Annotated in this window: 53 protein-coding genes and 7 tRNA genes (2 of these 60 cut by a window edge); 37 read left to right on the top strand and 23 right to left on the bottom strand. The window is 50.6% G+C overall.

The features are described from left to right. The 4 genes from sucA to sucD form a co-directional block, all read left to right on the top strand. On the top strand, positions 1-2317 hold the 3' portion of the coding sequence (gene sucA, locus ACJHYW_RS08100) for a 2-oxoglutarate dehydrogenase E1 component (protein ID WP_001181473.1). 485 nt of this gene lie to the left of the window's left edge; only the last 2317 of its 2802 coding nucleotides appear in the window; the start codon falls outside the window, past its left edge; its stop codon occupies positions 2315-2317. A gap of 14 nt (positions 2318-2331) precedes the next feature. Then, the gene (gene odhB, locus ACJHYW_RS08095) at positions 2332-3549 is read left to right on the top strand and encodes a 2-oxoglutarate dehydrogenase complex dihydrolipoyllysine-residue succinyltransferase (RefSeq protein ID WP_000099823.1); all 1218 of its coding nucleotides are present in this window, start codon (positions 2332-2334) and stop codon (positions 3547-3549) included. Between the two features lie 93 nt (positions 3550-3642). Then, positions 3643-4809, top strand: a complete 1167-nt coding sequence (gene sucC / locus ACJHYW_RS08090; RefSeq protein WP_001048602.1) for an ADP-forming succinate--CoA ligase subunit beta — start codon at positions 3643-3645, stop codon at positions 4807-4809. Continuing rightward, complete coding sequence (sucD, locus tag ACJHYW_RS08085) at positions 4809-5678, top strand: succinate--CoA ligase subunit alpha (RefSeq protein WP_000025458.1); 870 nt, start codon at positions 4809-4811, stop codon at positions 5676-5678. The genes sucC and sucD overlap by 1 nt, the downstream gene beginning before the upstream one ends. Positions 5679-5776: 98 nt before the next feature. Here the strand turns inward: sucD and ACJHYW_RS08080 are convergent, their stop codons facing one another. Then, positions 5777-7174 (bottom strand): RtcB family protein, encoded by a 1398-nt coding sequence (locus ACJHYW_RS08080; protein ID WP_000546467.1) that lies wholly within the window; start codon positions 7172-7174, stop codon positions 5777-5779. A gap of 757 nt (positions 7175-7931) precedes the next feature. Here ACJHYW_RS08080 and hutU point away from each other — a divergent pair. The 7 genes from hutU (at position 7932) to ACJHYW_RS08045 (ending at position 16849) form a co-directional block, all read left to right on the top strand. Further along, positions 7932-9629 (top strand): urocanate hydratase, encoded by a 1698-nt coding sequence (gene hutU / locus ACJHYW_RS08075; protein ID WP_000042920.1) that lies wholly within the window; start codon positions 7932-7934, stop codon positions 9627-9629. Positions 9630-9792: 163 nt separating this feature from the next. After that, complete coding sequence (locus ACJHYW_RS08070; RefSeq protein ID WP_000446075.1) at positions 9793-11202, top strand: cytosine permease; 1410 nt, start codon at positions 9793-9795, stop codon at positions 11200-11202. A 1-nt stretch (position 11203) separates the two neighbouring features. Then, positions 11204-11794, top strand: coding sequence for a HutD family protein (locus ACJHYW_RS08065; RefSeq protein WP_001361286.1), 591 nt, complete (start codon positions 11204-11206; stop codon positions 11792-11794). Further along, positions 11791-13002 carry an imidazolonepropionase gene (gene hutI / locus ACJHYW_RS08060; protein ID WP_001275369.1) on the top strand — a complete coding sequence of 404 codons (1212 nt, stop codon included), beginning with the start codon at positions 11791-11793 and terminating at the stop codon, positions 13000-13002. Before ACJHYW_RS08065 ends, hutI begins: the two co-directional genes overlap by 4 nt. Further along, entirely contained in the window at positions 13002-13952 is a 951-nt protein-coding gene (gene hutG / locus ACJHYW_RS08055) for a formimidoylglutamase (RefSeq protein ID WP_000814579.1), read from the top strand. The genes hutI and hutG overlap by 1 nt, the downstream gene beginning before the upstream one ends. A 50-nt stretch (positions 13953-14002) precedes the next feature. Further along, positions 14003-15673: a histidine ammonia-lyase gene (gene hutH, locus ACJHYW_RS08050; protein WP_001361287.1), complete on the top strand. Its 1671-nt coding sequence runs from the start codon at positions 14003-14005 to the stop codon at positions 15671-15673. A gap of 270 nt (positions 15674-15943) precedes the next feature. Then, positions 15944-16849: a LysR substrate-binding domain-containing protein gene (locus ACJHYW_RS08045; RefSeq protein ID WP_001214263.1), complete on the top strand. Its 906-nt coding sequence runs from the start codon at positions 15944-15946 to the stop codon at positions 16847-16849. Positions 16850-16882: 33 nt separating this feature from the next. Here the strand turns inward: ACJHYW_RS08045 and cobO are convergent, their stop codons facing one another. From cobO to ACJHYW_RS07990, 11 genes are all read right to left on the bottom strand, one after another. Continuing rightward, on the bottom strand, positions 16883-17485 hold the full coding sequence (cobO, locus tag ACJHYW_RS08040; RefSeq protein ID WP_000388207.1) for a cob(I)yrinic acid a,c-diamide adenosyltransferase: 603 nt from the start codon (positions 17483-17485) through the stop codon (positions 16883-16885). 9 nt (positions 17486-17494) lie between these two features. Continuing rightward, entirely contained in the window at positions 17495-19147 is a 1653-nt protein-coding gene (locus ACJHYW_RS08035; protein ID WP_000042468.1) for a class I fumarate hydratase, read from the bottom strand. Positions 19148-19254: 107 nt separating this feature from the next. Beyond that, on the bottom strand, positions 19255-20535 hold the full coding sequence (locus ACJHYW_RS08030; RefSeq protein ID WP_000724204.1) for a dicarboxylate/amino acid:cation symporter: 1281 nt from the start codon (positions 20533-20535) through the stop codon (positions 19255-19257). A gap of 160 nt (positions 20536-20695) precedes the next feature. Continuing rightward, the gene (locus ACJHYW_RS08025) at positions 20696-21013 is read right to left on the bottom strand and encodes a DUF4387 domain-containing protein (RefSeq protein WP_000813947.1); all 318 of its coding nucleotides are present in this window, start codon (positions 21011-21013) and stop codon (positions 20696-20698) included. Continuing rightward, positions 21010-22380: an acyclic terpene utilization AtuA family protein gene (locus ACJHYW_RS08020; RefSeq protein ID WP_000124272.1), complete on the bottom strand. Its 1371-nt coding sequence runs from the start codon at positions 22378-22380 to the stop codon at positions 21010-21012. Before ACJHYW_RS08020 ends, ACJHYW_RS08025 begins: the two co-directional genes overlap by 4 nt. A gap of 3 nt (positions 22381-22383) precedes the next feature. Further along, the gene (locus tag ACJHYW_RS08015; RefSeq protein WP_000695043.1) at positions 22384-23625 is read right to left on the bottom strand and encodes a methylaspartate ammonia-lyase; all 1242 of its coding nucleotides are present in this window, start codon (positions 23623-23625) and stop codon (positions 22384-22386) included. Continuing rightward, positions 23625-25070, bottom strand: a complete 1446-nt coding sequence (locus tag ACJHYW_RS08010) for a methylaspartate mutase subunit E (protein ID WP_000423321.1) — start codon at positions 25068-25070, stop codon at positions 23625-23627. Before ACJHYW_RS08010 ends, ACJHYW_RS08015 begins: the two co-directional genes overlap by 1 nt. Before the next feature lie 18 nt (positions 25071-25088). After that, positions 25089-26477: a methylaspartate mutase accessory protein GlmL gene (gene glmL / locus ACJHYW_RS08005; RefSeq protein WP_001167695.1), complete on the bottom strand. Its 1389-nt coding sequence runs from the start codon at positions 26475-26477 to the stop codon at positions 25089-25091. Then, positions 26477-26926, bottom strand: coding sequence for a methylaspartate mutase subunit S (gene glmS, locus ACJHYW_RS08000; protein ID WP_000710397.1), 450 nt, complete (start codon positions 26924-26926; stop codon positions 26477-26479). Before glmS ends, glmL begins: the two co-directional genes overlap by 1 nt. A 546-nt stretch (positions 26927-27472) precedes the next feature. Further along, the gene (locus tag ACJHYW_RS07995) at positions 27473-27895 is read right to left on the bottom strand and encodes a hypothetical protein (protein WP_000613114.1); all 423 of its coding nucleotides are present in this window, start codon (positions 27893-27895) and stop codon (positions 27473-27475) included. Positions 27896-27975: 80 nt separating this feature from the next. Beyond that, on the bottom strand, positions 27976-28920 hold the full coding sequence (locus ACJHYW_RS07990) for a hypothetical protein (RefSeq protein WP_001361288.1): 945 nt from the start codon (positions 28918-28920) through the stop codon (positions 27976-27978). An 805-nt stretch (positions 28921-29725) separates the two neighbouring features. Between ACJHYW_RS07990 and cydA the strand changes: the two genes are divergently transcribed. From cydA to pnuC, 20 genes are all read left to right on the top strand, one after another. Then, the gene (gene cydA, locus ACJHYW_RS07985) at positions 29726-31294 is read left to right on the top strand and encodes a cytochrome ubiquinol oxidase subunit I (RefSeq protein WP_000884361.1); all 1569 of its coding nucleotides are present in this window, start codon (positions 29726-29728) and stop codon (positions 31292-31294) included. A gap of 15 nt (positions 31295-31309) precedes the next feature. Beyond that, a complete protein-coding gene (gene cydB / locus ACJHYW_RS07980; protein ID WP_000568275.1) occupies positions 31310-32449 on the top strand; it encodes a cytochrome d ubiquinol oxidase subunit II in 1140 nt (379 codons plus the stop codon). 14 nt (positions 32450-32463) lie between these two features. Next, positions 32464-32577, top strand: coding sequence for a cytochrome bd-I oxidase subunit CydX (cydX, locus tag ACJHYW_RS07975; protein WP_000270282.1), 114 nt, complete (start codon positions 32464-32466; stop codon positions 32575-32577). Then, entirely contained in the window at positions 32577-32870 is a 294-nt protein-coding gene (gene ybgE, locus ACJHYW_RS07970; RefSeq protein WP_000034602.1) for a cyd operon protein YbgE, read from the top strand. Before cydX ends, ybgE begins: the two co-directional genes overlap by 1 nt. A gap of 149 nt (positions 32871-33019) precedes the next feature. Then, positions 33020-33424, top strand: coding sequence for a tol-pal system-associated acyl-CoA thioesterase (gene ybgC / locus ACJHYW_RS07965; RefSeq protein WP_001098384.1), 405 nt, complete (start codon positions 33020-33022; stop codon positions 33422-33424). Next, positions 33421-34113: a Tol-Pal system protein TolQ gene (gene tolQ / locus ACJHYW_RS07960; protein WP_000131314.1), complete on the top strand. Its 693-nt coding sequence runs from the start codon at positions 33421-33423 to the stop codon at positions 34111-34113. Before ybgC ends, tolQ begins: the two co-directional genes overlap by 4 nt. Positions 34114-34116: 3 nt before the next feature. Then, positions 34117-34545, top strand: coding sequence for a colicin uptake protein TolR (gene tolR / locus ACJHYW_RS07955; RefSeq protein WP_000090097.1), 429 nt, complete (start codon positions 34117-34119; stop codon positions 34543-34545). A 64-nt stretch (positions 34546-34609) separates the two neighbouring features. Next, positions 34610-35875 (top strand): cell envelope integrity protein TolA, encoded by a 1266-nt coding sequence (gene tolA / locus ACJHYW_RS07950; protein WP_000030637.1) that lies wholly within the window; start codon positions 34610-34612, stop codon positions 35873-35875. A gap of 132 nt (positions 35876-36007) precedes the next feature. Beyond that, positions 36008-37300 carry a Tol-Pal system beta propeller repeat protein TolB gene (tolB, locus tag ACJHYW_RS07945; protein WP_001295307.1) on the top strand — a complete coding sequence of 431 codons (1293 nt, stop codon included), beginning with the start codon at positions 36008-36010 and terminating at the stop codon, positions 37298-37300. A 34-nt stretch (positions 37301-37334) separates the two neighbouring features. Continuing rightward, positions 37335-37856, top strand: a complete 522-nt coding sequence (pal, locus tag ACJHYW_RS07940; RefSeq protein WP_001295306.1) for a peptidoglycan-associated lipoprotein Pal — start codon at positions 37335-37337, stop codon at positions 37854-37856. A gap of 9 nt (positions 37857-37865) precedes the next feature. Further along, positions 37866-38657 (top strand): cell division protein CpoB, encoded by a 792-nt coding sequence (gene cpoB / locus ACJHYW_RS07935; RefSeq protein WP_000097585.1) that lies wholly within the window; start codon positions 37866-37868, stop codon positions 38655-38657. Positions 38658-38821: 164 nt separating this feature from the next. Next, a tRNA-Lys gene (locus ACJHYW_RS07930) sits at positions 38822-38897 on the top strand. A 35-nt stretch (positions 38898-38932) separates the two neighbouring features. Next, positions 38933-39008 (top strand) — tRNA-Val (locus ACJHYW_RS07925). Between the two features lie 2 nt (positions 39009-39010). Next, a tRNA-Lys gene (locus ACJHYW_RS07920) sits at positions 39011-39086 on the top strand. Positions 39087-39137: 51 nt separating this feature from the next. Further along, positions 39138-39213, top strand: a tRNA-Val gene (locus ACJHYW_RS07915). Between the two features lie 3 nt (positions 39214-39216). Next, a tRNA-Lys gene (locus ACJHYW_RS07910) sits at positions 39217-39292 on the top strand. A 48-nt stretch (positions 39293-39340) separates the two neighbouring features. After that, positions 39341-39416: transfer RNA gene (locus tag ACJHYW_RS07905), tRNA-Lys, on the top strand. Positions 39417-39449: 33 nt separating this feature from the next. Beyond that, positions 39450-39525, top strand: a tRNA-Lys gene (locus ACJHYW_RS07900). 248 nt (positions 39526-39773) lie between these two features. Further along, complete coding sequence (gene nadA, locus ACJHYW_RS07895; RefSeq protein ID WP_000115323.1) at positions 39774-40817, top strand: quinolinate synthase NadA; 1044 nt, start codon at positions 39774-39776, stop codon at positions 40815-40817. A 37-nt stretch (positions 40818-40854) separates the two neighbouring features. Continuing rightward, positions 40855-41574 carry a nicotinamide riboside transporter PnuC gene (gene pnuC / locus ACJHYW_RS07890; protein WP_000345402.1) on the top strand — a complete coding sequence of 240 codons (720 nt, stop codon included), beginning with the start codon at positions 40855-40857 and terminating at the stop codon, positions 41572-41574. Here pnuC and zitB read toward each other — a convergent pair. Then, complete coding sequence (zitB, locus tag ACJHYW_RS07885) at positions 41571-42512, bottom strand: CDF family zinc transporter ZitB (protein WP_000951266.1); 942 nt, start codon at positions 42510-42512, stop codon at positions 41571-41573. The two genes, pnuC and zitB, sit on opposite strands and share 4 nt — an antisense overlap. 113 nt (positions 42513-42625) lie before the next feature. Next, complete coding sequence (locus ACJHYW_RS07880; RefSeq protein ID WP_000784342.1) at positions 42626-43006, bottom strand: YbgS-like family protein; 381 nt, start codon at positions 43004-43006, stop codon at positions 42626-42628. Positions 43007-43321: 315 nt separating this feature from the next. Here ACJHYW_RS07880 and aroG point away from each other — a divergent pair, with 315 nt between their 5' ends. After that, positions 43322-44374 carry a 3-deoxy-7-phosphoheptulonate synthase AroG gene (gene aroG / locus ACJHYW_RS07875; protein WP_001109194.1) on the top strand — a complete coding sequence of 351 codons (1053 nt, stop codon included), beginning with the start codon at positions 43322-43324 and terminating at the stop codon, positions 44372-44374. Between the two features lie 147 nt (positions 44375-44521). On the opposite strand, the gene gpmA is transcribed toward aroG, so the two are convergent. The 7 genes from gpmA to modE form a co-directional block, all read right to left on the bottom strand. After that, complete coding sequence (gpmA, locus tag ACJHYW_RS07870; RefSeq protein ID WP_001295305.1) at positions 44522-45274, bottom strand: 2,3-diphosphoglycerate-dependent phosphoglycerate mutase; 753 nt, start codon at positions 45272-45274, stop codon at positions 44522-44524. Between the two features lie 202 nt (positions 45275-45476). Further along, positions 45477-46517, bottom strand: a complete 1041-nt coding sequence (galM, locus tag ACJHYW_RS07865) for a galactose-1-epimerase (protein WP_061092809.1) — start codon at positions 46515-46517, stop codon at positions 45477-45479. Further along, positions 46511-47659, bottom strand: coding sequence for a galactokinase (galK, locus tag ACJHYW_RS07860; protein WP_000053406.1), 1149 nt, complete (start codon positions 47657-47659; stop codon positions 46511-46513). Before galK ends, galM begins: the two co-directional genes overlap by 7 nt. A 3-nt stretch (positions 47660-47662) precedes the next feature. Beyond that, positions 47663-48709, bottom strand: coding sequence for a galactose-1-phosphate uridylyltransferase (galT, locus tag ACJHYW_RS07855; protein WP_000191510.1), 1047 nt, complete (start codon positions 48707-48709; stop codon positions 47663-47665). Between the two features lie 9 nt (positions 48710-48718). Next, positions 48719-49735, bottom strand: a complete 1017-nt coding sequence (gene galE / locus ACJHYW_RS07850; RefSeq protein WP_001265443.1) for a UDP-glucose 4-epimerase GalE — start codon at positions 49733-49735, stop codon at positions 48719-48721. A 261-nt stretch (positions 49736-49996) separates the two neighbouring features. Further along, a complete protein-coding gene (gene modF, locus ACJHYW_RS07845; RefSeq protein WP_000096836.1) occupies positions 49997-51469 on the bottom strand; it encodes a molybdate ABC transporter ATP-binding protein ModF in 1473 nt (490 codons plus the stop codon). Positions 51470-51536: 67 nt separating this feature from the next. Then, the gene (gene modE / locus ACJHYW_RS07840) at positions 51537-52325 is read right to left on the bottom strand and encodes a molybdenum-dependent transcriptional regulator (RefSeq protein WP_001147439.1); all 789 of its coding nucleotides are present in this window, start codon (positions 52323-52325) and stop codon (positions 51537-51539) included. A 128-nt stretch (positions 52326-52453) separates the two neighbouring features. On the opposite strand from modE, the gene acrZ reads away from it, so the two are divergent. From acrZ to modC, 4 genes are all read left to right on the top strand, one after another. Next, positions 52454-52603: a multidrug efflux pump accessory protein AcrZ gene (gene acrZ / locus ACJHYW_RS07835; RefSeq protein WP_000891515.1), complete on the top strand. Its 150-nt coding sequence runs from the start codon at positions 52454-52456 to the stop codon at positions 52601-52603. 166 nt (positions 52604-52769) lie between these two features. Continuing rightward, positions 52770-53543, top strand: a complete 774-nt coding sequence (gene modA / locus ACJHYW_RS07830) for a molybdate ABC transporter substrate-binding protein (protein ID WP_000113014.1) — start codon at positions 52770-52772, stop codon at positions 53541-53543. Next, on the top strand, positions 53543-54232 hold the full coding sequence (modB, locus tag ACJHYW_RS07825; RefSeq protein WP_000604045.1) for a molybdate ABC transporter permease subunit: 690 nt from the start codon (positions 53543-53545) through the stop codon (positions 54230-54232). The genes modA and modB overlap by 1 nt, the downstream gene beginning before the upstream one ends. Positions 54233-54234: 2 nt before the next feature. Next, positions 54235-55293, top strand: a complete 1059-nt coding sequence (modC, locus tag ACJHYW_RS07820) for a molybdenum ABC transporter ATP-binding protein ModC (RefSeq protein WP_000891660.1) — start codon at positions 54235-54237, stop codon at positions 55291-55293. On the opposite strand, the gene ybhA is transcribed toward modC, so the two are convergent. Continuing rightward, positions 55294-56112, bottom strand: a complete 819-nt coding sequence (gene ybhA, locus ACJHYW_RS07815; RefSeq protein ID WP_001295884.1) for a bifunctional pyridoxal phosphate/fructose-1,6-bisphosphate phosphatase — start codon at positions 56110-56112, stop codon at positions 55294-55296. It lies immediately after the preceding gene. A gap of 154 nt (positions 56113-56266) precedes the next feature. On the opposite strand from ybhA, the gene pgl reads away from it, so the two are divergent. Continuing rightward, entirely contained in the window at positions 56267-57262 is a 996-nt protein-coding gene (pgl, locus tag ACJHYW_RS07810; RefSeq protein ID WP_000815439.1) for a 6-phosphogluconolactonase, read from the top strand. Positions 57263-57302: 40 nt separating this feature from the next. Here the strand turns inward: pgl and ACJHYW_RS07805 are convergent, their stop codons facing one another. Next, a protein-coding gene (locus tag ACJHYW_RS07805) for a LysR family transcriptional regulator (protein WP_000679971.1) crosses the window boundary here: on the bottom strand, positions 57303-57671 show its end. It continues 585 nt past the right edge of the window; the window shows 369 of its 954 coding nt (coding positions 586-954); the start codon falls outside the window, past its right edge; its stop codon occupies positions 57303-57305.

The following is a 57671-nucleotide window of genomic DNA, read 5'->3' as shown; positions in this document are numbered from 1 at the left end:
AACCTACTGCGGCCCGATTGGTGCCGAGTATATGCACATCACCAGCACCGAAGAAAAACGCTGGATCCAACAGCGTATCGAGTCTGGTCGCGCGACTTTCAATAGCGAAGAGAAAAAACGCTTCTTAAGCGAACTGACCGCCGCTGAAGGCCTTGAACGTTACCTCGGCGCAAAATTCCCTGGCGCAAAACGCTTCTCGCTGGAAGGCGGTGACGCGTTAATCCCGATGCTTAAAGAGATGATCCGCCACGCTGGCAACAGCGGCACCCGCGAAGTGGTTCTCGGGATGGCGCACCGTGGTCGTCTGAACGTGCTGGTGAACGTGCTGGGTAAAAAACCGCAAGACTTGTTCGACGAGTTTGCCGGTAAACATAAAGAACACCTCGGCACGGGCGACGTGAAATACCACATGGGCTTCTCGTCTGACTTCCAGACCGATGGCGGCCTGGTGCACCTGGCGCTGGCGTTTAACCCGTCTCACCTTGAGATTGTCAGCCCGGTAGTTATCGGTTCTGTTCGTGCCCGTCTGGACAGACTCGATGAGCCGAGCAGCAACAAAGTGCTGCCAATCACCATCCACGGTGACGCCGCAGTGACCGGGCAGGGCGTGGTTCAGGAAACCCTGAACATGTCGAAAGCGCGTGGTTATGAAGTTGGCGGTACGGTACGTATCGTTATCAACAACCAGGTTGGCTTCACCACCTCTAATCCGCTGGATGCTCGTTCTACACCGTACTGTACTGATATCGGTAAGATGGTTCAGGCACCGATTTTCCACGTAAACGCGGATGATCCGGAAGCCGTTGCCTTTGTGACCCGTCTGGCGCTCGATTTCCGTAACACCTTTAAACGTGATGTCTTCATCGACCTGGTGTGCTACCGCCGTCACGGCCACAACGAAGCCGACGAGCCGAGCGCAACCCAGCCGCTGATGTATCAGAAAATCAAAAAACATCCGACGCCGCGCAAAATCTATGCTGACAAGCTGGAGCAGGAAAAAGTCGCGACGCTGGAAGATGCCACCGAGATGGTTAACCTGTACCGCGATGCGCTGGATGCTGGCGATTGCGTTGTAGCAGAGTGGCGTCCGATGAACATGCACTCTTTCACCTGGTCGCCGTACCTCAACCACGAATGGGACGAAGAGTACCCGAACAAAGTTGAGATGAAGCGCCTGCAGGAACTGGCTAAACGCATCAGCACGGTGCCGGAAGCAGTTGAAATGCAGTCTCGCGTTGCCAAGATTTATGGCGATCGCCAGGCGATGGCTGCTGGTGAGAAACTGTTCGACTGGGGCGGCGCGGAAAACCTCGCTTACGCCACGCTGGTTGACGAAGGCATTCCGGTTCGCCTGTCGGGTGAAGACTCCGGTCGCGGTACCTTCTTCCACCGCCACGCGGTGATCCACAACCAGTCTAACGGTTCCACTTACACGCCGCTGCAACACATCCATAACGGCCAGGGCGCGTTCCGTGTCTGGGACTCCGTACTGTCTGAAGAAGCCGTACTGGCGTTTGAATACGGTTATGCCACCGCAGAACCACGCACTCTGACTATCTGGGAAGCGCAATTCGGTGACTTCGCCAACGGTGCTCAGGTGGTTATCGACCAGTTCATCTCCTCTGGCGAGCAGAAATGGGGCCGGATGTGTGGTCTGGTGATGTTGCTGCCGCACGGTTACGAAGGGCAGGGGCCGGAGCACTCCTCCGCGCGTCTGGAACGTTATCTGCAACTTTGCGCTGAGCAAAACATGCAGGTGTGCGTACCGTCTACCCCGGCACAGGTTTACCACATGCTGCGTCGTCAGGCGCTGCGCGGGATGCGTCGTCCGCTGGTCGTGATGTCGCCGAAATCCCTGCTGCGTCATCCGCTGGCGGTTTCCAGCCTCGAAGAACTGGCGAACGGCACCTTCCTGCCAGCCATCGGTGAAATCGACGAGCTTGATCCGAAGGGCGTGAAGCGCGTAGTGATGTGTTCTGGTAAGGTTTATTACGACCTGCTGGAACAGCGTCGTAAGAACAATCAACACGATGTCGCCATTGTGCGTATCGAGCAACTCTACCCGTTCCCGCATAAAGCGATGCAGGAAGTGTTGCAGCAGTTTGCTCACGTCAAGGATTTTGTCTGGTGCCAGGAAGAGCCGCTCAATCAGGGCGCATGGTACTGCAGCCAGCATCATTTCCGTGAAGTGATTCCGTTTGGGGCTTCTCTGCGTTATGCAGGCCGCCCGGCCTCCGCCTCTCCGGCGGTAGGGTATATGTCCGTTCACCAGAAACAGCAACAAGATCTGGTTAATGACGCGCTGAACGTCGAATAAATAAAGGATACACAATGAGTAGCGTAGATATTCTGGTCCCTGACCTGCCTGAATCCGTAGCCGATGCCACCGTCGCAACCTGGCATAAAAAACCCGGCGACGCAGTCGTACGTGATGAAGTGCTGGTAGAAATCGAAACTGACAAAGTGGTACTGGAAGTACCGGCATCAGCAGACGGCATTCTGGATGCGGTTCTGGAAGATGAAGGTACAACGGTAACGTCTCGTCAGATCCTTGGTCGCCTGCGTGAAGGCAACAGCGCCGGTAAAGAAACCAGCGCCAAATCTGAAGAGAAAGCGTCCACTCCGGCGCAACGCCAGCAGGCGTCTCTGGAAGAGCAAAACAACGATGCTTTAAGCCCGGCGATCCGTCGCCTGCTGGCTGAACACAATCTTGATGCCAGCGCCATTAAAGGCACCGGTGTAGGTGGTCGTCTGACCCGTGAAGATGTGGAAAAACATCTGGCGAAAGCCCCGGCGAAAGAGTCTGCTCCGGCAGCGGCTGCTCCGGCGGCGCAACCGGCCCTGGCTGCACGTAGCGAAAAACGTGTGCCGATGACTCGCCTGCGTAAGCGTGTGGCAGAGCGTCTGCTGGAAGCGAAAAACTCCACCGCCATGCTGACCACGTTCAACGAAGTCAACATGAAGCCGATTATGGATCTGCGTAAGCAGTACGGTGAAGCGTTTGAAAAACGCCACGGCATCCGTCTGGGCTTTATGTCCTTCTACGTGAAAGCGGTGGTTGAAGCCCTGAAACGTTACCCGGAAGTGAATGCTTCTATCGACGGCGATGACGTGGTTTACCACAACTATTTCGACGTCAGCATGGCGGTTTCTACGCCGCGCGGCCTGGTGACGCCGGTACTGCGTGATGTCGATACCCTCGGTATGGCAGACATTGAGAAGAAAATTAAAGAGCTGGCAGTTAAAGGCCGTGACGGCAAGCTGACGGTTGAAGATCTGACCGGTGGTAACTTCACCATCACCAACGGTGGTGTGTTCGGTTCCCTGATGTCTACGCCGATCATCAACCCGCCGCAGAGCGCAATTCTGGGTATGCACGCTATCAAAGATCGTCCGATGGCGGTGAATGGTCAGGTTGAGATCCTGCCGATGATGTACCTGGCGCTGTCCTACGATCACCGTCTGATCGATGGTCGCGAATCCGTGGGCTTCCTGGTAACGATCAAAGAGTTGCTGGAAGATCCGACGCGTCTGCTGCTGGACGTGTAGTAGTTTAAGTTTCACCTGCACTGTAGACCGACGTGGATAGGGTGTCGGTCTACGGTTTAAAAGATAACGATTACTGAAGGATGGACAGAACACATGAACTTACATGAATATCAGGCAAAACAACTTTTTGCCCGCTATGGCTTACCAGCACCGGTGGGTTATGCCTGTACTACTCCGCGCGAAGCAGAAGAAGCCGCTTCAAAAATCGGTGCCGGTCCGTGGGTAGTGAAATGTCAGGTTCACGCTGGTGGCCGCGGTAAAGCGGGCGGTGTGAAAGTGGTAAACAGCAAAGAAGACATCCGTGCTTTTGCAGAAAACTGGCTGGGCAAGCGTCTGGTAACGTATCAAACAGATGCCAATGGCCAACCGGTTAACCAGATTCTGGTTGAAGCAGCGACCGATATCGCTAAAGAGCTGTATCTCGGTGCCGTTGTAGACCGTAGTTCACGTCGCGTGGTCTTTATGGCCTCCACCGAAGGCGGCGTGGAAATCGAAAAAGTGGCGGAAGAAACTCCGCACCTGATCCACAAAGTTGCGCTTGATCCGCTGACTGGCCCGATGCCGTATCAGGGACGCGAGCTGGCGTTCAAACTGGGTCTGGAAGGTAAACTGGTTCAGCAGTTCACCAAAATCTTCATGGGCCTGGCGACCATTTTCCTGGAGCGCGACCTGGCGCTGATCGAAATCAACCCGCTGGTCATCACCAAACAGGGCGATCTGATTTGCCTCGACGGCAAACTGGGCGCTGATGGCAACGCACTGTTCCGCCAGCCTGATCTGCGCGAAATGCGTGACCAGTCGCAGGAAGATCCGCGTGAAGCACAGGCTGCACAGTGGGAACTGAACTACGTTGCGCTGGACGGTAACATCGGTTGTATGGTTAACGGCGCAGGCCTGGCGATGGGCACCATGGACATCGTTAAACTGCACGGCGGCGAACCAGCTAACTTCCTGGACGTTGGCGGCGGCGCAACCAAAGAGCGCGTAACCGAAGCGTTCAAAATCATCCTCTCTGACGACAAAGTGAAAGCCGTTCTGGTTAACATCTTCGGCGGTATCGTTCGTTGCGACCTGATCGCTGACGGTATCATCGGCGCGGTAGCGGAAGTGGGTGTTAACGTACCGGTCGTGGTACGTCTGGAAGGTAACAACGCCGAACTCGGCGCGAAGAAACTGGCTGACAGCGGCCTGAATATTATTGCAGCAAAAGGTCTGACGGATGCAGCTCAGCAGGTTGTTGCCGCAGTGGAGGGGAAATAATGTCCATTTTAATTGATAAAAACACCAAGGTTATCTGCCAGGGCTTTACCGGTAGCCAGGGGACTTTCCACTCAGAACAGGCTATTGCATACGGCACTAAAATGGTTGGCGGCGTAACCCCAGGTAAAGGCGGCACCACCCACCTCGGCCTGCCGGTGTTCAACACCGTGCGTGAAGCTGTTGCTGCTACTGGCGCTACCGCTTCTGTTATCTACGTACCAGCACCGTTCTGCAAAGACTCCATTCTGGAAGCTATTGATGCAGGCATCAAACTGATTATCACCATCACTGAAGGCATCCCGACGCTGGATATGCTGACCGTGAAGGTGAAACTGGATGAAGCGGGCGTTCGCATGATCGGCCCGAACTGCCCGGGCGTTATCACTCCGGGTGAATGCAAAATCGGTATCCAGCCTGGTCACATTCACAAACCGGGTAAAGTGGGTATCGTTTCCCGTTCCGGTACACTGACCTATGAAGCGGTTAAACAGACCACGGATTACGGTTTCGGTCAGTCGACCTGTGTTGGTATCGGCGGCGACCCGATCCCTGGCTCTAACTTTATCGACATCCTCGAAATGTTCGAAAAAGATCCGCAGACCGAAGCGATCGTGATGATCGGTGAGATCGGTGGTAGCGCTGAAGAAGAAGCGGCTGCATACATCAAAGAGCACGTTACCAAGCCAGTTGTAGGTTACATCGCTGGTGTGACTGCGCCGAAAGGCAAACGTATGGGTCACGCAGGTGCGATCATTGCCGGTGGGAAAGGGACTGCGGATGAGAAATTCGCTGCTCTGGAAGCCGCAGGCGTGAAAACCGTTCGCAGCCTGGCGGATATCGGTGAAGCACTGAAAACTGTTCTGAAATAAATATCTGTAATAAGAAATAGCCCTCGCCGCTTCCCTCTACAGGAATGGCGAAGGGCTGTCGGTTTCGACATGGTTGGCCATCATATGATGGCCTTTTTTTATGCCTTAAACGTTAACCACGGTCGGAATCTAACCGCTGGATGAATTAATCCGGCCTCTTGTTGGGCTTCGATAACCGGACCAATATCTTTATAAGCAGCTGGCGCTTCTTCAATACGCCGTTCTTCGCGCAATGTGACGCATTGCCACGGCAACGTTGACTCTTCAGTCGCGCGTGAGTGCATGGCCTGCCGACGCTGGCTGCGTCCTGCTCCGTGACTGCAAGACCACAGCCACTCCGGGTTGCCGCAACCGACTGCAAGCCACGAATAATCGCCCATTGAACCGGGGATTAACGCCAGATTGCCCGCGCGTGCCGGTGTTGCACCTTTGCGATGAATATTCATTTCATGCTCGCGAAGGATGATGTTATGCGGCACATCCACCACCAGATGCGAATTGTCCTGATGAAAGAGATTGGCAAGACATACGCGCACCATTTCGGCAATTGTGACGCGATTTAACCACGCGTAACGCGCCGCCATTCCCATCGCTTGTAGATATTCCTCCGCCAGTCCGCCTGCCAGGCCATATAACCCGCTTTGTGGATGTTTATGTCCGGTGGGCCATTCAGCACGGGCGCGATCCATCCAGCGTCTTCCGACGTAAAAGCCAACATCTCGCGATCCACTGTGGATCATCACCACAATATCGCCCGTTTTCAGCCCTTGTTGCCAGGCAACATGGCGATCAACCACGCTATCAACCACCTGAAGTTCAATAAAATGATTACCTGAACCCGGCGTACCAAGACAAGGATCGCGGAGTAATGGGCGGTCCGTTACCAGTAGGGCGGGTGGGGCATAACGCGAATGACTGTTATGCTCGTTAAGCCCAATGCAGCGGTCAATCTCTTGCGTCATTCGGGGGATATTTGTACGTGTCCAGAGACCTGCTGATGGCAAGGCCGACATGCAATCTGCCGGTCCGCCATCAAAAAGCGCGGTGAACGCTCGTGCGGATAACGGAACATCGCGCTCATTTTGCAGTAACACTTGTGTTAACCGCTGAGTGATTATTTCTTTATTCGCTTCGGCTTGCTCAAGTGTTAATCCGGTCGTCAGCAGCCGCATGCCACAAGAAATATCGGTGCCGATGGCCGCAGGAATGACTAAATCCGGCGTAGAGGCGACTACCGCGCCAACGGGGACGCCATTGCCGGGATGAAAATCTGGCGTCGCACAGGTCTGGCGTACGTAACCTGGATGGTCTGGTATCTTCACTTCTGCAAAATCAAGCAGTTGTGTCACTGCTTTTTCTTCCAGCGGCAGTTCGTCCGGCAGCAGTACGTGGGCACTGGCTCCTGATGGACGACATAATGAAACAATATTGTTGGCGCGGGAAAGTTGGATCCCTTTGCGCAGAAAGGCTTTATCAAGCCTTGAAAGATGATGCATAACGCTGTCCTGAAATATAGACGTTAAACAACCCCCTTTATTGCGAGGGTAATTTTGTCTTTCCGGTCAGCAGCCAGCAAAAGGGAAAGAAAACGCGCGTAGTGTATGCAGCAATGACGATCAATACAAGATAAAAAAGACTATTAACAAACGGGGGTGTTATAAAAGGGGTCAGTTATCGACGCCAGATTGTAAAATATGAAAAATGATAATTTCCAGTGGATATATTTTAAGATTTATTTTTACGCCTGTTTTTACGTCGGGTAACTATCCATTGTTGCCGTTTTTTAATTATCAAAAGTGGGATGAAAACAAATGGATTATTAATGATAATAAAACATGTCTTTATGACGAATAATGAAGATCTTATTTTAAATATCATTGTGTTATGCGCACTGTGTGGTGTCGGAACACCTGTTGTTACGCTAATATCTGGTCGTTATTAACGCATTTCTCATATAATTAAATTACTGACATCTTGCAATCTCATCATATTCATATGTTCAAATTAGAAAATATTTTGCCAACAATATCACTTTTTCGACAAGTTAAATTAAGCATATTGAATTCGCATACAACGCGTTGGTGGTTTTGAATTTATATTCATAGTGAATATACCACGACAAACAATATTCACTAAATGAATTAATAATACAAAATGATAAACGGGAATTATAGAAACCGTTTCTATATTCATTCGTTCGTTTTTTCTGACCGATTACAGCGTTTAATTTTATCAAGTAACAGGAGAAGATTCATGAGTAAGCCTTCAGACCCGCGTATTGATACCAGCCGTGTAATCCATGCGCCACACGGTACGCAGCTGCACTGCAAAAACTGGCAGATCGAAGCTGCCTATCGGATGTTGCAGAACAACCTTGATCCCGACGTTGCCGAAAATCCACAGCATCTGGTGGTGTATGGTGGTATTGGTCGTGCGGCACGTAACTGGGAGTGTTTTGACAAAATCCTTGAATCACTGAAAAATCTGGAAGCTGATGAGTCACTGCTGGTTCAGTCCGGTAAACCCGTAGGCGTGTTTAAAACGCATACCGATGCGCCGCGCGTATTGATTGCCAACTCTAACCTGGTACCGCAATGGGCCAACTGGGATCATTTCAATGAACTGGATCGTAAAGGTCTGTTCATGTACGGCCAGATGACCGCTGGCTCGTGGATCTACATCGGTAGTCAGGGCATTGTGCAGGGAACGTTCGAAACCTTTGTTGAAGCGGGTCGTCAGCACTACAACAATTCGCTGAGTGGAAAATGGATCCTGACCGCAGGGCTAGGTGGTATGGGCGGTGCACAACCGCTGGCGGCGACTCTGGCGGGGGCGTGTTCATTAAATATCGAGTGCCAGCAAAGTAGCATCGACTTCCGTCTGCGTACCCGTTATGTCGATAAACAAGCGAAAGATCTCGATGATGCACTGGCGCTGATTAAATACCATACTGAGCGCAAAGACGCTGTTTCAATCGCGCTGTTGGGCAATGCGGCGGAAATTGTTCCTGAACTGGTGAAACGTGCACGTCAGGGGGCGATCAAGCCGGATCTGGTGACCGACCAGACTTCCGCTCACGATCTGGTTTATGGCTACCTACCGATGGGCTGGAGCGTAGAACAATGGCGCGCTGCACAGCAGGATCCACAGCAACACGCCAGATTGCAAAAAGAAGCGGCACAGAGCTGCGTCGCACATGTTCAGGGGATGCTGGACTTCCAGGCGATGGGGATCCCGGTTGTCGATTATGGCAACAACATCCGCCAGGTGGCCTTCAACGAAGGTCTGCAAAATGCCTTTGATTTCCCGGGCTTTGTTCCGGCTTATATTCGTCCAATGTTTTGTGAAGGCAAAGGTCCATTCCGTTGGGTGGCGCTGTCTGGCGACCCGGAAGATATCTATAAAACTGATGCCAAAATTAAAGAGTTGTTCCCCAATAACGTACTGACGCATCGCTGGCTGGATATGGCGCGCGAGCGCATTGCCTTCCAGGGACTTCCTTCACGTATTTGCTGGCTGGGGCTTGGTGAGCGTCACCTGGCGGGGCTGGCATTCAACGAAATGGTGCGCAACGGTGAACTAAAAGCACCGATTGTGATTGGGCGCGATCATCTTGATACCGGTTCTGTCGCCAGCCCGAACCGCGAAACCGAAAGCATGCTTGATGGCAGTGATGCGGTTTCTGACTGGCCGTTGCTCAACGGTTTGCTCAACACTGCAGGGGGAGCAACGTGGGTATCCCTGCATCATGGCGGCGGCGTCGGGATGGGGTATTCACAACACGCCGGGATGGTTATTGTTGCCGATGGTAGCGAAGAAGCCGAAAAACGTCTGGCGCGTGTGCTGGTGAATGACTGTGCGTCCGGGGTTATGCGTCATGCGGATGCGGGTTATGAAGCGGCAATTGAATGTGCCAAAAACTATGGTCTGAAATTACCGATGATTCGCTAAATATTAACGCCGTCATTTAATATTTGCGCTAATACAGGCGGAGAATAATTCGCCTGTATAACAATAATTATCAAAAAATATTTTTACATCGTCGAGAGAAATATCTCCCGACCCTCTATTGCTGTTTCAAAAAATGACCTCTCATTTTGCAGGAGACTTTTTCATGGAATCAAGCAGCCCTATCCGCAGTAAAAAGCCAGTATTAGAATCAAATACGATTAACGCCGTTCCTGAGTCTGCTCGCCACGGCTCGCCATCCAGTCAGTTTACTTTATGGCTAAGTGCTAACTTACAAATTACCGCTGTGGTGGACGGCGCGTTAGCGATTATTTTTGGCTCCGAAGCCATGTCAGCAATAATTGGTTTATTAATCGGTAATATTATTGGTGGTGCAGTAATGGCATTGCACTCGTCGCAGGGGGCAAAGCTGGGATTACCCCAGATGATCTCCAGTCGTATCCGCTTTGGCGTTAAAGGAGCGGCGCTACCGTTACTGATGGTGATTATTATGTACCTTGGATTTGCCGCGACGGGTACAGTATTATCCGGTCAGGCGATTAACCGGATATTTGGTTTCGAATCGGCATCGACCGGAATTATTATTTTCGGCATGCTGACCGCGATGATCGCATTGGTCGGTTATAAACTTATTCACGTCGTTGGCCGTGTTGCAGGGATATTAAGTATTCTGGGGTTTATTTACCTGGCCACTCAACTTAGCGGTCACTACGATGTGGCTGCGGCATTTGGTCAAAAGCCATTTAGTCTGTCGGTCTTTTTATTAACGATTGCTCTCTCTGCCGGATGGCAATTAACGTTTGCCCCTTACGCCTCTGATTATTCCCGCTATTTACCCTCTGATACGCCAGCAAAATCAATCTTCTTTGCCACCTTTCTGGGAACCACGCTTGGCGCGCAATGTGCCATGACGTTTGGCGTGCTTGTTGCGGCCTGTGGTGCTAACTTCCTGAAGGATCAGGTTGGTTTTATGGGTGAGTTAGCCGGACCCACCTTCGCCATTCTGATTTATACGGTGATTGTTTGCGGCAAACTGACGGTGAACTGTTTGAATGCCTACGGTGGCTTTATGTCGATTCTGGCGACCGTCAGCGCCTTTAATAATCGCAGTCAGGTTTCACAGCGTGTTCGTGCTGCCTACGTTGTAGGGTTCGTGCTGTTGTCGATGGTCGTCGCGCTGGCGGCAAGCGCAGATTTTTTGAATAATTTCAAAAACTTCGTTCTGCTGCTGTTGACGGTATTTGTGCCGTGGAGCGCCATTAATCTCATCGACTACTACTTCATCTCACAAGGTAAAACCGATATTCCGGCACTTTATACCCCGGAAGGGCGTTATGGCGCGTATAACAAAACCGCTTTGACGTGCTATGGCGTAGGCGTGTTGGTGCAGATCCCCTTCCTGAATCAAAAACTGTATCAGGGACCCATTTCTGTCCTGATGGATGGGGCGGATATCTCCTGGATTGTCGGCTTGTTAATTACCGCCGTTATCTATTACCCGTGGGCCAAACGCACCACCTGCGTTCCTGCTTATACGATTTATCCCGAGTCTTAATATGGAACCGATGCTGATTTCTGCAATGGATAAGCCGCTGCAACCGTGGCGCAACGGCGGGGGGTTTACCCGACAGCTGCTTGCCTGGCCCGATGATGAAAACTGGTTGTTGCGCATCAGTATGGCGAATGTCAGTCAGGATGGCTCTTTTTCAGCGTGGCCTGGCGTGGTTCGTGGCCTCGCGATTCTCGACGGGGAAGGGGTGAAGCTAACGTTTGCCGATTCGATCATCAACCTGCAACGTCACGATCCCGCCTTAATTTTCCCTGGAGAAGCTATGCCTGATTGCCAGCTGCTGGGCGGCGGGGTTCGCGATCTGAATGTTATGGCGCGGGAAGGCGATGCGGGGATGTTGCGGGTGCAAAGTGCCGTTGACTGGCGTCCTCCGTCACTTGCGCAAGCGGGCCTGTTCACGCTGTGTGAAGGGGAGTGGATAAGCGGCAAGAAAAGGGTGTTTGTCGCGGCAAATATGTTGTTATGGCTGGTTGCACCTGATGGCAGGCCCTGGCGTTTCGTACCACGGAAGAAAGTCTCCGTCGGTGAGCTGGCGGGCTGGTGGCTTTATTATCTACGAGGGGAAAAATCCTTATGAGTGCATTAACGCTCTGGCGAAATACCACGCTGGCGACGCTTTCCGCTAACGATTGGGGAGTGATTGAAAAGGGGGCATTAATCAGCCGTGGTGACTCGATTGTCTGGCTTGGGAAGGCCACGCAGATCCCCCGTGAACTGACGGCTGATATTACAGAGGAACACGATCTACAGGGTAAGTTGCTGACACCCGGTCTGGTGGATTGTCATACACATCTGGTGTATGGCGGCCAGAGGGCGAACGAGTTTGAGATGCGGTTGCAAGGCGTGGCTTATGAAGATATCGCCAGAGCGGGCGGCGGGATCTTATCTACGGTTAATGCCACGCGGGCAGCCAGCGAAACACAGTTGTTTGAACTGGCGGCGCAGCGACTGCGAAACTGGCAACGTGAAGGCGTCAGTACGCTTGAAATCAAATCGGGTTATGGCTTAACGCTGGAAGATGAAGCACGTTGTTTACGCGTGATCCGCCGCTTGCAGCAATCTACCGGGTTACATATTCAGTCTACGTTTCTCGGGGCGCACAGCCTGCCGCCAGAGTTTGCCGGGCGCAGTGATGATTACATTACGGCGCTTTGCGACTGGATGTGCGTGTTGCATGAACAGGGGCTGATTGATGCAGTTGATGCTTTTTGTGAAAACATCGCCTTTACTCCAGAGCAGGTACGGCGCGTTTTCAGTAAAGCGCAAAGCTATGGATTACCTGTAAAACTGCATGCCGAACAGCTTTCTGACCAGCAAGGCGCGGCGCTGGCAGCGGCGTTTTCTGCACTCTCCTGCGATCATCTGGAGTACCTGAGCGAGTCGGGGATCGCCGCCATGAAAGCGGCTGGAACAGTGGCGGTTTTGCTTCCCGGTGCTTATTACTTCCTGCGCGAAACCCATCTGCCGCCGATTGTCGCTCTGCGGGCCGCAGGTGTGCCGATTGCTATCTCCACGGACCATAATCCCGGAACGTCTCCCAATATGTCATTGCCATTGATGATCAATATGGCCTGTACGCTGTTTCGCATGACGCCGCTGGAAGCCGTTCAGGGCGTTACGCGTAATGCGGCAAAGGCACTTGGACTTATTGACCGGGGTGAACTTGCACCGGGATTACGGGCGGATATGGCGGTCTGGGATCTTAATCATCCACGTGAACTGGCTTACTGGTTTGGGCATCAGCCTTGCCAGGGGCTTATTGTCGGCGGAAAAAGGAGTTGGTAATGAAGCAAACATTTTTGCCGTGGAGTGGGCGTGTTGACTCGCAGGAAACCGGCATCAGCACTCGCTGGCATCAGCATGTGCAACCGTTTAGTGAACAAAGCCACGGCGGTTGTACGCTGATTGGTTTTGCCGTTGATGACGGAGTGCAACGTAATGATGGGCGAGCGGGTGCAGCAGGCGGACCGGGCGCGTTGCGCAGCATGTTGGGAAATATGCCAGTGCTCTGTGAAGGCGCTATTTTCGATATGGGCGATGTACAAAGCGAGGACCACGCGCTGGAATCCGCACAAAATCGTCTGGCGGCTAACGTATCTACAGCCATTGCGCGCGGCAGTTTACCGGTGGTTCTGGGGGGCGGTCATGAAGTGGCGTGGGGAACATTTCAGGGGATTATGCAGTCGCGTCCGGATATTCAGCGGTTACTGATTGTGAACCTTGACGCGCATTTTGATTTACGGATGGCGGAACAAGCCAATTCAGGTACGCCGTTTCGTCAGATGCAAGAGTGGAACGCGCAGCATGGCAAACCGTTTCATTATCGCGTGCTGGGAATAAGTCGTTTTGCCAATACTCAGGCGTTATTTGATCGCGCTGATTGTCTCGGTGTGCGTTATTGGCTGGACGAATCTCTGCAATTTGAACGTGGTTTGCATGAGATCGCTAATGCGCTCTCGGCAGATATTCAGGCTTGTGACGCCATTTATTTAACGATTTGTCTCGATGTTTTACCAGGTTATCAGGCGCCCGGTGTTTCTGCTCCATCACCGTTAGGCGTGCCGTTAAATATTACTGAAGCCATTGTGAATTTAATCGCCGGTAGCGAGAAGTTGATTGCTGCGGATATTGCCGAACTTAACCCGGACCTGGACCGCGATAATTTAACTGCGAAAGTTGCCGCTCGCCTGGTGACCAGTATTGTCCGGCGGGGGAAAACAGATAGAACAAATTAAAACGTTGTCGCAGTAACCCGTTGTTAAACTCATCATGATAAGGAAACACAATGAAAGGATTGATACGAAGAGTCACTGTCACCGTTGTGCTCTGGAGCGTTTGCTCCATTGCGATGGCGAAATCAACCATTACGCTGGATGGCGAACATCTTTCCATTGACCAGGCCTGGTCAATTGCATTAGGTGATAACGGCGTCAAAATCGCGTCGAACGCCATGGAGCGCATGGAAAAAAGTTATGATCTGGTGATGACTGCCGCGCATTCAGGTACGCCTGTTTATGGCTTAACCGTGGGCGTGGGGCTAAATAAAGATCAGCCCATATTTGATGCCAAAGGAAATTTAACGCCTGAGGTGATTGACGCGTCGAAAAAATTTAATGCTGCCGCGCTGCGCGCCCATTCTGCGGGCGTTGGTCCGATGTTACCGGATTATCTGGCACGCCTTTCAATGGTATTACGTTTAAATACCATGCTGCATGGGCAAACCGGCGCACAGCCTTATATTGCCGAGTTGTATGCCGAATTTATTAATCGCGGCGTTACACCGTTAATTCCGGTGCGGGGAAGTATCGGCGCAGCGGATATTATGCTCGCTTCGCACGTTGGTCTGGTGATGATGGGGGAATGGAAAGCCCGAGTAAATGGCGTGCAAATGAGCGGTGGTGACGCGCTGGCGAAAGTGGGACTTAAGCCACTGGTACCGCAGGGTAAAGATATGCTGGCGATTTTATCGAACAACAGCGTCGGGACAGCCTACGCTATCGAAGCTGTTCGTTCGGCACGTCAGTTGCTGAATGTCAGCCCGGTGGTTTTCGCTATGAGTCTGGAAGCGTTGAATGGCAATGTCGCGCCGGTACTGCCGCAGTCGATCGCCGTGCGTCCTTTCCCGCAGTTGGCTGATTCCGCTAAAGAGATTCGCGATGCGTTAAGTGGTTCTTATTTATGGCATAAGCATGACAAACGTGCATTGCAGGATCCGTTATCGTTCAGAACGACGGTGTATACCATTTCTGAGGCAATGCGCGCGTTGCGCGATGCTGAAGATACCATTACCGTGCAGATCAACAGTTCCGATGACAACCCGGCAACCGTGCTGAATGCAGACAAAGCGTATCAGGACTCCAGTCAGGTCGCGCAATATTTTGTTAAAGATGGGGCAATCAGCGGTGGGATCTTCCCGACGGCGAATTTCGAATCGTTACCGGTTGCGCTTGCCACCCAGCGTCTGACCGTGGCGTTAGTGCATGTTTCACATAACAGTATGCGCCGCTCGCTGCATCTTGAAGATGATCACTTTACCGGTTTGTCACGCTTCCTGTCGGCAGCAGGTAATAAAGGTCATGGCTTCGGTTCATTACATATCCCGTTTGTTGCGCTGCATGCGGAAAATGTCGATCTCGCTAACCCGGTTTCTTTCGATATTCAACCGGTTGCCGGAGGTATAGAAGATACCGGTGCCAATAATGACCACGCGGCCAGAAGATTGAAACAGGTTGTCGATAATCTGAACGTGATTTATGGCATTGAACTGATGCATTCCGCACAGGCTCTCGATTTACGGTTGCAGGCCGATCCACAACTGGCATTAGGGAAATCCACCAAAGCAATGTTTACCGAATACAGAAAAGTCGTGCCGTTTGTCGACCAGGATCGGGTCTTTACCCCAGATATTGCAGCTTCGCAAAAATTCTTAGAAGGATATGCTATAAATCAAAAATAAAATTTTTGTTGATTGTTTGTCATAATATCCATAGATATGATAATTGCTATCAATTTAATAATCTTCACTTAACTTGAATCATAATAATCCGAAGGGCGTTTTGCTTTTCGGATTATTATTGTCTGATTGAGACAATTGTCACGCCAGGCTTACCAGGTTATAAATATCGAACATGATTTTTATAAAATATTGATTGCTGCTTTGGTTGCCATTACTTAGCAATAAGTAATGGTTTTTTGATAGTTTCAACTATTTTTAAGGGAAGGCATTATGCGAGGAAAAATACCTAAAACGGAACTGCTGGTGACTTTTGAGGTCGTCGCACGTCATGAAAGTTATACCAGAGCGGCAGAGGAGTTAGCGTTAACCCAAAGTGCAGTATTCAGACAAGTAAGTGCGCTGGAGGAATTTTTACGTACTCCGTTATTTTCACACTCTAAAAAACGCATTTTTCTTAATGATGCAGGGAAGTATTACCTGGGGATAGTAAAAGAAACATTAAATAAGCTGGAACGCGATACCAATACCATTATGACCTGGCAGCCTACGGTTCAGGTTATTGAACTTGCCGTTAATCCTACTTTTAGTACCCACTGGTTAATCCCAAATTTACATGAATTCACAAAGTTACATCCCGATATTATTGTTAATATTCATTCTTTAGCTAATAACGGCGATTTTCTTAATCGGGAGTACGATGCTGTCATTATGCGCGAAAATTTTTGCGCGCCCTGGGCGGAAGTAGAATATCTCTTTGATGAGGAGATTTTGCCGGTATGCAGCGGCAGTTTGCTTGCAATGTCCGATCAAAAACTGTCAGTGGCAGAACTGCTTACTGAGTTACCACTTCTGCATCAAAGCACCCGTATTACTGGCTGGGAAGAGTGGTTTGCTTTATCTGGCGTTAGCAGTCCGCTGGTCAATAACGGACCACGTTTCGATTTGCTTTCAATGCTGATTGCCGCCGTGCGCTCTAATCTCGGCGTGGCGCTGTTACCACGGTTCGCTATTCAACATGATTTGGATAGTGGCGATATGGTGATTCCCTGTGATGTGCCTATTCGTACCGGTAATCGTTTTATTATGACGTGGCAGGAAGAGAAGTCTGACTCACCGCACTTGCAGCAATTTCGTGAATGGTTGCTGGCGAAATCGGTCGTACCGCAGGAGATGTAAAACCTGCGCCTGGCGGGATGCCAGGCGCAGTTATTACCAGTCGATACCCGGCTGCGCCTGAATGCCGTTATCAAAAGCATGTTTGACGGGGCGGATTTCGCTGACCGTATCCGCCATTTTTAATATCTGACTGTGGCAACCGCGTCCGGTGACAATGACACTTTGTTGTGCCGGGCGGTTTTGCAGAGAAGCGATCACTTCTTCGGTGTCCAGATAATGGTAAGCCAGCATATAGGTCAGCTCATCAAGCACCACTAAGTCGTAACGCTTGTCAGCCAGCATCCGTTTGCTTTCCGACCAGACCTCTTTCGCCGCGTCGATATCCGCTTGCCGGTTCTGTGTCTCCCAGGTAAAACCGGTTCCCATAATATGAAACTCAACCCCCAGCGGTTGGAGAAGGTTGTATTCGCCGTTGTCCCATTGCCCCTTGATGTACTGCGCAACCCCCACCGTTTTGCCATGACCCACCGCGCGCGTCACAGTACCAAACGCGGCAGTGGATTTCCCTTTGCCGTTGCCGGTGAAAACAATCAAAATCCCTTTTTTCTCTATCGCCGCCGCGACGCGCGTATCGACCTGTTCCTTCAATTTCTGCTGGCGCTGCACATGCCGTTCAGTTGAAATTCGCGCTTCCATTCATTTTCCTTAATGTCCCGCAGGGCAACTGGCGCAGCGGTGTTGCTGCTCAAACTGACTAAAGAAATTATTGCCTTTATCATCTACCAGGATGAATGCGGGTAAATTTTCCACTTCCATCATCCACACCGCTTCCATACCCAGCTCCGGGTATTCCAGGCAACGCAGACTTTTGACATATTCTTGCGCCAGTAACGCAGCTGCACCGCCAATACTCCCCAGATTGAAGCCGCCATGTTTGTGACAGGCATCGGTGACCTGCTGGCTGCGGTTACCTTTCGATAACATCACCAGACTGCCGCCAGCCGCCTGGAAGGTATCGACATAACCGTCCATTCGACCGCCCGTGGTTGGACCCAGTGAACCGCAGGCCATGTTCTCCGGTGTTTTCGCCGGGCCAGCGTAATAGACAATATGATGCTTCAGGTAATCCGGCATCGGTTCGCCGCTATCCAGCCGCGCTTTTATTTTGGCGTGGGCGATATCGCGCGCCACTACGATGGGACCACTTAACGACACGCGGGTGCCTACCGGTAATCTGGCGAGATCCTGCATCACGTCACGCAACGGACGGTTTAGATCCAGCTGTACATGTTGCGCGTGATTTTCTTCCCGCAGTGAGGCTGGAATATATTGCCCCGGATTGTGTTCGAGTTTTTCCAGCCAGATACCGTGCTTGTTAATTTTTGCTTTGATATTGCGATCCGCAGAACAGGAGAGCGCCATAGCTATCGGGCAAGAGCCACCGTGACGCGGCAGACGAATGACGCGAATATCATGAGCGAAATATTTACCCCCAAATTGCGCACCAATACCAAATTGCTGACTGGCCTCGAGCAATACTTTTTCCAGCTCAATATCACGGAATGCTTGTCCTTGCTCGTTTCCGCTGGTGGGCAAATTGTCGTAATATTTCGTTGAGGCCAGCTTGGCAACTTTTAAGGTTTGATCGGCTGAAAGCCCTCCGACGACAAAGGCGATGTGGTAAGGCGGGCAGGCAGCGGTGCCCAGCGATTTCATTTTTTCGATTAAAAATGCGGTCAGTTTTTCTGGTTGCAATAGGGATTTGGTTTCCTGATAAAGCGCGGCTTTATTGGCAGAGCCGCCCCCTTTATTAATACAGAGAAAATGGTACTCATCACCAGCGACGGCGCTGATATCAATCTGCGCCGGTAGATTGGTTTGCGTATTGACTTCGGTATACATATCCAGTGGCGCATTTTGTGAAAAGCGCAGATTATTTTCCTGAAAAGTGGTGTAAATGCCTTTGCTTAAGGCTTCAGCGTCGTTACCTCCGGTCCATATCTGTTGCCCTTTACTGGCAACAATAGTTGCGGTGCCGGTATCCTGACAGTTGGGTAATACCCCTTTTGCTGAGACTTCAGCATTACGTAATAACTGCAACGCAACGTATTTATCATTACTACTGGCGTGCGGATCGTTAAGAATGCTGGCGACCTGTTGCAAATGAGCGGAACGTAAGAAAAAAGAGGCTTCATAAAATGCCTGCCGGGCAAGCAGCGTTAATGCTTCAGGAGCGATTTTTATCACTTCTTCGCCGTCTAATTCCGTTACTGTAATATGTTGATCGCTAATTAATGTATATTCTGTACCGTCTTTATTTTGTAGAAACGGTTCTTGCCAGATAAATGGTTTGGACATATTTCACTTTTCACCTTAAACGTTAGTTTTACTTAATTGCCGTCTAACTTCATGATCCGGCTTATAAAAATGCGTAGTCATTGGCTTCTGATTGCTTAAGATCCCCCTCAGGGCAGAGCAACGTTCGATTCATTGGGTTTTAATGCTTTACCCCGACAGCCCTCGCCGAAATGTTCGCCTTCCCACCGACTCACCATCGCAGCGCCCATTGCGTTGCTCATGACGTTTGTCGCGGAACGCCCCATATCAAGGAACGGATCAACGCCCATCAGCAAGATCAGCCCCGCTTCCGGAATATTGAACTGGTTGAGCGTGGCGGCGATAACCACCATTGAGGCGCGTGGTACGCCAGCCATTCCTTTCGAGGTCAACATCAGGATCAACAGCATGGTGATTTGCTCACCGATGGATAAATGGATATTGCAGGCCTGGGCGATGAAAACTGTGGCGAAGGAGCAGTAGGCCATTGATCCAACGAGATTAAATGAGTAGCCAATGGGTAAGACAAAGCTGGCAATTTTGGGGGAAACGCCAAATTGCTCCAGTTTTTCAAGCGTTCCCGGAAAAGCCGCTTCAGAACTGGATGTGGTAAATGCCAGCAGGGCGGGTTCCGAAAGGGCACGGGTCAGGCGTCTGATGCAGGGGCCGACATAAACGATGGCCAGACCGATAAGCAGCACCCAAAGTAACAACATGGTGAAATAAAATTCACCCATAAAGATCCCGGCGCTCACCATAACTGCCAGTCCTCGTTCAGCAATCAATGCTGAAATAGCGGCGAATACGGTCAGGGGAGCGAAGAGCATGACGTAGCCAGTGAGCTTTAACATGGCATGTGCCAGCGAATCTAAGGCGTGAACGATGGCGCTGCCTTTCTCACCAATCGCCGTCAGGCTACAGCCGAGGAAAATTGAGAACACCACGATTTGCAAAATTTCATTGTGTGCCATGGCATCGACAATGCTGGTGGGGAAAGCATGCGAAATAAATACTTTTAGTGTAAAGGGTTCTGACGCGACCACTCCGGTGGTTTCGGCACCGTGTGCAACAAAATTAATTCCTGTGCCTGGCATGAAGAAATTTACCGTTATCAAGCCTAAGGCAATTGACAGCAATGAGGCGCAAATAAATAAAAAGAGTGTTTTAGAAAAAATACGACCAAGGGCTTTGGCATCTCCCATTTTAGCTATACCTACCACCAGGGTAGAGACCACTAACGGAGCGATAATCATTTTTATCAGTCGTAAGAAAATCGTCGTGAATATCGATATTTCTTGCGCATAGAGTTTTGCGGTTTCCGGTGAAGCAGTGTTATTGAGCACTACGCCGATAATCATTCCAAGTACCAGCGCCAAAAGAATCATCGTGGTTAAACTTATTTTCTTCATTTTTTCCTCCATCAGGTGCACGGCGATAAATCAGAATCAGGAGAAGTAGATGCCTGAATAGAGATTCAGGCATCTACCTGCTATTACAACCTTACAAATAGCTGAAGTGTTGAACTGCAATAAGTGACGGGATGTCAGTTGGCTAAAAGTATTCGGATTTTTACAAATCGAAACTCATATTTAATAAAGGTGCATGTTGCTGTGCACCATAGACATCATTGTCACCTACATTCCCGGAGATAATATCTCGTGGCATGACGATTTTTACTGCGTTAGAAGGATCAAACCAGACAATACGGTGAATAAAGTCAGGTTCAACATGATATAAGCGCGCAATCAGTTCTGGGGTTAATTGCCCTGATGATTTAACTCGCTCATAGTTTTCTTTCGTTTTAAATAAAATATCTAAAACCAGTTCGTAAGGTCCGGCATTTTTCGAACGAATGACTTGCGCCAGTGAGACAATTGACTGTTTCATGCCTGAACTCCTTCTGGCGTCACCTGTTCAATATGGAAATCAAAACGCAGAGCGTCGTTGGCTTCAATCAGGTGATATATGGAAAATTCGTATACCGGCCCGCCCTGGATATCAGAAGGGGAGAACGGGAACGCCAGATTGCCTGCGGTAGCGATGCGGTTTTCATAGCCGTAGTGCAGCATGGTAGAGCGCACCAGCGAGCAAACGCTATTGGCAATTTCCTGGGTCGGTGCAACTACATCAAGGACAATCCCCAGCTCATGCCCGGCAGTTTGCATCGGTTCATGGTCGCCCATCACCCCGTTTTTGCCGTACAGGTGGAAATTGATGCGAATGCTGTCATCGTCGAGCGACAGGTTACGTGAAACGCTGGTTTTGACTTCATCGATGATTTTATCGATCCCGGCGATCATGATCGGGTCGCGCGTTCCTGCGATGGTCAGACAGCGGAAGCCCACCCGTCGCGCACCTTCCAGTTTCAGGGCATACGGCGTTTCTTCATGCTTAGAACCGCTGACGTACACTTCGCCGTCATTGACCGCTTTAAATGTGCAGCCTTTCAGGTTCAACACGCCGCCAGGTCCAGGCAGGAAGTAGGGATCGGATTTCTCATACAGTGTGTGTGCAGCCGCTGACGTTTCGGTAAATTTACGCTTCGGATTAAATGTCTTCAGCGTAAAGCCGTTGTCATCAATGATGCCCATCGCACAGTCAGAGCCTGAGCCGGGCGTTGCGGCGATTGCCGCGCATTCAAGGATTTTCCCACAATGCAGCGCCAGACCTTCATCAAAGCCTTGCATGATCGGGAGCGCAGCAAAGCAGGCCGGGTCGTAAGCGCGCCCGCCCAGCACCACTTGCGCGCCTTCTTTCAGCGCCCGCTGGAAGGGTTCGATGCCCATTTGCGCAACGATATACGTACTTTCGTCAATCGCGTCGTGGGTTAACGGCGGGACAAAATCCAGCGCCGTGATTTTGCCGTTATCCAGCGCCTGGTGGACGATGGCTTTGTCAACGTCTGCCGGGATCAGCGCCATCGAGAACACGAGTCGCTCTTCCCGGGCAATCTCATGAATTATTTCTCGGCACCACTCCAGGTGTGGTGCGGCACCAGAACCGCCAGCTGTTCCGATCACCACCGGTATATTATTTTGCACGCCTGCGGTGATCATATAGCGCAGATCGCGCTTGACCCCTGCGCGATCGGTAAACGGTTTGCCCGCTCCGAGGTAGTGGGGGCCAGGATCGGAAGAGCCTGCATCAACGGCGATCAGATCGGGCGATTCTGCCATCGCTTTGCGGAAGCTCTCTTCCGGGAATCCATACCCGAGGATTGCCGTTGGCGATAAGACTTTAAAAGAACGAGCCATTTGTTAATCCTTAGCCTGCAACAGCGCGATAGTACGATTCATTTCGTTGAAGACGATATCGAGGCCTTCGTCAAAGCCCATCCCTGGCTTTACCAGCATACGCATAGGGCGAGCGGCAAGGGCGACGTGGACACAGGTGCGGGCACTGACATCAGTTTCATTGCAGGTGCCGCCCTGGTACGCTTCCATGCTGTGGCTGTTGCAGTAAAGAACCGCATCGACGATGTTGTGAATACTGCCCAGATCCGGGGTTTTGATTTGCACCATGTGACAACTGGCGGCATCAGTGAAATCAACAATATCCTGGTAGGTGTTACACCATTCATCGGCCACAATTTTCACGCCGGAACCGAGGCGCGTCAGCTCTTTGGTAATCGCGGTCAGCAGGCGAATTTGATCGGGCTTGTTACCGGCATCGACCGGCCCTTCAATGTAGAGCGGCAGGCCTTGCGCTTCTTTTTCCAGGCTGGCGATGTATTGCGCACAGCGAAGCGGATCCATATCGAAGATCAGACCGATAGTGCCGTATACATCGATGTGCAGGGTAGGGTGGTAGCGTGCGCTGGTGCGCTTGCTCAGAATACGATCCGACAGCCAGCGGACATATTCGCGCAGTTTTTCACCTTTAAAGCCCAGTTTCTCTTCGACGTTATTAATCAGTGCATGGGGCAGCACGTCGATGCCCTTAAGGATCATCTTATCGACGGCGATATATCGATCGTCCCCGCTCTGACCAAATAATGGAATGGATTCCGCCACGCGTGGCAACTGCCATTCATCGCAAACTACTTCAGTTTTCAGACGGCCGGTTGCCAGCGCGGTAGCATCAAGCAGCGCCTGTGATAATCCGTAGCGCACGGCGGTATGCAGCAAGTTGCCGTCAATACGCAATTTGTCGAAGAAACGGGCATTCGGCAGGAAAGCATCCACATCGCGGCCTACCAGTAATGGCTTGATATGGTCGTTGAGGAACGGAATAAAGTGCTCAGCGAGGAACAGTGGATCGCGACCACCTGCCCCGGAATACTGTACGGCAGCACAGTCACCTACGGCGACCGAGCCGTTTTCCAGAATCAACTGTACTGATACGCACTCCCCGGCCTGACGAACGGCGTTAAACCCCTGTGTTACCGGCTCCCCGGTATAAAAAAAGCCGTCATGACCCGCTCCGTTTTTTATCGCCTGCTGGTCATCGAAATAGAATGAGGAGTAGCCAGCGGTGAACAGAGCCTGTTTTATTTTCATTATGGTCTTCCTATTAATTTACTGTGGGATACAGCATTGATGTCATCTACAACCATCTGGAATGTCGGTTGGCGTCCTTCAAAGCGTGCGCGTTCCGCAACGTAATCGTGGTGGAGGTCGAGAATATCTTTTGGCAATGGAACGGCTCCGGCTTCCAGTACGCGTATCGCGCCGGTGTTGTCACGGACCGGAAGAATTTTGCCCGCGTTGCAGGCGGCTGGCGCAAACGGCACATCCAGTACGCCCGCTTCAAATGCCAGCACCGTACCGCGCGCAATATCACCATTACCCAGTTCGAACACTTTATTCAGTACCGCGCGAACCTCGCTCTTAATCAGTTCAATTTCCAGTTCAACCGCAGGGCACGGCGGGAATTTCTGCTCGTTGACCATGTTGAGCATCTGGCGGGAGGCTTTCAGCCCCTGAATGTTGGCAGCGGCAGTCGGGATGCCCCAGGCTTCGTGCGGACTTTTGGTGATGACTTTGGTGGCACCAGACATCCCCGCGACGGCTGCGCCCCAGGAGATAATAGCGAACGCTTTCGATTCGTCTTCCGGAAAGCCGCCCATCCACTGGTGAAACACGGTACTTAATTCATAGTCGGTATAGCCATAGCTCTGAAAATATTCGTGTGCAAGTTCACGCAGAGACTGGATCGCCGCAACATCCTGCGTCAGGCTGCCGACCTGTCCATAACCAACGGTGATAGATTTCACACCCTGTTCCAGCGCCAGCAAGCCTTCGATTATCGCGATAGAGTGCGAGATAAACGGCGGGATCAGGGTACCCGTTAGTGGGCCAAACGGTTCGCGGTTGATGCGGATCCCGTGTTCTTCATACATCCCCATTAAACGGTCGCAGTACTGCCAGTCGCGGATCGATTTTTCCAGCGTTACGCGCTTGGCATACGGAATATTGTAGGAAATGCCGCCGCCTTCATAACTGGTAAAGCCGCTGGCCATCGAGATTTCAGCCAGCAGACGCGCATCTGGCGTGCCGTGGCGGATCTGTAGCGGTTTTTGCAGAGTTTCGGTGAGGCGACGGCAAGCTGCGACGCCGTGGTTAACGACCGGTAAACCGTTCAGTTTAGAGGTTCCGGCTTCGATGGATTTTTTAATCCCTACAGCCGCTTCTTCGTACCGATTCAGACGGGTATATGCATCGATGGTGCTCGGCAGCAGATCGCACTCTTCTTGTAGTGTTTTCAGTAGTTCGATGTGTTCGTCCATCAGCGCCACGCCTGCGCGCGGTTGGCTAAGAGTTTTACCTTCCTTGTCTGCTTTCAGCAGGGCAAGAGAGAAGCGTTTATGCTCAGGAATGGTTTGTTGGTATTTAACGCCATCTTCAAAGTTTTCAACATCCTTGCCGGTTTCCCAGGTTTTCAGTACCTGTTGCCGCTCGGTCATGAATTCGTCATGGGTTAATTTCTTATTTCGAAGTTCCATTGATTGCAGCCTTAATTGTTATAGGGTTAAGCATTGAATACTGGTGCGCGCGGCGGCCAGCGGATCGACTCTGGCGACGTTTGCCAGCAGTGGTAATAGCCCCCGGGAATCGCGGTAATATTCAAATTCGGTCGGTAAGAGAATGCGTTTACCGTCGTCGTTTAACTCGCGGTATTTCAACCAGTGATGCATATCGAACTGACTGGCACGCGAGAGCCATCCGCCGGATCCGACGACTTTACGCACGGTTGTCAGGTCACGTCCCATCTGTAAATCGACATTGCCGACGCAGGTGCAGACCTCTTTTTTGGTGCCCGCATGTCTTTCGGTGGCATAACCCACACACAGTCCGGCCAGGACGGTATCGAAATATTTTTCTTCTGCATTCGCGGGTAAGTAGTCGGGATGAGCGACTAGATGACGGAGGTAATGATAAAAAGCGTCCAGCTGTGCGGGTTGCTGAGCAAAATTCACATTGACTAACTCTTTCGCACTTTCACCAACCACCATTGCCGAGACGCGCATTCCCAGATCGCCTTCCACCGTCCGTTTCACGAAGGGTTCCGGTACGCCGTGTAAAACGGTGTCGGGCGAGAGCGTGTTGGCACAGGCGGAATAGACATCGGTGGTTGCGCCACCCATGTCGATCAGCATGAACTCTTTCCAGCTGTGATCGACATTACTGATTGCCTTAACCAGTTCAAAGACTGTCCACGGTGTCGGCATTGGTTCTTCGCCTGTTTTATCAACAACGACATCCAGCCCTTTCCCTTTAACGATGCGTTTAAGGAATATGTCGCAGATAGCCTGGCGTGCAGCTAAAGGGTTCGGATGGTCAAGATCGGGCAGAACGTTGTCGACGATGGTCAGGTCTTTATGCCCTAGGATCTCCTGCACCTCGTCCTGAATATCCCGGTTTCCGGCATAAATAATGGCGCAGTCGAGTTTGGATTCTGCCAGCACACGGGCGTTATTCAGGCCGTAGCTTTCTTCTCCGCCGTCGGTGCCGCCGGTGAACAAGAGAATATCGGGCTGCGTTTCTTCCAGTGCCTGGATATCACGGCGGTTCAGCTTGTAGGCGTAATATTGCGCAATTTTAGCCCCCGCAGAGTGAGCGGTTACTTTCGCGGTTTCCAGGGTGATAGAAGGCACCAATCCCATTGCGGCAACCGCCAGCCCACCTTTGGCAGAGGAGGAATACTTCAATGCAACCTCACCGTTGTTAAACAGGGGGAGGGCATTATCTACGTTTAACACCAGGTTCAGGCTGGAGAAAAACCCCTTCGCCAGATGATGGGTGGTGGTTGGGGTCAGTACGTGGTTAACCAACGTTAACGCATCCCCCTCCCGGGCGAAGAGGGCTGCTTTGGTCCACGTCGATCCAATATCGACAGAGACGATTTGCATCAGATTGCCTCTTCAAGAATACGAGTATCAACGTCATGACGTTGGTTGATATCGTGTGCCATCAGCTGACAAACATCTTCTAAGTCATGACTTGGGGCAAAGACGCGATCAAATCCCATCTCTTTGAATTTGGTTTCCACGTCAGCGAAGTCATGTTTTCCGACCACCAGGTTACCGCCCACATAGAGCAGGATGTCCCCCAGTCCACGCTCGATGCAGCGTTCGCGCATGCCCAGACAGTCGATATCGCCATGCCCATAGATAGAGGAGACGACAATCGCGTCAGCGCCAGTTTCAATGGCCGCATCAATATATTCGTCCTGGCTGACCATTACGCCCAGATTAATGACTCTGAAGCCATGGTTGCTAAAAACGCGGTCCAGAACTTTATTGCCTACTGCATGGCAGTCCGCGCCAATAACGCCAATCACAAGTGTTGCTTTCTTCATGGGTAATCCTTTGTAAGACAGAGAGTAAAATAAGTTACACACGTCGTATTTATGGCCGTTCATAACGGCACAGGTTTAATATCACAGGAGTGTCTTTATCTGACCGTAATGTTGCAATTGATCTATTTTCAAAATGTCTTTCGGGAAATGATTGTTTAAAGTATGTTGTTAAATTCTCATGTTAATTCAGTGTGTTATGTCAACTAATGTCATGAATGTTAAATTTTTAAAATTAACTTGATTTGGTGTATTGAGGTATTTGTGATCTACTTCTAATTTGCATTTTAGTGATATGGGTTTAGCCATGAGTAAATGCATTTCATAAAATTTAAGTCGAATTTCACTGCAATTCATCTCTGCTTAATGTAAAAATAATGTTGAAAATAACAAATGGTTAATGATTCATGCGAATTATGACCTTAGTTAGCTCTTTTGATTTTTCGTAAAAAAGAGAGGTACATGAAGGTGCTACCAGTATGAGTAACGTTAATCAAAGGTTTTATTACCTCTGGCAATAACGCAGGCCATTTTCGCGACTGGGTGGATTTAATCAGTATAATCCTCATACAATAGTTCACGATTAACTGAACCGTTAACGGGGATTTGGTGTTGAAATTTAGAAATGGCGGAGTCAATTAATGAAGACAATATCGAAAAAATGACAGTGTCAGAATTAATTTCAATTAATCCTTCTCGTTGTTGACCAAAAAAGATATTTATCTTGATTTCATTTGTACTACGGCAATCAATATGTAGTAATTTTTGATCGCTGAGATTTTCTGTTTCATAAATGTTTTTGGCGATAGTCGGATGTATTGATGCCAGACATCTGCTCAGATAAGCCAGATCCTTTAGGGAACACCCCGCTGAGTAGAGGATGTCAGAGAATTTTTGTGTGTCAACTGTTGTCTCTGAAGCGTATGTTGCATTGACAGGAAGGGTGTTGAAAGAGATTTGAGATGGGATCATTATTTAAATCTTTCCGTGAGTAATAAAAATTAATCCCCGGGCATTGTTTAGCAATATTTGCCACAGGGAATATATAAAAATTAAAGTATTTGATTGGCATCGGTTAACTGATCAATAACCAGTGCCAGATTGGTAAACATTTTGAAAAAGCGATACTGGCTCGGAATATCTCTTTCAAAGACGAAACATTCAATGTCATTGTTTGAAAAATAAAGGACTAGTGTTGCTGATTCGTCAGGAAAAATATGGAAATATATCTGGTTACCAGAAGGAGGATAGTCCAGAAGAAGGGTATCTTTGCCCGTCACATACCTGTTGTGGTCGTGGATGCTGCGCTCACACTTCATCAGAGGTGTCATGATACTCATGTATTCATCTGATGTTAATATATTAAAATCACCATCCATTTTAAAGAAACGATAAAGTAACAGTACATCCTCTTGCGTAACCGGTTCGTTTGTTTTTAGAGGGAAATAAGTGGGAACCAGAAGATGAGGTTCTAATCTATTTTGTTGAGCGCTATAACTAAATTTGAACATAAATTCCGGATCGCTCATCAATTGAGCGACATAATTATGCCTGGCTTCAAAAATTTTAACTTTTATCAGGTTAAATAAGTCTGTTTCGTCATCCTGTATTAAAAGACATTGGCCATAGCAGCCAGGCTTTTTTTCATTATAAGCAGAAACGGTTATTCTGTCAGGAGTGTCAACGTTATATCCAAAAGCCAGATAGTGACCGTCCTCATCGAGATTTGTTTCCAGGTTATTTAAATTTATCACATGAAGTGTTTGCAATGCTGATTCAATGAGCTGTTGACTCTCTGAGGTAAATGTTTCGCGCTGCGTTGTATAAAGTGTATCGATTCCAACGACTATCCGATATGGGTCAAGGATGGCGGCAATCATCTTTATTACCTGCACAGTCACGGGTGATGTCATTGATTCGTTATCTGTTTTTAGAGGATCATTAGATGGCCAACCTGAGAAGCGATTGACAGCCGAACCGATATTATCAGGACTCATAGCAGCAACCTCATTGTAATCAAGCGAGGCGCTGAGCGTACTCGGCTATAGAAAAACTAACTTGCAAAAATCGCTCATTTTTCATTTATCAGGCGAAAGTGGTTTCTGTTCACTCAGAAACAATCACTCCCGCTAAGTCATACCTGTTTCATCGATACATTTAAGTGATTATTACTAATGAAACAATAACATAACGGGCTTACGGCCGGTGCTCATAAAGGCAACAATCAATTAACTTTGATAAAAATATGTTATGTAAAATAGCAACAAATTGGCTAATCTAATCAATTGGTATTATAAAAAGTGGATAAGGCGGTTCTGTTAAATAAAACACTGGTTTTTTATCTATACCTTTTCATTGTAATAATTGTGTTGCATAAATATTTCACAATAAATTAACAATAAAATCACCAATGATCTATGGTTTATACATAATTAACATATTTGGTTGGTTTTGATATAAATCAATTTTTAATTCTTGAAAAAAATCTGCAAAACACGATAAATTGTCGTAGATCAAATTGGTGAGATCGTGACAATTTCGCTATAAATTGATCACTGTCGAAAAATGCAAATTTGCTCAATAAAAACCTGTTTATTGTAAGGATTTTGCGGCGTAATATAATTACGGGATCAATTTGGTTTATTCATTAACATATTTGTAACTTTTTTATCATTGTCTTTTCCTCTTTTGATGAAATGGCAACGATAGAGGCGAGCAAATAATTTTGTATTGGGGCATGCGTGTGACCCTTTCTAACGGGGTTCACTCTCGGAGTCTTCATGCGATGAGCAAGGAGTCATGATGTTAGATATAGTCGAACTGTCGCGCTTACAGTTTGCCTTGACCGCGATGTACCACTTCCTTTTTGTGCCACTGACGCTCGGTATGGCGTTCCTGCTGGCCATTATGGAAACGGTCTACGTCCTTTCCGGCAAACAGATTTATAAAGATATGACCAAGTTCTGGGGCAAGTTGTTTGGTATCAACTTCGCTCTGGGTGTGGCTACCGGTCTGACCATGGAGTTCCAGTTCGGGACTAACTGGTCTTACTATTCCCACTATGTAGGGGATATCTTCGGTGCGCCGCTGGCAATCGAAGGTCTAATGGCCTTCTTCCTCGAATCCACCTTTGTAGGTCTGTTCTTCTTCGGTTGGGATCGTCTGGGTAAAGTTCAGCATATGTGTGTCACCTGGCTGGTGGCGCTCGGTTCAAACCTGTCCGCACTGTGGATTCTGGTTGCGAACGGCTGGATGCAAAACCCAATCGCGTCCGATTTCAACTTTGAAACTATGCGTATGGAGATGGTGAGCTTCTCCGAGCTGGTGCTTAACCCGGTTGCTCAGGTGAAATTCGTTCACACTGTAGCGTCTGGTTATGTGACTGGCGCGATGTTCATCCTCGGTATCAGCGCATGGTATATGCTGAAAGGTCGTGACTTCGCCTTCGCTAAACGCTCCTTTGCTATCGCTGCCAGCTTCGGTATGGCTGCCGTTCTGTCTGTTATTGTTCTGGGTGATGAATCTGGTTACGAAATGGGCGACGTGCAGAAAACCAAACTGGCTGCTATTGAAGCCGAGTGGGAAACGCAACCTGCGCCTGCTGCCTTTACTCTGTTCGGCATTCCTGATCAGGAAGAGGAGACGAACAAATTTGCGATCCAGATCCCTTACGCGCTGGGCATCATTGCAACGCGTTCCGTGGATACTCCAGTTATCGGCCTGAAAGAACTGATGGTGCAGCATGAAGAACGCATTCGTAACGGGATGAAGGCGTACTCTCTGCTCGAGCAACTGCGTTCTGGTTCTACCGACCAGGCGGTTCGTGACCAGTTCAATAGCATGAAGAAAGACCTCGGTTACGGTCTGCTGCTGAAACGCTATACGCCAAACGTGGCTGATGCGACTGAAGCGCAGATTCAACAGGCAACCAAAGACTCCATTCCGCGTGTAGCGCCGCTGTACTTCGCGTTCCGTATCATGGTGGCGTGTGGCTTCCTGCTGCTGGCAATCATCGCGCTCTCTTTCTGGAGTGTCATCCGCAACCGCATTGGCGAGAAAAAATGGCTGCTGCGCGCCGCGCTGTACGGTATTCCGCTGCCGTGGATTGCTGTAGAAGCGGGCTGGTTTGTGGCTGAATATGGCCGCCAACCGTGGGCTATCGGTGAAGTGCTGCCGACAGCTGTGGCGAACTCGTCACTGACCGCAGGCGATCTCATCTTCTCAATGGTGCTGATTTGCGGCCTGTATACCCTGTTCCTGGTGGCAGAATTGTTCTTAATGTTCAAGTTTGCACGCCTCGGCCCAAGCAGCCTGAAAACCGGTCGCTATCACTTTGAGCAGTCTTCCACGACTACTCAGCCGGCACGCTAAGACAGGAGTCGTCAAATGATCGATTATGAAGTATTGCGTTTTATCTGGTGGCTGCTGGTTGGCGTTCTGCTGATTGGTTTTGCAGTCACTGACGGTTTCGACATGGGGGTGGGCATGCTCACCCGTTTCCTCGGTCGTAACGACACCGAGCGTCGAATTATGATTAACTCCATTGCACCACACTGGGACGGTAACCAGGTTTGGCTGATCACCGCGGGCGGCGCACTCTTTGCTGCCTGGCCGATGGTCTATGCCGCTGCGTTCTCCGGCTTCTATGTGGCGATGATCCTCGTGCTGGCGTCTTTGTTCTTCCGTCCGGTCGGTTTTGACTACCGCTCCAAGATTGAAGAAACCCGCTGGCGTAACATGTGGGACTGGGGCATCTTCATTGGTAGCTTCGTTCCGCCGCTGGTGATTGGTGTAGCGTTCGGTAACCTGTTGCAGGGCGTACCGTTCAACGTTGATGAATATCTGCGTCTGTACTACACCGGTAACTTTTTCCAGCTGCTTAACCCGTTCGGCCTGCTGGCAGGCGTGGTGAGCGTAGGGATGATCATTACTCAGGGCGCAACCTATCTGCAAATGCGTACCGTGGGCGAACTGCACCTGCGTACCCGTGCAACGGCTCAGGTGGCGGCACTGGTGACACTGGTCTGCTTCGCACTGGCTGGCGTATGGGTGATGTACGGTATCGATGGTTATGTCGTGAAATCGACAATGGACCATTACGCAGCCTCTAACCCGCTGAATAAAGAAGTGGTTCGTGAAGCTGGCGCATGGCTGGTTAACTTCAACAACACGCCAATTCTGTGGGCTATTCCGGCACTGGGTGTGGTTCTGCCGCTGCTGACCATCCTGACTGCACGTATGGATAAAGCCGCGTGGGCGTTTGTGTTCTCCTCCCTGACGCTGGCCTGCATCATCCTGACTGCCGGTATCGCAATGTTCCCGTTTGTGATGCCGTCCAGCACCATGATGAACGCAAGTCTGACAATGTGGGATGCAACTTCCAGCCAGCTGACACTTAACGTCATGACCTGGGTTGCGGTGGTTCTGGTACCGATCATTCTGCTCTACACCGCCTGGTGTTACTGGAAAATGTTCGGTCGTATCACCAAAGAAGATATTGAACGTAACACCCACTCTCTGTACTAAGTAAGGAGCTAAAAATGTGGTATTTCGCATGGATTCTGGGAACGCTTCTTGCCTGTTCGTTTGGGGTAATCACCGCGCTGGCGCTTGAGCACGTCGAATCAGGCAAAGCCGGTCAAGAAGACATCTGATGAGTAAGATTATCGCAACCTTGTATGCGGTAATGGACAAGCGCCCCCTGCGGGCGCTTTCCTTCGTGATGGCGCTTCTGTTAGCAGGATGTATGTTTTGGGACCCGTCACGTTTCGCCGCGAAGACCAGTGAACTGGAAATCTGGCATGGTTTATTGCTGATGTGGGCCGTCTGTGCTGGTGTTATTCACGGCGTGGGCTTTCGTCCGCAGAAGGTTCTTTGGCAAGGGATTTTTTGCCCATTGCTTGCCGATATTGTTCTCATTGTCGGGCTGATTTTCTTCTTCTTTTAAATCAGAATTCTCTTTAAAAAATTATGGGCCGCTCCAGGCCCATAAATTTTTACGCTCCCTTAACTTGCCCTCATTCCCAAACCTCAATCGCGCGCGTATAGTAGCAGCGTTTAAAAGCTCTAACTTTTGTTGCATTACCGGGATGTAAAGTGAATACAACGCTGTTTCGATGGCCGGTTCGCGTCTACTATGAAGATACCGATGCCGGTGGTGTGGTGTACCACGCCAGTTACGTCGCTTTTTATGAAAGAGCACGCACAGAGATGCTGCGTCATCATCACTTCAGTCAGCAGGCGCTGATGGCTGAACGCGTTGCCTTTGTGGTGCGTAAAATGACGGTGGAATATTATGCACCTGCGCGGCTCGACGATATGCTCGAAATACAGACTGAAATAACATCAATGCGTGGCACCTCTTTGGTTTTCACGCAACGTATTGTCAACGCCGAGAATACTTTGCTGAATGAAGCAGAGGTTCTGGTTGTTTGCGTTGACCCACTCAAAATGAAGCCTCGTGCGCTTCCCAAGTCTATTGTCGCGGAGTTTAAGCAGTGACTGACATGAATATCCTTGATTTGTTCCTGAAGGCTAGCCTTCTGGTTAAACTTATCATGTTGATTTTGATTGGTTTTTCAATCGCATCCTGGGCCATTATTATCCAGCGGACCCGTATTCTTAACGCAGCGGCGCGCGAAGCCGAAGCGTTTGAGGATAAATTCTGGTCTGGAATCGAACTCTCTCGCCTCTATCAAGAGAGTCAGGGGAAACGGGATAATCTGACTGGTTCGGAACAAATCTTTTACAGCGGGTTCAAAGAGTTTGTGCGCCTGCATCGTGCCAATAGCCATGCGCCGGAAGCCGTAGTGGAAGGGGCGTCGCGTGCTATGCGTATCTCCATGAACCGTGAACTTGAAAATCTGGAAACGCACATTCCGTTCCTCGGTACGGTTGGCTCCATCAGCCCGTATATTGGTCTGTTTGGTACGGTCTGGGGGATCATGCACGCCTTTATCGCCCTCGGGGCAGTAAAACAAGCGACACTGCAAATGGTTGCGCCCGGTATCGCAGAAGCGTTGATTGCGACGGCAATTGGTCTGTTCGCCGCAATTCCGGCGGTAATGGCTTATAACCGCCTCAACCAGCGCGTAAACAAACTGGAACTGAATTACGACAACTTTATGGAAGAGTTTACCGCGATTCTGCACCGCCAGGCGTTTACCGTTAGCGAGAGCAACAAGGGGTAAGCCATGGCCAGAGCGCGTGGACGAGGTCGTCGCGATCTCAAGTCCGAAATCAACATTGTACCGTTGCTGGACGTACTGCTGGTGCTGTTGCTGATCTTTATGGCGACAGCGCCCATCATTACCCAGAGCGTGGAGGTCGATCTGCCAGACGCTACTGAATCACAGGCGGTGAGCAGTAACGATAATCCGCCAGTGATTGTTGAAGTGTCTGGTATTGGTCAGTACACCGTGGTGGTTGAGAAAGATCGCCTGGAGCGTTTACCACCAGAGCAGGTGGTGGCGGAAGTGTCCAGCCGTTTCAAGGCCAACCCGAAAACGGTCTTTCTGATCGGTGGCGCAAAAGATGTGCCTTACGATGAAATAATTAAAGCACTGAACTTGTTACATAGTGCGGGTGTGAAATCGGTTGGTTTAATGACGCAGCCTATCTAAACATCTGCGTTTCCCTTGCTTGAAAGAGAGCGGGTAACAGGCGAACAGTTTTTGGAAACCGAGAGTGTCAAAGGCAACCGAACAAAACGACAAGCTCAAACGGGCGATAATTATTTCAGCAGTGCTGCATGTCATCTTATTTGCGGCGCTGATCTGGAGTTCGTTCGATGAGAATATAGAAGCTTCAGCCGGAGGCGGCGGTGGTTCGTCCATCGACGCTGTCATGGTTGATTCAGGTGCGGTAGTTGAGCAGTACAAACGCATGCAAAGCCAGGAATCAAGCGCGAAGCGTTCTGATGAGCAGCGCAAGATGAAGGAACAGCAGGCTGCTGAAGAACTGCGTGAGAAACAAGCGGCTGAACAGGAACGCCTGAAGCAACTTGAGAAAGAGCGGTTAGCGGCTCAGGAACAGAAAAAGCAGGCTGAAGAAGCCGCAAAACAGGCCGAGTTAAAGCAGAAGCAAGCGGAAGAAGCGGCAGCGAAAGCGGCGGCAGATGCTAAAGCGAAGGCTGAAGCGGATGCAAAAGCTGCGGAAGAAGCAGCGAAGAAAGCGGCTGCAGACGCGAAGAAAAAAGCAGAAGCAGAAGCCGCCAAAGCCGCAGCCGAAGCGCAGAAAAAAGCCGAGGCAGCCGCGGCGGCACTGAAGAAGAAAGCGGAAGCGGCAGAAGCAGCTGCAGCTGAAGCAAGAAAGAAAGCGGCAACTGAAGCTGCTGAAAAAGCCAAAGCAGAAGCTGAGAAGAAAGCGGCTGCTGAAAAGGCTGCAGCTGATAAGAAAGCGGCAGCAGAGAAAGCGGCAGCCGACAAAAAAGCAGCAGAAAAAGCGGCTGCTGAAAAGGCAGCAGCTGATAAGAAAGCAGCGGCAGAAAAAGCCGCCGCAGACAAAAAAGCGGCAGCGGCAAAAGCAGCAGCTGAAAAAGCCGCTGCAGCAAAAGCTGCCGCAGAGGCAGATGATATTTTCGGTGAGCTAAGCTCTGGTAAGAATGCACCGAAAACGGGGGGAGGGGCGAAAGGGAACAATGCTTCGCCAGCCGGGAGTGGTAATACTAAAAACAATGGCGCATCAGGGGCCGATATCAATAACTATGCCGGGCAGATTAAATCTGCTATCGAAAGTAAGTTCTATGACGCATCGTCCTATGCAGGCAAAACCTGTACGCTGCGCATAAAACTGGCACCCGATGGTATGTTACTGGATATCAAACCTGAAGGTGGCGATCCCGCACTTTGTCAGGCTGCGTTGGCAGCAGCTAAACTTGCGAAGATCCCGAAACCACCAAGCCAGGCAGTATATGAAGTGTTCAAAAACGCGCCATTGGACTTCAAACCGTAATCGCGATGTTGACTGTTCCGACGGTCAACATCAGGCACCGGTTGCCACGGGGTTCTGGTAGTTTTGTGTATTTTAGTTTGTTAACATTCTGCTAAATTATCGTGGGCCATCGGTCCAGATAAGGGAGATATGATGAAGCAGGCATTACGAGTAGCATTTGGTTTTCTCATACTGTGGGCATCAGTTCTGCATGCTGAAGTCCGCATTGTGATCGACAGCGGTGTAGATTCCGGTCGTCCTATTGGAGTTGTTCCTTTCCAGTGGGCGGGCCCTGGTGCGGCACCTGAAGATATTGGCGGCATCGTTGCTGCCGACTTGCGTAACAGCGGTAAATTTAATCCGTTAGATCGCGCTCGTCTGCCACAGCAGCCGGGTAGTGCGCAGGAAGTACAACCAGCTGCATGGTCCGCGCTGGGTATTGACGCTGTAGTTGTCGGTCAGGTCACTCCGAATCCGGATGGTTCTTACAATGTTGCTTATCAACTTGTTGACACTGGCGGCGCACCGGGTACTGTACTTGCTCAGAACTCGTACAAAGTGAACAAGCAGTGGCTGCGTTATGCTGGTCATACCGCCAGTGATGAAGTGTTTGAAAAACTGACCGGCATTAAAGGTGCGTTCCGTACCCGTATTGCCTACGTTGTTCAGACCAACGGCGGTCAGTTCCCGTATGAACTGCGCGTATCTGACTATGACGGTTACAACCAGTTTGTCGTTCACCGTTCACCGCAGCCGCTGATGTCTCCGGCGTGGTCACCAGACGGTTCTAAACTGGCTTATGTGACCTTCGAAAGCGGTCGTTCCGCGCTGGTTATTCAGACGCTGGCAAATGGCGCTGTACGTCAGGTGGCTTCATTCCCGCGTCACAACGGTGCACCTGCATTCTCGCCAGACGGCAGCAAACTGGCATTCGCCTTGTCGAAAACCGGTAGTCTGAACCTGTACGTAATGGATTTGGCTTCTGGTCAGATCCGCCAGGTGACTGATGGTCGCAGTAACAATACCGAACCGACCTGGTTCCCGGATAGCCAGAACCTGGCATTTACTTCTGACCAGGCCGGTCGTCCACAGGTTTATAAAGTGAATATCAACGGCGGTGCGCCACAACGTATTACCTGGGAAGGTTCGCAGAACCAGGATGCGGATGTCAGCAGCGACGGTAAATTTATGGTAATGGTTAGCTCCAACGGTGGACAGCAGCACATTGCCAAACAAGATCTGGCAACGGGAGGCGTACAAGTTCTGTCGTCCACGTTCCTGGATGAAACGCCAAGTCTGGCACCTAACGGCACTATGGTAATCTACAGCTCTTCTCAGGGGATGGGATCCGTGCTGAATTTGGTTTCTACAGATGGGCGTTTCAAAGCGCGTCTTCCGGCAACTGATGGACAGGTCAAATTCCCTGCCTGGTCGCCGTATCTGTGATAATAATTAATTGAATAGTAAAGGAATCATTGAAATGCAACTGAACAAAGTGCTGAAAGGGCTGATGATTGCTCTGCCTGTTATGGCAATTGCGGCATGTTCTTCCAACAAGAACGCCAGCAATGACGGCAGCGAAGGCATGCTGGGTGCCGGCACTGGTATGGATGCGAACGGCGGCAACGGCAACATGTCTTCCGAAGAGCAGGCTCGTCTGCAAATGCAACAGCTGCAGCAGAACAACATCGTTTACTTCGATCTGGACAAGTACGATATCCGTTCTGACTTCGCTCAAATGCTGGATGCACATGCAAACTTCCTGCGTAGCAACCCGTCTTACAAAGTCACCGTAGAAGGTCACGCGGACGAACGTGGTACTCCGGAATACAACATCTCCCTGGGTGAACGTCGTGCGAACGCCGTTAAGATGTACCTGCAGGGTAAAGGCGTTTCTGCAGACCAGATCTCCATCGTTTCTTACGGTAAAGAAAAACCTGCAGTACTGGGTCATGACGAAGCGGCATACTCCAAAAACCGTCGTGCGGTACTGGTTTACTAAGAGAATTGCATGAGCAGTAACTTCAGACATCAACTATTGAGTCTGTCGTTACTGGTTGGTATAGCGGCCCCCTGGGCCGCTTTTGCTCAGGCACCAATCAGTAGTGTCGGCTCAGGCTCGGTCGAAGACCGCGTCACTCAACTTGAGCGTATTTCTAATGCTCACAGCCAGCTTTTAACCCAACTCCAGCAACAACTCTCTGATAATCAATCCGATATTGATTCCCTGCGTGGTCAGATTCAGGAAAATCAGTATCAACTGAATCAGGTCGTGGAGCGGCAAAAGCAGATCCTGTTGCAGATCGATAGCCTCAGCAGCGGTGGTGCAACGGCGCAATCAACCAGCGGCGATCAAAGCGGTGCGGCGGCATCAACGACGCCGACAGCTGATGCTGGTACTGCGAATGCTGGCGCGCCGGTGAAAAGCGGTGATGCAAACACGGATTACAATGCAGCTATTGCGCTGGTGCAGGATAAATCCCGCCAGGATGACGCAATGGTGGCATTTCAGAATTTCATCAAGAATTACCCTGATTCAACTTACCTGCCAAACGCCAATTATTGGCTGGGTCAGTTAAACTACAACAAGGGTAAAAAAGATGATGCGGCGTATTATTTTGCTTCGGTAGTGAAAAACTATCCGAAGTCACCGAAGGCTGCAGATGCGATGTTTAAAGTCGGCGTCATCATGCAGGACAAAGGTGACACCGCAAAAGCGAAAGCCGTATACCAGCAGGTTATCAGTAAATACCCTGGTACTGATGGCGCTAAACAGGCGCAAAAACGTCTGAACGCGATGTAATGCATAACACACGACCAGAAGTCGCATTATTTCTGGTCGTGTCGTGCGAATCATAAGCAGTTGAGTGATCTACATCGAAATTTTTGTTGCGCTCAAGTCTGAAATCAGTAATATATGCCGCCGTTGCCACGGGATATCAAACAAACCGAAAGCAACGAAAAAGTGGGTCGTTAGCTCAGTTGGTAGAGCAGTTGACTTTTAATCAATTGGTCGCAGGTTCGAATCCTGCACGACCCACCACTAACGTAGTTAGTTGTAGTATCCAGCGTAGTATCGGGTGATTAGCTCAGCTGGGAGAGCACCTCCCTTACAAGGAGGGGGTCGGCGGTTCGATCCCGTCATCACCCACCACCGGGTCGTTAGCTCAGTTGGTAGAGCAGTTGACTTTTAATCAATTGGTCGCAGGTTCGAATCCTGCACGACCCACCACTAATGACGGTGGGTTCGGTGGAAGTAGTTTGTAGTATCCAGCGCAGTATCGGGTGATTAGCTCAGCTGGGAGAGCACCTCCCTTACAAGGAGGGGGTCGGCGGTTCGATCCCGTCATCACCCACCACTCGGGTCGTTAGCTCAGTTGGTAGAGCAGTTGACTTTTAATCAATTGGTCGCAGGTTCGAATCCTGCACGACCCACCAATTTTAAAGATTGGTTCCGAGTAGAAATCTTTCAGGTAACACCCGTATGGGTCGTTAGCTCAGTTGGTAGAGCAGTTGACTTTTAATCAATTGGTCGCAGGTTCGAATCCTGCACGACCCACCATCCTGAATGATTAAAGCAGCATAATCCCGCAAGGGGTCGTTAGCTCAGTTGGTAGAGCAGTTGACTTTTAATCAATTGGTCGCAGGTTCGAATCCTGCACGACCCACCAATGTAAAAAAGCGCCCTAAAGGCGCTTTTTTGCTATTCAGGTATCCTCAATTTCACTTTGTAAACCTGATGACATCGTCAGAGCTTACTGTGCAAGCAACTCTACGTCGGTGGAATCAGGCGTAATTCGAGTGACTTTTCCCCACCATTCGACTATCTTGTTTAGCATATAAAACAAATTTCACCGATAACAGCGAATATTACGCTCATGTCGGTTTTAACGTTAAGCCTGTAAAACGAGATGGTAAGATGAGCGTGATGTTTGATCCTGAAGCGGCGATTTATCCTTTCCCCCCGAAGCCGACGCCGTTAAGTATTGATGAAAAAGCGTATTACCGTGAGAAGATAAAACGTCTGCTAAAAGAACGTAATGCGGTGATGGTTGCCCACTACTACACCGATCCCGAAATTCAACAACTGGCAGAAGAAACCGGTGGCTGTATTTCTGATTCTCTGGAAATGGCGCGCTTCGGTGCAAAGCATCCCGCTTCTACGTTGTTAGTCGCGGGGGTGAGATTTATGGGAGAAACCGCCAAAATTCTCAGTCCGGAAAAAACAATTCTGATGCCGACACTTCAGGCTGAATGTTCACTGGATCTCGGCTGCCCTGTTGAAGAATTTAACGCATTTTGCGATGCCCATCCCGATCATACTGTCGTCGTCTACGCCAACACTTCTGCTGCGGTAAAAGCGCGGGCAGATTGGGTGGTAACTTCAAGCATTGCCGTCGAACTTATTGATCATCTGGATAGTTTGGGTGAAAAAATCATCTGGGCACCCGACAAACATCTGGGGCGTTACGTGCAAAAACAGACGGGCGCAGACATTTTATGCTGGCAGGGTGCCTGCATTGTGCATGATGAATTTAAGACTCAGGCGTTAACCCGCTTGCAAGAAGAATACCCGGATGCTGCCATACTGGTGCATCCAGAATCACCACAAGCTATTGTCGATATGGCGGATGCGGTCGGTTCCACCAGTCAACTGATCGCTGCTGCGAAAACATTGCCACATCAGCGGCTTATCGTGGCAACCGATCGGGGCATTTTCTACAAAATGCAGCAGGCGGTGCCAGATAAAGAGTTACTGGAAGCACCAACCGCGGGTGAGGGCGCAACCTGCCGCAGTTGCGCGCATTGTCCGTGGATGGCCATGAATGGCCTTCGGGCTATCGCAGAGGCATTAGAACAGGAAGGAAGCAATCACGAGGTTCATGTTGATGAAAGGCTGCGAGAGAGGGCGCTGGTGCCGCTCAATCGTATGCTGGAATTTGCGGCTACACTACGTGGATAACGAATAATAAGGCGTAACGTTACGCTTTGGGGGAAAGATGGATTTTTTTAGTGTGCAGAATATCCTGGTACATATACCAATAGGGGCAGGCGGTTATGATCTCTCATGGATCGAAGCGGTAGGCACAATCGCCGGGTTGCTGTGTATTGGCCTTGCCAGTCTGGAGAAGATCAGCAACTACTTTTTTGGCCTGATCAACGTCACCTTGTTTGGCATTATTTTCTTTCAGATTCAGCTGTATGCCAGCCTGCTATTACAGGTGTTTTTCTTTGCCGCGAATATTTACGGTTGGTATGCGTGGTCGCGACAAACCAGTCAGAACGAGGCGGAGTTGAAAATTCGCTGGTTGCCATTGCCGAAGGCGCTAAGCTGGTTGGCGGTTTGCGTTGTTTCGATTGGTCTGATGACGGTATTTATCAATCCGGTGTTTGCATTTTTGACCCGCGTGGCAGTCATCATCATGCAAGCATTAGGATTACAGGTTGCGATGCCTGAACTGCAACCGGACGCTTTCCCGTTCTGGGATTCCTGCATGATGGTGTTATCTATCGTGGCAATGATTCTGATGACGCGTAAATATGTGGAAAACTGGCTGTTGTGGGTGATTATTAACGTGATTAGCGTCGTTATTTTTGCACTTCAGGGCGTTTACGCCATGTCTCTGGAGTACATCATCCTGACCTTTATTGCGCTCAACGGCAGCCGGATGTGGATCAACAGCGCACGCGAAAGAGGCTCACGCGCGCTGTCCCATTAATGGTGATGATGTGAATGGCCAGACACCCCTTCATTCAGGTGGCAGTCTGGCCCATGACAAGGTTGATATTCCATCTGAATGGTGGCGTGCTCAATCTGATAGTGATCCATCAGGTAGTGTTGGATCTGATCCAACAAGGCATCGTGATCGTGTGGCGGGATCACCTGCACATGCAGCGTCATCACCGGTTTCTCGCCTACCATCCATACATGTACATGGTGCACATTGCGGACTTCCGGGATTTCCCGGCACATACGACGCTTCAGTTCAGCGATATCCAGCGATACCGGTGCACCTTCAAGTAATTCATTCACGCTATCTTTCAACAGTCGCCAAGCGCTACGCAGAACCAGAAGCGACACCAGTATTGAGAGAATGGGGTCAGCAGGTGTCCAGCCGGTCCAGATAATAATCAACGCGGCAATAATAGCCCCAACCGAACCCAGCAGGTCCCCGAGCACATGCAGTGCCGCTGCTCGCACGTTGAGGTTTTTCTCTTCGCTGCCGTGATGAAGTAACCAGAAAGAAAGTATATTTGCCAGCAATCCAGCCACGGCAATTGCCATCATCATGCCGCCCTCGACCGGACGCGGCGCGCGGAAGCGTTCTATCGCCTCCCAGACAATCAAAATGGTAATTACCACCAGGGCGATGGCATTCACAAACGCCGCGAGCGTGGTCAATCTTAGCCAACCGAAAGTGTGGCGAATGGTGGGAGGACGACGTGAAAATTGCACGGCGAGTAGGGCGAAAAGCAGGGCGGCAGTATCGGTCAACATATGACCTGCATCGGCCAGCAATGCCAGAGAACCGGAAAGAAAACCACCAATGACTTCTACGAGCATAAACCCGGCAGTCACGCCGAAAGCATACAACAAGCGACGAGCATTATTATCTTCTGGCAGGTGTGAGGAAGTGTGTGAGTGTGAGTGCGCCATGACGAGTCATCCCTTAATTATTCTCACTTAACTTTATGACATCATACTGCTTTTAGAAGGGAAAAATTAAAAGGGAGAGACTCCGCTCTCCCATTATTGGCTATTTCGCAGGGTTACTGCGTGGTACCGTCGGTTTTGGTATCGACATCATTGTTGATGCCATCACCGGTTTGGACTTTTTTATTGATATCCGGGCAGCGACCATCTTTGCACATGGTGTTCTTGTGCTCTTCATCTTTGGTCATGCCGTCATTGTTCATTGAAGAACCATCCGGATGCAGCATTGTGCCGCCAGAACCGGTATTTACCCCGTTATTGTCGACGTTATTTGGCGCGACATTTTCACGGGCATCAGGGGCTACCTGGCCCGCATCAGCTGCGGCGTTTGCCTGGCCGTTATTGCTTTGCGCTCCGCTATCGGCAGCCAGTGCGGCACCGCTGGCAAGGCTTAGAGTGGCAGTCAAAAATAGTGTGGCCAGTTTTGTCATTTTCATAGGATGCTCCTGTTATGGTCGTTATGTCGGATAACCTCTTCCAACAGTGCATTTGCAGGTGAATATAAGGCAATGGTTTAAGATTTCAGCCAGGCAAAGATACCCAGCAGAGAATCTTGAAATAATTAACAAACAAAGGAGTTACAGTTAGAAATTGTAGGAGAGATCTCGTTTTTCGCGACAATCTGGCGTTTTTCTTGCTAATTCCAGGATTAATCCGTTCATAGTGTAAAACCCCGTTTACACATTCTGACGGAAGATATAGATTGGAAGTATTGCATTCACTAAGATAAGTATGGCAACACTGGAACAGACATGAATTATCAGAACGACGATTTACGCATCAAAGAAATCAAAGAGTTACTTCCTCCTGTCGCATTGCTGGAAAAATTCCCCGCTACTGAAAATGCCGCGAATACGGTTGCCCATGCCCGAAAAGCGATCCATAAGATCCTAAAAGGTAATGATGATCGCCTGTTGGTGGTGATTGGCCCATGCTCAATTCATGATCCTGTCGCAGCAAAAGAGTATGCCACTCGCTTGCTGGCGCTGCGTGAAGAGCTGAAAGATGAGCTGGAAATCGTAATGCGCGTCTATTTTGAAAAGCCGCGTACTACGGTGGGCTGGAAAGGGCTGATTAACGATCCGCATATGGATAACAGCTTCCAGATCAACGACGGTCTGCGTATTGCCCGCAAATTGCTGCTCGATATTAACGACAGCGGTCTGCCAGCGGCGGGTGAATTCCTGGATATGATCACTCCACAATATCTCGCTGACCTGATGAGCTGGGGCGCAATTGGCGCACGTACTACGGAATCGCAGGTGCACCGCGAACTGGCGTCTGGTCTTTCTTGTCCGGTAGGCTTCAAAAATGGCACTGATGGTACGATTAAAGTGGCTATCGATGCTATTAATGCCGCCGGTGCGCCGCACTGCTTCCTGTCCGTAACGAAATGGGGGCATTCGGCGATTGTGAATACCAGCGGTAACGGCGATTGCCATATCATTCTGCGCGGCGGTAAAGAGCCTAACTACAGCGCGAAGCACGTTGCTGAAGTGAAAGAAGGGCTGAACAAAGCAGGTCTGCCAGCGCAGGTGATGATCGATTTCAGCCACGCCAACTCGTCCAAACAATTCAAAAAGCAGATGGATGTTTGTGCTGACGTTTGCCAGCAGATTGCCGGTGGCGAAAAGGCTATTATTGGCGTGATGGTGGAAAGCCATTTGGTGGAAGGCAATCAGAGCCTCGAGAGTGGGGAACCGCTGGCCTATGGCAAGAGCATCACCGATGCCTGCATTGGCTGGGATGATACCGATGCTCTGTTACGTCAACTGGCGAATGCAGTAAAAGCGCGTCGCGGGTAATTTATAGTCGAATCGCCATGACTGTACGTTTGCAGCCCTGATAAGACGCGCAGCGTCGCATCAGGCAATGTGCTCCATTGTTAGCAACGACAAACAAAAAAGCCGACTCACTTGCAGTCGGCTTTCTCATTTTTAAGCGAATGACGTTTATTTCGCTTTACCCTGGTTAGCAACAGCAGCTGCTTTTGCTGCGATCTCGTCAGCATTACCCAGATAATAGCGTTTCAGCGGTTTGAAGTTCTCGTCAAATTCGTAAACCAACGGCACGCCGGTCGGGATATTCAGCTCAAGAATCTCTTCTTCGCTCATGTTATCGAGATATTTCACCAGCGCACGCAGAGAGTTACCGTGTGCAGCGATGATTACGCGCTCACCGCTCTTCATACGTGGCAGAATAGTTTCATTCCAGTAAGGGATCACGCGGTCAATGGTCAGCGCCAGGCTTTCCGTCAGCGGCAGCTCTTTCTCGCTCAGTTTCGCGTAACGCGGATCGTGACCCGGATAACGCTCATCATCTTTAGTCAGTTCCGGCGGAGTCACCGCAAAACCACGACGCCACTGTTTAACCTGCTCGTCGCCATACTTTTCTGCAGTTTCCGCTTTGTTCAGACCCTGCAACGCACCGTAGTGACGTTCGTTCAGTTTCCAGGATTTCTCAACGGGCAGCCATGCCTGATCCAGTTCGTCCAGCACATTCCACAGGGTATGAATAGCGCGTTTCAGCACAGAGGTGTAAGCAAAGTCAAAGCTGTAACCTTCCTCTTTCAGCAGCTTACCTGCTGCTTTTGCTTCGCTTACGCCTTTCTCAGACAGATCCACGTCGTACCAACCGGTGAAACGGTTTTCTTTGTTCCACTGACTTTCGCCATGACGAACCAGAACCAGCTTAGTTACAGCCATATACTTACTCCTCAAATCATCTTTTAATGATAATAATTCTCATTATATTGCCGTGACGAAGCAACAGCAATGCTTACGCATAACCATAGCGAAAATAGTGTCGCAGTGTAAGGTTGTTGTGAATATTGAGTTGCAAATATGTCGGTGTTTGCTGGTGATTTGAACAATATGAGGATAAAGCCCTCATGACGAGGGCTTAACATTACTGAGCAATAAACTGATATTCCGTCAGGCTGGAATACTCTTCGCCAGGACGCAGGAAGCAGTCCGGTTGCGGCCATTCAGGGTGGTTCGGGCTGTCCGGCAGAAACTCGCTTTCCAGAGCCAGCCCTTGCCAGTCGGCGTAAGGTTCGGTTCCCCGCGACGGTGTGCCGCCGAGGAAGTTGCCGGAGTAGAATTGCAGAGCCGGAGCGGTGGTGTAGACCTTCAGCTGCAATTTTTCATCTGCTGACCAGACATGCGCCGCCACTTTCTTGCCATTGCCTTTGGCCTGTAACAAGAACGCGTGATCGTAACCTTTCACTTTGCGCTGATCGTCGTCGGCAAGAAACTCACTGGCGATGATTTTGGCGCTGCGGAAATCAAAAGAGGTTCCGGCGACAGATTTCAGACCGTCGTGCGGAATGCCGCCTTCATCAACCGGCAGATATTCGTCCGCCAGAATCTGCAACTTATGATTGCGCGCGTCAGACTGCTCGCCGTCAAGATTGAAATAGACGTGATTAGTCATATTCACCGGGCAAGGTTTATCAACTGTGGCGCGATAAGTAATGGAGATACGGTTATCGTCGGTCAGACGATATTGCACCGTCGCGCCGAGATTACCCGGGAAGCCCTGATCGCCATCATCTGAACTCAGGGCAAATAGCACCTGACGATCATTCTGGTTCACAATCTGCCAGCGACGTTTGTCGAACCCTTCCGGGCCGCCGTGCAGCTGGTTAACGCCCTGACTTGGCGAAAGCGTCACGGTTTCACCGTCAAAGGTATAACGGCTATTGGCGATGCGGTTGGCATAACGACCAATAGAGGCCCCCAGAAATGCGGCCTGATCCTGATAGCATTCCGGGCTGGCGCAGCCAAGCAGCGCCTCGCGGACGCTGCCATCGGAAAGCGGAATACGGGCGGAAAGTAAAGTCGCACCCCAGTCCATCAGCGTGACTACCATCCCTGCGTTGTTACGCAAAGTTAACAGTCGGTACGGCTGACCATCGGGTGCCAGTGCGGGAGTTTCGTTCAGCACTGTCCTGCTCCTTGTGATGGTTTACAAACGTAAAAAGTCTCTTTAATACCTGTTTTTGCTTCATATTGTTCAGCGACAGCTTGCTGTACTGCAGGCACCAGCTCTTCCGGGATCAGCGCGACGATGCAGCCGCCAAATCCGCCGCCGGTCATGCGTACGCCACCTTTGTCGCCAATCACAGCTTTGACGATTTCTACCAGAGTGTCAATTTGCGGCACGGTGATTTCGAAATCATCGCGCATAGAGGCATGAGACTCCGCCATCAACTCGCCCATACGTTTCAGGTCGCCTTGCTCCAGCGCGCTGGCAGCTTCAACGGTGCGGGCGTTTTCAGTCAGGATATGACGCACGCGTTTCGCCACGATTGGGTCCAGTTCATGCGCAACAGCGTTGAACTCTTCAATGGTGACATCGCGCAGCGCTGGCTGCTGGAAGAAACGCGCACCGGTTTCGCACTGTTCACGACGGGTGTTGTATTCGCTGCCAACCAGGGTACGTTTGAAGTTACTGTTGATGATGACGACAGCCACGCCTTTCGGCATGGAAACAGCTTTGGTCCCCAGTGAGCGGCAATCGATCAGCAAGGCATGATCTTTCTTGCCGAGCGCGGAAATCAGTTGATCCATGATTCCACAGTTACAGCCTACAAACTGGTTTTCTGCTTCCTGACCATTAAGCGCGATTTGTGCGCCGTCCAGCGGCAGATGATAAAGCTGCTGCAATACGGTTCCGACCGCGACTTCCAGTGAAGCGGAAGAACTTAACCCGGCTCCCTGCGGCACATTGCCGCTGATCACCATGTCCACACCGCCGAAGCTGTTGTTACGCAGTTGCAGATGTTTCACCACGCCACGAACGTAGTTCGCCCATTGATAGTTTTCATGCGCGATAATGGGCGCATCAAGGGAAAACTCGTCGAGCTGATTTTCATAATCGGCTGCCATCACGCGAACTTTACGGTCATCGCGTGGTGCACAACTGATCACGGTTTGATAATCAATCGCGCAGGGCAGAACGAAACCGTCGTTGTAGTCGGTGTGTTCACCAATCAAATTCACGCGGCCAGGCGCCTGAATGGTGTGAGTGGCAGGGTAGCCAAATGCGTTGGCAAACAGAGATTGTGTTTTTTCTTTCAGACTCATTTCTTACACTCCGGATTCGCGAAAATGGATATCGCTGACTGCGCGCAAACGCTCTGCTGCCTGTTCTGCGGTCAGGTCTCGCTGGGTTTCTGCCAGCATTTCATAACCAACCATAAATTTACGTACGGTGGCGGAGCGCAACAGAGGCGGATAAAAGTGCGCGTGCAGCTGCCAGTGTTGATTCTCTTCGCCATTAAATGGCGCGCCGTGCCAGCCCATAGAGTAGGGGAAGGAGCACTGGAAGAGGTTGTCATAACGACTGGTCAGCTTTTTCAACGTCAGTGCCAAATCGCTGCGCTGGGCGTCGGTCAAATCGGTGATCCGCAAAACGTGGGCTTTGGGCAGCAGTAGCGTTTCGAACGGCCAGGCAGCCCAGTAAGGTACAACGGCTAACCAGTGTTCGGTTTCGACAACGGTACGGCTACCGTCTGCCAGCTCGCGCTGAACATAATCCACCAGCATTGGTGATTTCTGTTCGGCAAAATATTCTTTTTGCAGGCGGTCTTCGCGCTCAGCTTCGTTAGGCAGGAAGCTATTTGCCCAAATCTGTCCGTGCGGATGCGGGTTAGAGCAGCCCATCGCCGCGCCTTTGTTTTCAAAGACCTGTACCCACGGGTACGTTTTTCCCAGCTCTGCGGTTTGCTCCTGCCAGGTTTTGACGATTTCCGTCAATGCCGCAACGCTCAGTTCTGGCAACGTTTTACTGTGATCCGGTGAAAAGCAGATCACCCGGCTGGTACCGCGCGCGCTCTGGCAACGCATTAGCGGATCGTTGCTTTCTGGCGCATCTGGCGTGTCAGACATCAAGGCCGCAAAGTCATTAGTGAAAACGTAAGTCCCGGTGTAATCGGGGTTTTTATCGCCAGTCACCCGCACATTACCTGCGCAGAGGAAGCAATCTGGATCGTGCGCAGGTAACACCTGTTTGGCTGGCGTTTCCTGCGCCCCCTGCCAGGGGCGCTTAGCGCGGTGCGGTGAAACCAGAATCCATTGCCCGGTGAGCGGGTTGTAGCGGCGATGTGGATGATCAACGGGATTAAATTGCGTCATGGTCGTTCCTTAATCGGGATATCCCTGTGGATGGCGTGACTGCCAGTGCCAGGTGTCCTGCGCCATTTCATCGAGTGTGCGCGTTACGCGCCAGTTCAGTTCACGGTCGGCTTTGCTGGCGTCAGCCCAGTAGGCCGGAAGGTCGCCCTCGCGACGCGGTGCAAAATGATAATTAACCGGTTTGCCGCAGGCTTTGCTGAAGGCATTAACCACGTCCAGCACGCTGCTGCCCACGCCAGCGCCGAGGTTGTAGATGTGTACGCCTGGCTTGTTCGCCAGTTTTTCCATCGCTACGACGTGACCGTCCGCCAGATCCATTACGTGGATGTAATCGCGCACGCCAGTACCGTCTTCGGTCGGATAATCGTTACCAAAAATCGCCAGCGAGTCGCGACGGCCTACAGCAACCTGGGCGATGTATGGCATCAGGTTATTCGGAATGCCTTGCGGATCTTCGCCCATATCGCCCGACGGATGCGCGCCAACTGGGTTGAAGTAGCGCAGCAGGGCAATGCTCCAGTCCGGCTGGGCTTTTTGCAGATCGGTGAGGATCTGTTCCACCATCAGCTTGCTTTTGCCGTAAGGGCTTTGCGGTGTGCCGGTCGGGAAGCTTTCAACATATGGAATTTTGGGCTGATCGCCATAAACGGTGGCGGAGGAGCTAAAGATAAAGTTTTTGACGTTAGCGGCGCGCATGGCGCTAATCAGGCGCAGAGTACCGTTGACATTGTTGTCGTAATATTCAAGCGGTTTTTGTACCGATTCGCCAACGGCTTTCAGCCCGGCGAAGTGGATCACGGTGTCGATAGCGTGATCGTGCAGGATCTCGGTCATCAACGCTTCGTTACGGATATCGCCTTCAACAAACGTTGGATGTTTGCCGCCTAAACGCTCGATAACAGGCAGTACGCTGCGCTTACTGTTACAGAGGTTATCAAGAATGATGACATCATGACCGTTTTGCAGTAATTGCACACAGGTATGACTTCCAATGTAACCGCTACCACCGGTAACCAGAACTCTCATAATTCGCTCCATTAGGCTTATGGTATGAAATAACCATAGCATAACAAAGATGCGAAAAGTGTGACATGGAATAAATTAGTGGAATCGTTTACACAAGAATTTAGCCGTTTTTTATGCGCGATTAAGTGATTATAAAACAGAGGGTTTATGAATGATTGCGCTTTTTATCTGAAAAAAAGACGCGGTTTCATGCCTGCATGCGTCGAACTGTAGGCCGGAGAGGGCGCTTAGGCCGCCTCCGGTACAGTCAGCATTACCGACTCAGTTAATTTTTGTCAGCGCATAGCGATAAAAGTCACCGTCCGGCACGAACTCAAGACGATGGGTAATACAGGCAGGCGCATCTTCAGCGTGGTGCGAAACAAACAACAATTGCGTTTCACCTTCGCTAATCAGCACATCAACAAAACGGCGGATAAGCTGGCGATTGAGCGGGTCCAGCCCCTGTAGTGGTTCATCGAGAATAAGCAACGTCGGATGTTTCACCAGCGCGCGGACGATCAGCGCCAGACGCTGCTGTCCCCAGGAAAGACTATGGAACGGAGCGTCAGCCGTGCGTTTATCAATGCCGAGAATATCCAGCCACTGCTGCACCAGTTTTTGCTGGCGATCCGAAACGGCCTGATAAATGCCAATCGAATCAAAATAGCCAGAAAGAATCACATTACGCACAGTAGTGCTGACCCGGTAATCCAGATGCAAACTACTGCTGACGTAACCGATATGCTTTTTGATATCCCAGATGGTTTCGCCGCTGCCGCGACGTCGTCCGAAAAGCGTCAAATCGTTGCTGTAACCTTGCGGATGATCGCCAGTAATCAGGCTTAATAACGTCGATTTTCCCGCGCCATTTGGCCCGACAATTTGCCAGTGTTCGCCTGGATTCACCTGCCAGCTAAGGTTATTAAGAATGGGGCGTTCGTTATAAGAAACCACGCCATTGTTCAGCACAATGCGCGGTTCGTTGGCGGGTAAGGCGTGACGTGCTGAAGGTTCATCCGGCTCCGGCATTTGCACACCTTCAAGCAGTTCGCTATGCGCCAGTTGCGCAACGAGTGCTTGTTGGAGCAGTTCTTCTTTAGCGCCAGTTTCCGCTAACGTGCAATCCGCCAGCACGCCAGCAAACTGGACAAATTCCGGGATCTCATCGAAGCGATTGAGCACCAGTACCAGAGTAATACCGGACTGATGTAACGAGGCGAGTAGCTCAGCCAGCTGCTGACGTGAGGCAACATCCAGGCCATCGAACGGTTCATCAAGGATCAACAAGTCAGGCTCCGACATCAGCGCCTGACACAGCAGGGTTTTTCGCGTCTCGCCAGTGGAAAGGTATTTAAAGCGTCGGTCGAGGAGGGCGGTAATACCGAACTGCTGCGCCAGTTGCATGCAACGCGGAGTATCCTTTACTTCATCCTGAATGATCTCAGCCGTGGTACGCCCGGTGTCATCTTCGCCAGGACTAAGCATATCGGTGTTATTCCGCTGCCATTCGTCGCTGACGAGCTTTTGCAATTGCTCGAAGGAGAGACGAGTGATGTGGGAAAACTGGCTTTGCCGTTCACCTTTCAAAAGCGGAAGTTCACCTGCCAGCGCGCGGGCCAGCGCCGATTTCCCGCTTCCATTCGAACCGACAAACGCCCAACTATCACCCGCGTTTAACGTTAGCTGAGGCAATTGCAGCGTTTTTGTGTCGCCAAGACGAAACGTGCCTTGCAAAATTTGCAACGATGACATTTTATATCCCATTTTGTGCAGCGATTACTGACAGGGATACGTGTTTCATAACAAATTGTCAACACGCTTAGCACAGCGTGGCGATAATCACGCTGTCGGCATTAAAGTAGGCCGTGACATTCTGTCCTTGCTGAAGAGAAGTCGCTTCATTTACCGGCACTGTGGCGCACAGTGTTTGCCCGTCGGGTAGCGCCATTAATACTTCGCACTGCTCTGCGCCGCGCTCAATATGACTAATAATACCCGGTAATTGGTTGTCAGCGTTTTGCGCGACCGCCTCGTCCTGAGTAATCCCTACCCACGGCGCTTTTAGCAATATCAACACTTCTTTGCCTTCATCCAGCCCCAGACGTGCGCCGCTTTGTGCGGTAATTGCGACTTTCAGGCGTGTTTTTCCATCAGCCAGTAAGACATCAACATGCTGTTGAACGTCATCATGATCGCGGGCGGTGATGGTACCGAACCACTGGTTACGGGCGCTGGTTTGCAGTGAAAAACGTGAGATCGCGGCCAGCAGGCTGTTCAGCGGCAGGGCGTCATCGTCACTTAACACATCAAAGGCTTTTTGCTGGATTTGCGCCAGTAAGTCATAGAGCTGAATCAGTCGCTGACCATAGCGGGTCAGTACTGCGCCGCCGCCACCTTTACCGCCTGTTGCGCGCTCAACCAGAATATGCTCACTTAACTGATTCATCTCGTTAATGGCATCCCAGGCGCTTTTATAGCTGATACCGGCATCTTTCGCTCCCTGGCTAATGGAACCGGAAAGCGCAATGTGTTTTAGTAGCGAAATGCGGCGCGGGTCGGCGAATAATTTTTGTTGGAGCTTAAGGGTGAGAAGGATTTCGGCCTGCATAACAATGTCCTGGCAAAAGTCTTATTGTGACGGAAAACGAACGCCACGCAAAGCTGACCGCACAAAAGGGGAGTGCTTTTCTGTGCTTAGCGGTTAGAATAGTCTCATGACTATATCTGGAGTTGACCATGTTAGAGTTATTAAAAAGTCTGGTATTCGCCGTAATCATGGTACCTGTCGTGATGGCCATCATCCTGGGTCTGATTTACGGTCTTGGTGAAGTATTCAACATCTTTTCTGGTGTTGGTAAAAAAGACCAGCCCGGACAAAATCATTGATTCCCTGAATGCCCGCTTAGTCGGGCATTTTCTTTTTCTCAACTTCCTGCTTTTCCTGCCGATATTTTTTCTCATCTACCTCACAAAGGTTAGCAATAACTGCTGGGAAAATTCCGAACTTGCCGTTATATTGACGCCTACATAACGTTAGATTAAGGGGTTACCAATGGCTCGTAAATGGTTGAACTTGTTTACCGGGGCGGCACTCTCTTTCGCTGTTGCTGGCAATGCACTGGCAGATGAAGGGAAAATCACGGTGTTCGCCGCCGCATCACTGACTAACGCAATGCAGGACATTGCTACGCAGTATAAAAAAGAGAAAGGCGTGGATGTGGTTTCTTCTTTCGCTTCGTCATCTACTTTGGCCCGTCAGATTGAAGCGGGTGCGCCTGCGGATCTGTTTATTTCTGCCGATCAGAAATGGATGGATTATGCGGTTGATAAAAAAGCGATCGATACGGCTTCGCGCCAGACACTGCTCGGCAATAGCCTGGTCGTTGTAGCACCGAAAGCCAGCGAGCAGAAAGATTTCACCATCGACAGCAAAACCAACTGGACTTCGCTGCTGAATGGCGGTCGCCTCGCGGTTGGTGATCCGGAACATGTCCCTGCTGGCATTTATGCGAAAGAAGCACTGCAAAAACTGGGCGCATGGGATACGCTCTCCCCGAAACTGGCTCCGGCGGAAGATGTTCGTGGCGCGCTGGCGTTGGTCGAACGCAATGAAGCGCCGCTGGGTATTGTTTACGGTTCTGACGCAGTTGCCAGCAAAGGGGTAAAAGTGGTTGCCACCTTCCCGGAAGATTCACATAAAAAAGTGGAATATCCGGTTGCTGTTGTGGAAGGGCATAATAATGCGACAGTGAAAGCATTTTATGATTATCTGAAGGGACCGCAGGCAGCGGAAATCTTTAAACGTTACGGATTTACAACCAAGTAATGATACTGACCGATCCAGAATGGCAGGCGGTTTTACTAAGCCTGAAAGTTTCTTCCCTGGCTGTGCTGCTTAGCCTGCCGTTTGGGATCTTTTTTGCCTGGTTACTGGTGCGTTGCACGTTTCCGGGCAAAGCTCTGCTCGACAGCGTACTGCATCTACCGCTGGTGTTACCGCCCGTGGTCGTCGGTTACCTATTATTAGTTTCGATGGGACGGCGCGGATTTATCGGTGAACGTCTGTATGACTGGTTTGGTCTTTCTTTCGCGTTTAGCTGGCGTGGTGCGGTTCTCGCTGCCGCTGTCATGTCTTTTCCGCTGATGGTGCGGGCGATTCGTCTGGCGCTGGAAGGTGTTGATATCAAACTGGAGCAGGCCGCAAGAACGTTGGGTGCCGGGCGCTGGCGTGTCTTCTTCACTATTACCTTACCGCTGACGTTGCCGGGAATTATTGTTGGTACGGTACTGGCATTCGCTCGTTCGCTCGGTGAATTTGGCGCAACCATCACCTTTGTGTCGAACATTCCTGGTGAAACGCGAACCATTCCTTCTGCTATGTATACCCTGATCCAGACCCCAGGTGGGGAAAGTGGCGCGGCGAGACTGTGTATTATTTCTATTGCGCTGGCGATGATCTCCCTGTTGATTTCAGAATGGCTGGCCAGAATCAGCCGTGAACGGGCGGGGCGCTAATCATGCTGGAACTGAATTTTTCCCAGACGTTGGGCAACCATTGCCTGACGATTAATGAAACGCTGCCCGCCAATGGCATCACCGCTATTTTTGGTGTCTCTGGTGCCGGAAAAACCTCGCTGATTAACGCCATCAGTGGGCTGACGCGCCCGCAAAAAGGGCGGATTGTCCTCAATGGTCGGGTACTAAATGACGCCGATAAAGGTATCTGCCTGACGCCAGAAAAGCGTCGCGTAGGCTATGTGTTTCAGGATGCGCGGCTGTTCCCGCATTACAAAGTGCGTGGCAATCTGCGCTACGGCATGGCGAAAAGCATGGTCGATCAGTTCGATAAGCTGGTGGCGCTTTTAGGCATTGAACCGTTGCTTGATCGTTTACCAGGCAGCCTGTCCGGAGGCGAAAAACAGCGCGTGGCGATTGGTCGGGCTTTGCTGACAGCACCGGAATTGCTGTTGCTGGATGAACCGCTGGCGTCACTGGATATTCCGCGTAAACGCGAACTGTTGCCTTATCTGCAACGTCTGACGCGGGAAATCAACATTCCGATGTTGTATGTCAGCCATTCGCTGGATGAGATCCTCCATCTGGCAGACAGAGTGATGGTACTGGAAAACGGTCAGGTGAAAGCCTTTGGCGCGCTGGAAGAAGTGTGGGGCAGTAGCGTGATGAATCCGTGGCTGCCGAAAGAGCAACAAAGTAGCATTCTGAAAGTGACGGTGCTTGAGCATCATCCGCATTACGCGATGACCGCGCTGGCGCTGGGCGATCAGCATTTGTGGGTCAATAAGCTGGACGAACCGCTGCAAGCTGCGCTACGTATCCGCATTCAGGCTTCCGATGTTTCTCTGGTTTTACAACCGCCGCAGCAAACCAGCATTCGTAACGTATTGCGGGCAAAAGTTGTTAATAGTTATGACGACAACGGCCAGGTGGAAGTGGAGCTGGAAGTCGGCGGTAAAACGCTGTGGGCGCGTATCAGCCCGTGGGCCAGGGATGAACTGGCGATCAAACCAGGCCTGTGGCTGTACGCGCAAATTAAAAGTGTGTCGATAACCGCCTGATTAAATCAGGTGGCTATAAATGAACTGGGCAATGCTGTCGGTGGTGTTATCACCAATCACAATGTTGGCGCGCGCTTTTACCGCGTCATCGGCGTTGCCCATCGCCACGCCTGTACCAGCGGCTTCCAGCATACTGATATCATTAAAGTTATCGCCGAATGCCACGACGTTTTCCATCGACCAACCTTGTGCCTCAACCCATTTCGTCAAACGTTTACCTTTGCTGTTGCCGCCGCGTGCAATATCAACCTGATCGTGCCAGGACCATTCACACTCCAGTCCCAGTTCATGTTCGACATGCTTACCAAAATGCTGCAATTGCGGCAGGTCATCGTGCGTCAGGGCGAACTTCCATACGGCGTTAACTTGTTGCGCCGTTTCAGCCAGAGAAGCGACTTGTGTGAAAGTCGGACGCTGTTCCGGCGGCAGGGTTTGCGCCCAGTTAGACGTGCGAATGACATGCCCGGTCGGGTGCTCATAGACCATTGCATCATCGACATACATCAGACCGTGAATGTGGTGTTCATTCAGCATCTCAATGAGTTGCAGGGCTTTATTAACGGGCATTGGGTCCGCTTCCAGCACGGTTTTTGCATGATAATCATACAAATAGGTGCCATTACAGCAAATAGCAGGTGTATCCAGCGCCAGCGCCTGATAAAAAGGATGAATAGCGACGTGATGGCGACCTGTGACGATGATTAATCGATAGCCTGCTTCGCGAGCACGGGCCAGGGCTTCTATCGATGAAGGAAGCAGGGTCTTTTTCGGGGTCAATAAGGTGCCGTCTAAGTCGAGAGCAATCACGCGTGTGGTCATGGCGTATTCCAGATTAAGGTTAAGAATTTTCGTCTGCGCGAATGGTACACCGATACCACTATCGGACAAAATTCTGCGTTTTAATTCAGCATTCACCGCCAAAAGCGACTAATTTTAGCTGTTACAGTCAGTTGCTAAATGCAAAGGAGCATTCATGAAGCAAACAGTTTATATCGCCAGCCCTGAGAGCCAGCAAATTCACGTCTGGAACCTGAATCATGAAGGCGCACTGACGCTGACACAGGTTGTCGATGTGCCGGGGCAGGTGCAGCCGATGGTGGTCAGCCCGGACAAACGCTATCTCTATGTTGGTGTTCGCCCTGAGTTTCGCGTCCTGGCGTATCGTATCGCCCCGGACGATGGCGCGCTGACCTTTGCCGCAGAGTCTGCGCTGCCGGGTAGTCCGACGCATATTTCCACCGATCACCAGGGGCAGTTTGTCTTTGTCGGTTCTTACAATGCGGGTAACGTGAGCGTAACGCGTCTGGAAGATGGCCTGCCAGTGGGCGTCGTCGATGTGGTCGAGGGGCTGGACGGTTGCCATTCCGCCAATATCTCACCGGACAACCGTACGCTGTGGGTTCCGGCATTAAAGCAGGATCGCATTTGCCTGTTTACTGTCAGCGAGGATGGTCATCTGGTGGCGCAGGACCCTGCGGAAGTGACTACCGTTGAAGGGGCCGGCCCGCGTCATATGGTATTCCATCCAAACGAACAATATGCGTATTGCGTCAATGAGTTAAACAGCTCAGTGGATGTCTGGGAACTGAAAGATCCGCACGGCAATATCGAATGTGTCCAGACGCTGGATATGATGCCGGAAAACTTCTCCGACACCCGTTGGGCGGCTGATATTCATATCACCCCGGATGGTCGTCATTTATACGCCTGCGACCGTACCGCCAGCCTGATTACCGTTTTCAGCGTTTCGGAAGATGGCAGCGTGTTGAGTAAAGAAGGCTTCCAGCCAACGGAAACCCAGCCGCGCGGCTTCAATGTTGATCACAGCGGCAAGTATTTGATTGCCGCCGGGCAAAAATCTCACCACATCTCGGTATACGAAATTGTTGGCGAGCAGGGGCTACTGCATGAAAAAGGCCGCTATGCGGTCGGGCAGGGACCAATGTGGGTGGTGGTTAACGCGCACTAACCGCTGATTTACCCGGCGCAGTCTCTCCTGCGCCGGTGTATTAACCTATCTCCTGTAACGCATGTCTCTGGCGTTCGACGATATTGGTCCACAAATTGTCTTTATCGTCAGTCCACAAATTAATCAGCAAGGCAAAAAAGCGTTCAGCTGCCGGAGAAAGCACGGCATCTTTGCGGCGAATAATCCCCAATGTCCGACGTATAACGGGTTCCACCAGTGGGATACCAATAATCGAAGAATAGGGCGCATGGGGCATTGCCAGGCCTGGAAGCGCCGAAATCCCCAGTCCTGCCTCCACCAGTCCTAATGACGTCGAAAGATGACGCACTTCGTAAAACCAGTCCAGCTTCCAGGGCTTGTCGGCTAGCTGTTGTTCTATCAACAGTCGGTTGCCGCTGGAGGAGCGTAC

The organism is Escherichia sp. WS3063 (assembly GCF_046486595.1).
Lineage (GTDB): Bacteria > Pseudomonadota > Gammaproteobacteria > Enterobacterales > Enterobacteriaceae > Escherichia > Escherichia coli.
This window is presented reverse-complemented; position numbering and strand designations above follow the sequence as displayed.

What these genes read in the sequence shown, in the direction of transcription:
- odhB (WP_000099823.1), top strand. Translation starts at nt 2,332, where the DNA reads ATGAGTAGCGTAGATATTCTGGTCCCTGACCTGCCTGAATCCGTAGCC.
- sucC (WP_001048602.1), top strand. Translation starts at nt 3,643, where the DNA reads ATGAACTTACATGAATATCAGGCAAAACAACTTTTTGCCCGCTATGGC.
- sucD (WP_000025458.1), top strand. Translation starts at nt 4,809, where the DNA reads ATGTCCATTTTAATTGATAAAAACACCAAGGTTATCTGCCAGGGCTTT.
- ACJHYW_RS08080 (WP_000546467.1), bottom strand. Translation starts at nt 7,174, where the DNA reads ATGCATCATCTTTCAAGGCTTGATAAAGCCTTTCTGCGCAAAGGGATC.
- hutU (WP_000042920.1), top strand. Translation starts at nt 7,932, where the DNA reads ATGAGTAAGCCTTCAGACCCGCGTATTGATACCAGCCGTGTAATCCAT.
- ACJHYW_RS08070 (WP_000446075.1), top strand. Translation starts at nt 9,793, where the DNA reads ATGGAATCAAGCAGCCCTATCCGCAGTAAAAAGCCAGTATTAGAATCA.
- ACJHYW_RS08065 (WP_001361286.1), top strand. Translation starts at nt 11,204, where the DNA reads ATGGAACCGATGCTGATTTCTGCAATGGATAAGCCGCTGCAACCGTGG.
- hutI (WP_001275369.1), top strand. Translation starts at nt 11,791, where the DNA reads ATGAGTGCATTAACGCTCTGGCGAAATACCACGCTGGCGACGCTTTCC.
- hutG (WP_000814579.1), top strand. Translation starts at nt 13,002, where the DNA reads ATGAAGCAAACATTTTTGCCGTGGAGTGGGCGTGTTGACTCGCAGGAA.
- hutH (WP_001361287.1), top strand. Translation starts at nt 14,003, where the DNA reads ATGAAAGGATTGATACGAAGAGTCACTGTCACCGTTGTGCTCTGGAGC.
- ACJHYW_RS08045 (WP_001214263.1), top strand. Translation starts at nt 15,944, where the DNA reads ATGCGAGGAAAAATACCTAAAACGGAACTGCTGGTGACTTTTGAGGTC.
- cobO (WP_000388207.1), bottom strand. Translation starts at nt 17,485, where the DNA reads ATGGAAGCGCGAATTTCAACTGAACGGCATGTGCAGCGCCAGCAGAAA.
- ACJHYW_RS08035 (WP_000042468.1), bottom strand. Translation starts at nt 19,147, where the DNA reads ATGTCCAAACCATTTATCTGGCAAGAACCGTTTCTACAAAATAAAGAC.
- ACJHYW_RS08030 (WP_000724204.1), bottom strand. Translation starts at nt 20,535, where the DNA reads ATGAAGAAAATAAGTTTAACCACGATGATTCTTTTGGCGCTGGTACTT.
- ACJHYW_RS08025 (WP_000813947.1), bottom strand. Translation starts at nt 21,013, where the DNA reads ATGAAACAGTCAATTGTCTCACTGGCGCAAGTCATTCGTTCGAAAAAT.
- ACJHYW_RS08020 (WP_000124272.1), bottom strand. Translation starts at nt 22,380, where the DNA reads ATGGCTCGTTCTTTTAAAGTCTTATCGCCAACGGCAATCCTCGGGTAT.
- ACJHYW_RS08015 (WP_000695043.1), bottom strand. Translation starts at nt 23,625, where the DNA reads ATGAAAATAAAACAGGCTCTGTTCACCGCTGGCTACTCCTCATTCTAT.
- ACJHYW_RS08010 (WP_000423321.1), bottom strand. Translation starts at nt 25,070, where the DNA reads ATGGAACTTCGAAATAAGAAATTAACCCATGACGAATTCATGACCGAG.
- glmL (WP_001167695.1), bottom strand. Translation starts at nt 26,477, where the DNA reads ATGCAAATCGTCTCTGTCGATATTGGATCGACGTGGACCAAAGCAGCC.
- glmS (WP_000710397.1), bottom strand. Translation starts at nt 26,926, where the DNA reads ATGAAGAAAGCAACACTTGTGATTGGCGTTATTGGCGCGGACTGCCAT.
- ACJHYW_RS07995 (WP_000613114.1), bottom strand. Translation starts at nt 27,895, where the DNA reads ATGATCCCATCTCAAATCTCTTTCAACACCCTTCCTGTCAATGCAACA.
- ACJHYW_RS07990 (WP_001361288.1), bottom strand. Translation starts at nt 28,920, where the DNA reads ATGAGTCCTGATAATATCGGTTCGGCTGTCAATCGCTTCTCAGGTTGG.
- cydA (WP_000884361.1), top strand. Translation starts at nt 29,726, where the DNA reads ATGTTAGATATAGTCGAACTGTCGCGCTTACAGTTTGCCTTGACCGCG.
- cydB (WP_000568275.1), top strand. Translation starts at nt 31,310, where the DNA reads ATGATCGATTATGAAGTATTGCGTTTTATCTGGTGGCTGCTGGTTGGC.
- cydX (WP_000270282.1), top strand. Translation starts at nt 32,464, where the DNA reads ATGTGGTATTTCGCATGGATTCTGGGAACGCTTCTTGCCTGTTCGTTT.
- ybgE (WP_000034602.1), top strand. Translation starts at nt 32,577, where the DNA reads ATGAGTAAGATTATCGCAACCTTGTATGCGGTAATGGACAAGCGCCCC.
- tolR (WP_000090097.1), top strand. Translation starts at nt 34,117, where the DNA reads ATGGCCAGAGCGCGTGGACGAGGTCGTCGCGATCTCAAGTCCGAAATC.
- tolB (WP_001295307.1), top strand. Translation starts at nt 36,008, where the DNA reads ATGAAGCAGGCATTACGAGTAGCATTTGGTTTTCTCATACTGTGGGCA.
- pal (WP_001295306.1), top strand. Translation starts at nt 37,335, where the DNA reads ATGCAACTGAACAAAGTGCTGAAAGGGCTGATGATTGCTCTGCCTGTT.
- cpoB (WP_000097585.1), top strand. Translation starts at nt 37,866, where the DNA reads ATGAGCAGTAACTTCAGACATCAACTATTGAGTCTGTCGTTACTGGTT.
- nadA (WP_000115323.1), top strand. Translation starts at nt 39,774, where the DNA reads ATGAGCGTGATGTTTGATCCTGAAGCGGCGATTTATCCTTTCCCCCCG.
- pnuC (WP_000345402.1), top strand. Translation starts at nt 40,855, where the DNA reads ATGGATTTTTTTAGTGTGCAGAATATCCTGGTACATATACCAATAGGG.
- zitB (WP_000951266.1), bottom strand. Translation starts at nt 42,512, where the DNA reads ATGGCGCACTCACACTCACACACTTCCTCACACCTGCCAGAAGATAAT.
- ACJHYW_RS07880 (WP_000784342.1), bottom strand. Translation starts at nt 43,006, where the DNA reads ATGAAAATGACAAAACTGGCCACACTATTTTTGACTGCCACTCTAAGC.
- aroG (WP_001109194.1), top strand. Translation starts at nt 43,322, where the DNA reads ATGAATTATCAGAACGACGATTTACGCATCAAAGAAATCAAAGAGTTA.
- gpmA (WP_001295305.1), bottom strand. Translation starts at nt 45,274, where the DNA reads ATGGCTGTAACTAAGCTGGTTCTGGTTCGTCATGGCGAAAGTCAGTGG.
- galK (WP_000053406.1), bottom strand. Translation starts at nt 47,659, where the DNA reads ATGAGTCTGAAAGAAAAAACACAATCTCTGTTTGCCAACGCATTTGGC.
- galT (WP_000191510.1), bottom strand. Translation starts at nt 48,709, where the DNA reads ATGACGCAATTTAATCCCGTTGATCATCCACATCGCCGCTACAACCCG.
- galE (WP_001265443.1), bottom strand. Translation starts at nt 49,735, where the DNA reads ATGAGAGTTCTGGTTACCGGTGGTAGCGGTTACATTGGAAGTCATACC.
- modF (WP_000096836.1), bottom strand. Translation starts at nt 51,469, where the DNA reads ATGTCATCGTTGCAAATTTTGCAAGGCACGTTTCGTCTTGGCGACACA.
- modE (WP_001147439.1), bottom strand. Translation starts at nt 52,325, where the DNA reads ATGCAGGCCGAAATCCTTCTCACCCTTAAGCTCCAACAAAAATTATTC.
- acrZ (WP_000891515.1), top strand. Translation starts at nt 52,454, where the DNA reads ATGTTAGAGTTATTAAAAAGTCTGGTATTCGCCGTAATCATGGTACCT.
- modA (WP_000113014.1), top strand. Translation starts at nt 52,770, where the DNA reads ATGGCTCGTAAATGGTTGAACTTGTTTACCGGGGCGGCACTCTCTTTC.
- modB (WP_000604045.1), top strand. Translation starts at nt 53,543, where the DNA reads ATGATACTGACCGATCCAGAATGGCAGGCGGTTTTACTAAGCCTGAAA.
- modC (WP_000891660.1), top strand. Translation starts at nt 54,235, where the DNA reads ATGCTGGAACTGAATTTTTCCCAGACGTTGGGCAACCATTGCCTGACG.
- ybhA (WP_001295884.1), bottom strand. Translation starts at nt 56,112, where the DNA reads ATGACCACACGCGTGATTGCTCTCGACTTAGACGGCACCTTATTGACC.
- pgl (WP_000815439.1), top strand. Translation starts at nt 56,267, where the DNA reads ATGAAGCAAACAGTTTATATCGCCAGCCCTGAGAGCCAGCAAATTCAC.